Here is a 57,671-nt window from a genome sequence, read left to right on the forward strand (position 1 = left end):
ATTTCTTTTGCTATTTACATGCGGCTTTAAATGAACCACACTGAATAAAATTACAATAAGTGCGCACCATGTTAGAAACCATTTCTTTTTCTCAACGCCAACGACTGGCGTATATCGATTTCTGCCTTTTGTTTAAAGGGGCTATTCATCGCCAAGACTTAATAAATCGCTTTGAAGTGGGGCTATCGGCCGGCTCTCGTGACTTTACGCTCTACAAAGAACTAGCGCCCGATAACTTAATCTACGATCCAAGAGAAAAGCGTTACTTTCAAACAGAAAACTTTCTTCCAGTTTTCGAGCACGATGCCAAACGTACCTTGGTAAAGCTTGCCAACGACATATCAGACGGGTTTGATGCCATTGGCGATTTGCACTTTCCGGTAGAAAGTGCGTCTTCGCTGAACGTACCTGATATTTTTGTGGTAGCGAAAGTAGTACAAGCCATAGTTAACAAAAAAGCGATGAGCGTTATTTACACATCGTTATCTAGCGGCAGTGGCGCACGTGAACTTGTGCCCCATAGTATTGTTGATAATGGTCAGCGATGGCATGTTCGCGCATTTGACAGAAAGTCGCAGAGCTTTCGAGACTTTGTATTAACCCGCATTAGCAAGGTAACGGTTAAAGCAGAGCCTGAAGTGCATGAGTGCATTGAGCAGGATGAAGAGTGGGGAAGGTTGATCCCTCTTGAGATTGTGCCTCACCCTAAAAACATTAAATTTCCTACTGCCATTGAGCTTGATTATGCGATGGAAGAAGGCGTACTCACCTTAGAAGTACGCGCCGCTATGGCGGGCTATTTACTGAGGCGCTGGAATGTAGACTGTACCAAGCATGCAAGTTTGCGTTCAGGTGAATATCAACTTTGGCTTAAAAACCGCCAAAGCCTTGCTGATACGGATAATCTTGCTATTGCGCCAGGGTATACTGCAGAACAAGCTGCCTATACGGCATAGCAGGCCTCGGGGTATGAGTAACGACTATCTGTGCACTCCATGCCTCTTAGCTTGCTAGGTGTTTTCTAATACAAGATAAAAGGGTGTCTTTGTCTATTGGCTTCGCCATAAAGTCAGTCATTCCCGCGGCCAAACACTCTTCTTTATCTTCTGCAAACGCATTGGCCGTAAGGGCCACTATTGGCGTTGTAATATCCAAAGCGTTCCGCAAAATAGAAGACGCTTCGATGCCGCCCATTATGGGCATATTACAATCCATTAAAATGAGATCGAAATTATGGCGTTTAACCACGTCAATGGCATCTTTACCATTTTTGACGTGCAGAAACTTATAGCCTTCAGACTGCATGATCGTTTTAACGATTTCAGCGTTAATTTCGTTATCTTCGGCAAGTAAGATACGTTTCTTTTTGTTAGCCGCTGCGGTATCGGTAGTTACTTGGGGCGTTGTATCAACAAGCTTATTTAGGTCGTGCTCTAGCTCTCTACGATTAATCGGTTTCACGTGAGTTCGCCAAATTAGCCCGATTATTTCATCGTCGCTTTCCTCTTCTAATCTTTCGAGCTCCGCAGATATTAAAATAACCTTCGGAAATGGTTTGGGGTTCAATGTCTTTAATTGTCTGAGTAAATCAATACCGCTCATTTCCGGCATGGATAAATCCAAAATGATAACGTCAAAACTTAACGGAGTGTCTGACAGGAACGCTTTTGCACTACCGTAGCTTTGAGAGCTGATAGACATTGCATTGACCACGTGCTCAAAATATTCGCGACTGGTCTGCAAATCATCTACAACAGCGCAGCGCACGGAAGAACCTGGCTGTACGGTTATCTCAGGCAGGTGGCACTCTTTTGCGGCCATTGTAAAACTAAACGTGCTGCCTTGACCGACAAATGAGGTGACAGTGATATCGCCATTCATTAATTGAGCAAGTTGTTTTGCGATGCTTAAACCGAGCCCGGTACCGCCAAAGTCTCGGGTTGTCGTTTTGTCTGCTTGTTCAAATTTTCTAAAAATATTGTCTAGTTTCGATGACGCTATACCTATACCCGTATCGATGACATCAAAGGACAAGAAGTTGCCGTTTGGATGTTTGGTATATCGCACTTTAAGCGTTACCGAACCACGTTCGGTAAACTTAATAGCGTTGTTCAATAAGTTATGTAAGATTTGCGAAATCCGCGTTATATCACCTTCCACGACATGTGGTAAATCTGGGTCTTTCAAATAGATAAATTCAAGACCTTTTCGTTGACAGTACACGCGTTGTAGTGACACCACGTCATCGAGTATCTGCAACAAGTCTACTGGTGCTTGCTCTATTTTTATTTTGCCCGCTTCAATTTTAGATACATCTAATATGTCGTTGATCAGTACCAGCAGTTGGCGCCCCGCTGTTTTGGCTTTTTTTAGATAGATACTACTTTTTTCAGGGTTATCAATGGCTAGCTCTATCATGCCGAACAGCCCATTCATCGGGGTACGAAGTTCGTGGCTCATGCTAGAAAGAAACTCAGATTTTGCTTTACTTGCTTTTCGTGCTTTTTCAGCCGTTTCTTCTGCTTCTGCCTTCAAACGTGTAAGTTTCGAAAATGCCTGTTTTACGGTTTGTTCCATGGGGGAAAAGATAAAAACTGCTTCTATGCAAAGCAGTGCTAGCGTGGCTAACCATAAGTAAAACTCTATGGATAAGACCGTATCTACTTGGTTCGACGCATCTTGCTCGAAAAGCGTTACCACGTAATCGAGTTGCTTCAATAATTCGGTGAGTGCCTGAATATCTAACGGCGCAATGGTTTGACAATTGGTGGCTGTTAAAGCGCGCTCGACATTTTTGATGTACTGGTTAACGTTTCTATCTAATTTTTCCTCGACGAAATACACATTGAAAATAGGAAGGGGAAGGTTGTTTTTCGAGACTAGCTGCTGGTGGTTTGCTTTAAATTGTGCCAGTGCTTGTTCTAGATACTCCCGCTCCGGGCCACTGCTACACGTTTTGCCGGTAGATAGCATTAGCGCTATACGCTGAGAAAGCATACACTGTTGACCCGCAACATTAATAGTCTCAGCATCTTGTTTTTGCTCACTAATTAAGTCGTGCATCACTATAAATGAAAGCGTGACAAGTGTAGCTATAAGCACGAGGGCAGCGATGTAACGGACACGTATAGACATAAAAGTAAGTTTGGCGCAGTGATAACTAAAAGATAATAGATACCAAGTAGTTACGCAATGTAACTACTAAACTAAATAAAAGGTTCCCCTTTTAACTCCAATATCGTGGGTAGCAATAAAAAATTCACAAACTGACCGAATGGTTCAGCTTTATTGAATGTCTATTCAATAACCTCAGTAACCTCGCTGGCTGCAAAGGCATTTTTCTTCACGTTTTTCTATTTTTCTATCGGGTTGTCAACAAATCGTCATTTTCGTGTCAAGACTATGTCACTGAAGTGTCACAAATGTCATCCACACTTTTGGCCGCTAAGACCGTTTACAGAGGTAAGTCTTCTGCTTTCCTCCACTCAAAATAGAAAACAAATATAAGCAAGGAACCATAATGAAAAGCGAAACTCTTCGTGGGATTAAGTATTCAGCGATTGCATTAGCGGTAACAGTAGGTATATCAGCCTGTTCACTAGAAGGTGATGACGGTGAAGACGGCGCACAAGGCGCTCAAGGCCCAGCAGGTGAGCAAGGCCCAGTAGGCGAACAAGGCCCTGTGGGCGAACAAGGCCCAGAAGGCGATACTGCGGGAACGCTTACCCGTATTGCTACGGTGCCCCTTGGCGCAGAAGTAACGGGTATTTTTCTTACTGACGAAGGCGATTTGTTTTTTAACGTACAGCACCCGTCGGGCACGAATGCGGCAACAACAAGTGTAAACGAAATGCCAATCAACACGGGTACGGTAGGAGTGTTAGCAGGCGCAAATTTCAACAATTTACCCGTTACTTTACCCAACTCTCCAGTACCTAGCTCTGACGAAGAAAAAGAGTTGGTGGTTTCTGCCATTGGTCAATACCAGGTACTCGGCCAAACCGGCGACACTTTTGGTACAGATCTACCTGAAGGCCTTGGCCACATCTACACCCTTGATGGCGAAGAGTTAGTGCTTGAAAACGATATGCCAGACTTCAATGGCTTCATTTCAACAGCAGAAGGTGAGGGTTACCTTTTTTCTAACTGGGAAGAGCTTCCCGGTGGTATGAGCCGCATGAAGGTAGAAAAAGATGAATTTGGCATGTGGGAAGTTACAGAAGCTATGATGCTAGACTTTTCGCCAGTATGGGGCACTGCGGCAAACTGCTTTGGTTCTATGTCGCCTTGGGGCACGCCACTTACCTCGGAGGAGTGGGTCGTTAACTCTTCTGTAGATTCAACCACATCACCTAGCTGGAACAACCCTGAAGCGGTATCAACTGACGCTCGCTTAGGTCGTATGTGGCAGATGACCGCGCCTGATGCGCCAAACCCATACAACTACGGTTATATCGCAGAGGTGACCGATCCGCTTGCCGACGAGCCAGTAATTGTTAAGCATTTTGCCATGGGTCGCTACGAGCATGAAAACTCAACGGTGATGCCCGATGGAAAAACGGTTTATCTTTCACAAGATGATACCGGCGGCGTGCTGTTCAAATTTGTAGCAGACACAGCAGAAGACTTATCAGCTGGTACGCTTTACGGCGCCAAACTTACCCAAGATGCGGGTCAAAACGACCCAGCGACAACGGGCTTCGCTGTTGAGTGGGTTGAATTGGCAAGTGGCGATAATATGACAATTCGCGCGTGGATTGACGAATACAACGGTATTGGAACGGACGACTACGTGGACGGCCAAAGCTCGTATATCACCATGGCTGACGTTCAAGCATGGGCAGACGGCGATGCGACTTACCCCACAGTAGAAGAAGGTGGTTCTAGCGTAACTGCGGGAGAGCCAATGGATAACCGCGTAGCTTTCCTTGAAAGCCGTGCAGCAGCGCGACTTAAAGGAGCAACGGCAGAGTGGAGAAAACTAGAAGGTATCTCTATTAACCAGAAGCGCGCAAAAGAAGCGGTTGAAGGTGTTGATACCATTGAAGGTGAAGTCGTGGAAAATGCTTACCTATATATCGGTATTGCAGATATCGACAACACGATGGTTGACGGTGAAGGCGACATGCAGCTATCTGCCCGGGTAAAAGACTGCGGTGGTGTATACCGCGCTAAGCTTGAAGCAGGCTATAACATTACGCGTATTGAGCCTGTGGTAATGGGTGGTACGTACCGCTCAAGCCTAACTGGTGCAGAGCGTTGTGACGTTGAGCAGCTTTCTCAACCAGATAACGTTGTAGTCATGAACGACGGCCGTATTCTTATCGGTGAAGACGGTTTCCAAGAAAACAACACGCTGTGGATGTATGAACCAGCAGATAAGTAAGTTTTCTTTTTAATTTAAAATACGCCGGGTGTTTACGCGCCCGGCTTTTTTCCGTTGTGACGATTATGAAAATACTAAAAATAATTCCAGGTGCAGGCATTCTGCTTTCACTACTTATCAGTGCAGGATGCACTGAAAACACAAGTGCTGATTTAAGCAATCAATCAAATACCGGAGTAAGCGCAAGTACTTACTCTGCCAATGGAGACGGGCCTTCATCGGCTCAAACAGATGCCGATAGCACACATTCCTACCCATACCGAGAAGGGGACGATATTCCCGCTCTTGCGTATATTGAGCATAATGAAGTGTATAACCATGAATCGGTGATCCCTCCCCAGTGCTATACCAAAACAGAAGGCGTAAATAACCCTTGTTACGCATGTCACCAAAGTTACGATTCGATAGAGAAGCGCCCTAATCAAATGGGTGATGGTACGCTACAGGGTAATTATGAATTTTCCGATGTGGGGTTAACGAATAGCTGGAAGAACCTGTTTATTGACCGTACGTCGCTTATAGCGGGTATTGACGACGCAACGATCAAAAAATATGTAAAAGAAGATAATTATACGGCGTCGTTAGAAAAAGATGTCATGCCTGATTATATGCGCATTGAAAACCTCAGTTCTGCTGACAACGCGTTTGATAAAGACGGCTTCGCGAAAGATGGAAGCGGGTGGGTGTCTTACAATTACAAGCCTTTTCCAAGTACGTTTTGGCCGACTAATGGTTCGACAGGCGACGCCATGATCAGGCTTCCTGATGACTTTCAAACGCTAAATGGGGAGTACAACAAGGCTATCTATACATTGAACCTAAGCTTGATTGAAATGGCGCTTAAAGAGCTTGATACATTAACTGTAGCGCCGGTCAATGAATTAGTACTGAACATTGACGTAAACCAAGACGGTAAGCTCACAAAATCAGTGACTAAAATTGCCCGTTCCTCTCATTATGTTGGCGATGCAAGAGCAGTTCCGCTCGCCCATATGCTTTACCCTGAAGGCACAGAATTCTTACATACCGTGCGCTATATCGGTGTCGATGAAGATGGCACTATATACAATGCACCGCGTATGAAAGAAGTACGCTACATGAAAAAGCACATGTTTAGAAGCCGTGAGAGCCTCGCTTCTGCCTATTATGCTGAGGCAAAAGATAAGCACTTTGAGAAGCTGCCTCAAACCCGTTATTTAGGTGAAAAAGGTATTGATAATGGCTTTGGCTGGACCATCAATGGTTTCATCGAAAACGAACAGGGCGAGCTTCGGGCCCAACACGACCAAGAACTCGCGTTTTGTAATGGCTGTCACAAGACCGTGGGCTCTACCTTCGACCAAACTTTCTCCTTTGCTCGAAAAGTACCAGGCCAAGCAGGGTGGGGTTACATTAACCTTAAAGAAATTGAAGACGTGCCGAATATCAATGAAGAAAAAGGTGAGTTCTTGACGTATATGGAGCGGGTCGGTGGTGGTGATGAATTCCGTCAAAACGGGGAGATGCTTGCTAAATGGTTTGATGAAAAAGGCATGGTGAAAGTCGAAGAAGTACAGCGTGCCAAATCAGTGTACGACATCATTACGCCTTCACCAGAGCGCGCTTATGCGCTTAATAAAGCCTATTTAACTATCGTGAAAGAGCAAAGCTATTTGTTTGGTCGTGACGCAACGCTCACTGAAGCGACGAATGTACTCAGCACGATAGATGCAGAGCAGCCCCCGCTTAAGCCTGAACACCGTTTTAAGTGGGATATGCGCCTTAACTGGCAAGCTGAAGCGCCTAGCGCTATCGCAGAAACGCGATAGCGCTTAAAGTTCAGTCTAAAAATGAGCGTTTGCTCGTGAACTAAAGTGTGTTCGCGGGCAAAATTTCAAATTGGATAGGCTTATACCTGAAGTTGTTCGATTCACCGGCTGAGCATGCGGTAAGACCTACAATCATATCCATTTTCGCTTCAAATACGGTATAGTCGCCAGCTTTACTTTTCGGTGGTAACACGGCAATTTTCCCTGCACTGTCTACCTCTACATTCATAAACGTATTGAAGGTAGTACACACATGATGTTCAGGAATATCGAACTCTGAGAACGCTGCAACGAGGTTACCGTGACAGCCTGGCACAGGTGCTTCATCTGGGTAAAAGTGTTTGAACGTGTCAACGCTGCAAGGGGTTAAAAGGAAATCGTGGTCCTCTACCGTGTCCTCTACAATTTCAAACATCACATTACTTCGATTCGAATAAAGTTTGCTGCTTTTTTTAAATTGAATACTTTCGTTGTAATCTAGGCTTCGACCCGAAGAAATAAACTCTTCTTTGTCATGCTCATTAAATGCATAAAGGTCGGCCACTTGTTCCCCTTCTGGGTCGATTACTTTCAGCAGTTCGCCTTTTTTAATCGTAAATGCTGTGCCGCTTCTTGGCTGAATTGTTTGTCTCATACTGGACCTTTTTGTCTTTATGAAGATTGATGTTTTACCTGTTTAAACGGGCATTCCCAATTTTCAGAATGTTTCTTTCCACTGTACTGGTAAACTTCTGAGCTATCGCCGTGGTTTGCTAACAACGTGTTTTTACTGCCGCAATAGGCGACGTCGCGCTTTCTAATATGATCTCTAAATGCTTCAAACTTCTGTTGTTTACGAAGCAGTTCAAACTGTTCGTGTAAATTAAACACAATAGCGGGGTTGGAAAAGCGTCGACTTTTACGCGACGCATTTGGGTGTAAGCCGATAACGAAAAAACCTTTTCCGCCTAAACTTAAACTAAATTGCGCACTGTGTGGATCGCTGGAAACTTTACTATCCCAAGACTTTAAACAGGCATCCACTTCATGCAGGCGTTGTAGTTTTTCCCAGAGCACTTTATCAAATTCGCTCTCGCTAATCGTATCAGGCTGCTCAAAGGTAACAACCAGTGAAGAGTACATATCGCACTTTAACGTAAACGTTTCTACGAATTTGTGGATGGACGCCAAAATGTCAGTTTCGTTGGAATCACAGCGAAAATCATCATACTGATTTATATGAATTTGTTGCTTAGTAAGCGCGCTTTTAGCCCCTACGCAGGGAAACTCATCGTCCCCCACGAAGGAGAGAAAACGGGCTTCTAAGTCCGGCTTTACTATAGACATTCCATATCTCCTTCCCTACGTGTTCAAGCCGTTGTGCTTAAAACCTCTTGGTTTTTAGCCGGCGAATGAAAAGAGGTGAATGCGACTGTATTAGCGTTAGAACTAGGGCTTAAAGTACCTATAGAGGGGGGGGGAGCCGCCTCGTCTTCATGTTCAGGAAGCTGAACTATCTTCACACCATTCGCTTTAAAGTCTGCGTTGATATAGCCTTCTTTTGCATAGGCATTAAGCACATTTTCGCAAGGGTAAAAGCCCCATTTCGAATAAAAACGCTGGGCGTTATGCACAAAGTCCAACAAATGATTTACCGGACATTGATAGTTAGGGCGCTGCGGCGCAAACGTGCGGGTAGGTAATTGCTCGAGTGAATATCCTAACGCTCGACAATTGGTAAAAAAGTCTTCGTCGTTTAGTCCGAAACCCGCGTAGCCTTCATCGAAGCCGTCGGTTTTCTGAAAGTCTGCCTTACGAATAAAAAACACTGTAGAACAAATACTATCGTCACTAAACTTTCCATGATGGTTTTCCTTTTCTCTCGAAGGTATTTCGTTGTTATCATCTTCCGGCAACGTTTCATCGTTACTCGCTAGATAACCAATTTGCTGTTCATTTTTTGAAATGTCTGAATAAGGCTTATTGCAGCGTTCACTGGGTAAAAAGACTACTGAAGTAAAAACTACTGAATTGTCCTTTAAAGCCAGCAAACCATCTCTAAATAATGATGGCGAAATCACGGCATCAACGTTTAGATATGCGAGGTTTGCATGTTTAGCTGCTTGCATACCTTTGTTTCGCGCTTTCGCAATAGGTAATTCGCCTTGCGTTGTAAACTTGTGCACGATGTCGAATTTATCGCTTTTAATCAGCGAAAGGTCTGACGGTGGGGCCATCCAAACGAGTACAAGCTCGTCAGGCGTCGGAGAGCACTGCTCCAGTTGCGAAATTAAATTGCAAAGCTTCTCGGTTCTGCTTTTAACAATAGTTACTGCACTTACTGGCGAACGCATACTCAACCTCCTTTGATAGCCCTGCGAATGCTTATTAGCTTCAACGGTGCACCTTGCACGTTATACTTTCGTAGTAAGCAAGGTGCGTTCCCAATATTTAAGTTACTGAAAATTCTAATTTATTTGTATTTTTTGTGGCAATTTCGCTATTGGTTACTCGCGCAAGCGAGCAATAGGTGCAAAGAAGGAGAAAAATTTACAAAGCAAACGCAATAGCTTTGCCCCAGCCTCGTATTTTGCTATGCTTTGATAGTAGGTTTAAGCATTACAATTCAACAATTTAAATGTCCCTACATGTATCATTAAACACGTTGTTTATCGAAAAACTTGGGGTTCTTTTCTAAGAGTTGTTCGGTCTGAGTGTAGGTAAATCTTCAGCCTTACTTGTAACGTATTAATTTAGGTATTTCTTTTTCTGTGGTGGACAAAGGCTGTGGAATCACAATCGTCTGTAATTATAAGGCAGTACGACAAGCAATCGCTTAAAGTCGTGGATGTCATATCGGGTATTTCTCCTAATGCAATGCGTCGCGTGTTTGGTGGCTGGATATTTTTTGCCGCTGTTGTCGGCGTCATCATTAGTGTGGCGCCAGATTTAAGTACGCAATTTATCGGCCTAACGCTTTTTGTGCTCGTTGCTTTCACGCTTATTATGTTCGGCCAAAGCCGGATATCAGAGGGGTGGCCAGCTATTATTTGCGATGACGACTTGATTGGCGTGGTACGCGATCCGGTTAAGCGCGAGTATATTTGTGTGAAGTCTTCGCTTGTTAAGGCGGCGAACCCAACGCTTATCAAGCCAAACAAGAAAGCAATAGAGATTGTTTTAGACACTGAGCAGCTGTCAGAGGAAGAGCAAAAGGTACTTGACCAAGCTGTTTGGCCCAGAGAAGGGAAGCTTATCGGCTTAGCGCATTTTAAAAAGCGCGAAGACGCATGCGAAAGCCTAATGTGGTGTGTAGAACACAGAGGCTCTCACTAAAAACAAACAATAGTTTGGTTCGCGCTTATAGGTTTACTGTTCAATAAACGCGAGCTCCGTGTATAAAGGGTAATGGTCAGAGCCAATGCCCTCTAATTTTTCAATATGAACGAGCGCAAAGTGCCTAGAGTGAAATACATGGTCAAGGGGCCATTTTACTAACGGGTACTTTGCGTGGAATGTATTATAAAAGCCACGCCCCTCTCTTGGGTCTAATAGCCCGCTAATTTTTTTAAATTTACGGGTGGTAGGAGACCAGGCTACGTCATTAAGGTCGCCCGCTACAATTATCGGCCCTTCTGTTTTAGCTATTTCTTCGCCCACTACCGTTAACTCAATGTCCCGCGGCTTCGCGTAAGTATTTTCTGTAGGGCTAGGCGGTTTCGGATGAAGAAAATAGAGTAACGCATCTTTACCTTTGTGCTTTATTTTCACTTTCATTGACGGTACATCATCTTCAATCAAGAAGTTCAATGCGGCCTCTTCAAAAGGGATCTTACTGTATAAGTGCATGCCATAGAGGTTTTCTAACGCACAAAATTTTCGATAAGGGTATTCCGATTCAATTTCGCTAATCCCTTTTTGCCACTTCTCGTTGGATTCTAGCGTAACCAAAAAATCAGGCTGCTTATTTCTAACATGCTCAATAAGTTTACGAAAATCATTATTGGGCATATACACGTTGCTAGACAACACGCTGAGGGTGTCTTGTGGTTTCGCGTTTTTTATTCTAGTAACTTCACGTTTGTAAAACGGCGTGTAGGGAATAATCCAGATAATTTGGTAAACAAGGCTTATTGTTAAGCCACCTACGGCTAATGCGTTAACGAAAAAAGGAATATTGGTAGAAGGCCAATTAACCACGTGGCATATAAGCAGGAAACCTATAATAACGGAAATTTGAAGACGCGGAAATTCCCACACTCTAACTAACCAGTGGGAAGAAGGAAGTAACGGGGTAAAGCTGACTATTATAAAGAGTAGCGATGCGATAATGAGCGCAATATCCATCTTTTGGGCGTCCTTGATTTAAAAATTAAGTGTCTTGCTTGTCTTTAATCTGCATCAGAGTTAACTGCAGACAATAGCGATATATTAAGAAAAGTGTTCGATACCTTAGTTAATTGAAGTATCGAAACTATGCCAGCTATCATTACGCGGATTTTGTTAAATCAGTTTAATCTTCCTAGTTGTACTTCGCTTGCTCGTTACATTATTCAAGCATTAACTCATCGATCAACTTAACTAGCTACTCAACTACCTACTCAACTACCTATTTAACAATCAGACCACCTTTGATAACCGCAAAATCATAAAGTAAAAAATTCTCGACCTAAGGCAAAGTTTGCAATCAGTGGGGTAGAGTATCCAGGCGAATGATCAATAAAAAGCAATTATTTCAATATGTTACTTTGTTGGCAAGGTTCTGGCATTGCTAAGTTCGAGTTTCGACAAAGGAGAAATGTTATGAAACGTTCAATACTTTCGATGATTGTTGCCACATCTTTAACTACTGCTGCATATGCAGGTGATATGGACACAGATAATAAATGGGAAAAAGGTGCCAAAGACGCATGGATAGACGGTAAAGCCGAGGCGACGCTGTTATTTAACGGCAACCTTGACTCTTTTGACATTAATACAGACGTTAAAAACGGTAACGTCGTTTTAACCGGTAAGGTTGAAAACTCTGTCGATAAAAAGCTGGCAGAAGAGCTAGTAGCAAATATCGACGGCGTAACTTCTGTAGACAATAAGCTTACCGTTGTTGCTGATAACGATATGCATTCTGACATGTCAGATGACATGGAAGAAGGCGTAGAGGAAGGTACGAGTGAATTGACAGATGCAAAAATTGCAACAGTTATAAAAACTCGTCTATTAATGGACACCGACATTTCGGGCTTCGACATCGATGTTGATGTGGAAAACGGCATTGTGAAGCTAACCGGTGAAGTTGATTCCGACGCTGAGCGTGACCTAGCAGTGGAAATTGCTAAAAACGCGTCAGATGTTAAAGACGTTGAAAGTGACCTACGTGTTGTTACTGAAACTGCAATGAATTAAGGGTTTCTTTATTCGACTTAATGGAAAAAGGGGCGCTCGCCCCTTTTTTCTTGCCAGACGTAAGTAAGGTAGAATGGTTAGCACACCGACTGATCTGCTTTAATCAAACAGGACACTTTAATAATGGAATATAATCCAATTATTGAGGTGTTAAATGACAAAACGAACAAACAGAAGTTACACGGCTGAATTTAAACAAGAAGCTGTCAAATTGGTAACCGAGCAAGGCTACAGCGTACCAAAAGCAGCAGCGTCTTTAGGTATCACAGATAAGTTACTTTATCACTGGAAAGCTAAATTCGAGGCTGAGCAATCTGGAGCCAGTTTAAATGCGGATGAACGAGCAGAGCTGCTAAAACTACGTAAGGAAAATAAAGAGCTAAGGATGGAAAAAGAGATTTTAAAAAAGGCCAGCGCCCTCCTGCTAAAGGAAACCAAGTAACGTTTAAAACGATTAAGCAGTTATCTTCGGCATTTCCCGTAGTTAAGCTCTGTAAAGTGATGAAAGTAAGCCGTAGTGCTTATTACGCTTGGCTCAAACGGCCAGTCAAAATCATCACAGCAGAGCAACTGAACTTATATCGAATGGCAAAGCACTTCTTCGAGAAAAGCAGAAATAGCTTAGGTTATCGGGAGCTTAGAAAGAAGTTACGCAGAGAGGGCTTTAACGTCAGTGATTATGGCGTTCAGAAGTTAATGGCAACACTTGGCTTAGTTGTGACTCAACGAGTGGCATACAAGGTGACAACCAAACGCAAACACAGTGATGCTGTTGCTGATAACCTGTTGAACCAGAACTTTAACCCTGTTGCACCAAATCAGGTCTGGGCTGGTGATGTGACTTACTTAAGAACAGGTGAAGGCTGGATGTACTTAGCCATTGTTATGGACTTATATTCACGCCGCATCGTTGGTTGGCATATCGACAAACGAATGACGACTGACTTAGTAAGCAAAGCTATGATGAAGGCTTATAACTTGCGCCAACCGCCTAAAGGCTTAGTGTTTCACTCGGATAGAGGCTCACAATACACCAGTAAGCATTATCGTAAATTGCTAGCCAATTTCGGTATAAGAGCGAGCATGGGTGATGTTGGTGCTTGTTGGGATAATGCGGTAGTTGAAAGGTTCTTCGGCAGCTTAAAACATGATTGGCTATTGAAAATACCACAACCAACTCGTGAACATATGAGAAATGATGTAACTGCGTATATGCGCTATTACAACTTAGAGCGACTTCATACCGCTAATGGTGATCTGTCGCCAATAGAATATGAGCAAAGTTCCTTAAGAAAAGTGTCCTGATTTAGTTGCGCAGAACACGTTTGGTGCTACATTTAATGTGTACAATGACGGCTCATACCCAATGCTTAGTATTGGCTATAGATATTAGCTATTACATTAACCCAACCTTCTTTAAGCTAGAGCTCCTTTTCTTCACTTCTTCAACATAAAGCCAATTACATTTAGAAATTGGCTCAACCTATTGTTATTACAGCAGTTCTATTAAAATTGCGTGTTGGCCTATATAAATATCAAATTTAGTCACTATTTAGTTACTTGATAAATGTAATTTTTATTATACTTTTAAATTAGTTAAACGCATTTTGATGATAATTATTTAAAGGTTCTATCATTGTTTTATTCGTGTATCATTATGATAGAAAAATGATAATAATAAAATTAGTGAGTTAATACTTTCTATGACAACATCAACTAATAATGAACCTAAAACTATATTCAGTTGGGCGAGTGCCATTGCGTTAGCATTAGAGTCTGAAGGGATAGACAGCCAAGCTTTGTTTAAAAAAGCTGGCGTTGATTTAGTTACGTCATCAGAGCCAAGTTACCGTATTGAAACCGTTAAAATTACGGAAATTTTTAGGCTGGCAGTAGAAGCAACGGGCATAACAGGTTTTGGGTTGTTAGCTGGTAAAAACTTTCATCCTGGCAGCTTTCACGCGTTTGGTTATTCGTTATATGCGAGTAACAATTTAAATGACTTTTGCCAACGCATAGTACGCTATTTCCGCTTACTTAGTGATAACGGCATTCATACGTTAACTGAAACAAAAGATGATTATGTGTTGGATATTGAAATTATCAATACAGTAACTTGTGATGAAACTATTGAAGGCTGGTTAATGGCTATTGTTCAAATGTGTCGACATATTTTCCGCCCTAACTTTAACCCTTTAAAAGTTCAACTCGTAAGGGAAAAACCAGAAATTGGGGCAGAGTTATTTGAGCAGTCATTTAAATGCCCTGTTGAGTTTTCTTCCAAATTAAACGCGATACATTTTGCTAAAGAAGATATGTTTGTTCAACTGCCTGCAGCAAGTTCTGAATTGGCGCGAGTGAACGATGAAATTGTTATTCAGCATTTAGCACGTTTAGATCGCTCTGATATTGTACGCCAAGTTGAAACTAAAATTATTGAGCTATTGCCTACTGGGGAATGTAATAAAGAGCGTATTGCTTCATTATTAAATATGAGCCCGAGGAATATGCATGGCAAACTAGAACAACGCGATACTAGTTACCAAGAAATTTTAGACGACTTACGCTCACAATTAGCAATTCAATATATTGAGCAAGACTCAATGAGTATTAGTCAAATTACCTATCAACTAGGCTTTACTGATACTAGTAACTTTTCTCGTGCATTTCGTCGTTGGATGGGGCACTCACCAAGTGAATATCGAAAAGCTAAAGCTGAAAATTAAACAAATATAGTATGGGCTTTCGTTTGGAGCCCATACTTAAACTTCCAATTTTCTAAACTTGTTTATTTTAAAATCTCACTCTAATATATTGAATTTTAAACTGTTTATTGTTTTTCTAAATATACCTTCCTAACTATTCCCATACTTTTTTCCTAAACCCATACTTTTGGCTGGTTTTTTTTGCGTTTTTATTTTTTAGAGTAGAACCATCTCAAGACTTAGCGTGTTTATGGCTAACAAAATAAAAATTAGGAATTAGTGATGAGTGAAGCAAACTTACTTTTTGAAAACCGAGATGGTATTGCCTGGTTAACATTAAACCGCCCGAAAGGAATGAATGCAATCAATGGTGAAATCATTGAACTTTATGAAAAGTATATTCCTGAAATAGCTAATAATGATGAAATTAGAGCCGTTGTTATTACTGGCACTGGTGCTGCTTTTTGTGCAGGGGCAGACTTAAAAGAAGTATTGGCATCACAAAAGCTACCTCCTGGAGAGAAAGACTTTTTAGATCGATTATGTGAAAACGTATTTAATCCACTACGTGACTTTCCAAAGCCAGTAATTGCAGCGTTAAATGGTATTACTATGGCGGGCGGTCTAGAAACAGCTATGTGTGCAGATATAGTGGTGGCTGCTGAAAGTGCAGTCATTGGTGATGCTCACGCGAACTTTGGCGTATACCCTGGCGCTGGAGGGGCAGCCTTATTACCTCGAATTATCCCTCACAATGTAGCTAAGTATTTATTGTTTACTGGTGAAACTTTATCTGCACAAGAAATGAAAACATATGGCTTTGTTAACGTAGTTACAAATGATGATGAGCTACAAGATAAAACACAAAAACTTGCACTCAAAATTGCCTCAAAAAGCCCAATTGCACTTCGTCGTATGAAAGAAGTGGCTAATCAAGCTTTAGATAAATCGAGAGATGCAGCATTAGAGCATGAGCAAGTATTGTTAAGAAAGCATATGCGTTCATACGACTTTACCGAAGGCTTAACTGCGTTTTCTGAAAAACGTAAACCGCAATTTATCGGCAAATAGCAAGAGTTGCTTAATTAAGCTAATAATAGGAACCAAGAACATGAGTAATATTTATATCGCAGGTGTTGGCATGACTAAGTTTGGTCGACACATCGAACGTACATTAGAAAGTTTGACTGGCGAAGCAATTGAAAAAGCACTTGCTGATGCTGGTTGTGATAAAGACGAAATTGGAACGGCATTTTTCACTGGCTGTACTCAAGGCCATTTACATGGTCAGGGTATGGTACCCGGACAAGTTTACTTAAGTAAAAATGGTATTGAAGGTATCCCTATCTTTAATGTTGAGAATGCTTGTGCTTCAGGTAGTTCAGGTTTTTATCTAGCCAACCAAATGCTTAAATCAGGTGCATGTGATATTGCACTAGTTGTTGGCGCAGAGAAGATGAATGTAGCCGACAAAGCTAAGATGTTCTCTGTATTTGATGGTGCATGGGATGTGAGCAATCCAGAGCAAAACCTTAAAACTTTATTAAAGCCTGCTGAAGGTTTTGAAGTGCCACCAGGTACAACCTCAGAGCGCCCTTATAGTGTGTTTATGGATGTATATGCAGCTTTTTGTCGTAACCATATGAAAACATTTGGTACAACTCAAAGACAAATAGCGGCAGTGAGCGCTAAGAACCACCAGCACTCAGTTCATAATGAATTGTCGCAATTTAGAGACCCTTATACGATTGATGAAGTAATGGCAGCTCCACCAATTACTTACCCTTTAACTTTACCTATGTGTGCACCTATTTCAGACGGTGCGGCAGCGGTTGTGGTTTGTAATGAAGAAGGGCTGAAAAAATTAAATGCCGAAAAGCGCGCTGTTCGAGTACTTGCTGCTGTTATTCGCAGCGCTACTAGCCGACCAGCTGATCAGTGGGATCAGCACTGTGAGCATTTAGCGGCAAAAGAAGCCTATGAAATAGCGGGTGTTGGTCCACAAGATATGGACGTGGCTGAAGTTCATGATGCAACAGCAATGGGTGAAATTTTACATGCTGAAAACCTTGGTTTAGTTGGTTTTGGTGAAGCTGGACCAGCTGCAGAAAATGGTGACTTTACAATTGGAGGCCGCATTCCAATTAACCCATCAGGTGGCTTAGAGTCTAAAGGTCATCCGCTAGGTGCGACAGGGCTTGGTCAAATTCATGAGCTTGTTGTTCAACTTCGTGGTGAAGCCGGTGCTCGTCAGGTTGTTGGTGCTAAACATGCGGTACATGAAAACAGCGGTGGGTTAGTAGGTATTGAAGAAGGCGCTGTGTCAATTAACATTTTAGCAAAAGCTTAATTTTATTAAGTGGCTAGTATCGACCTTGTAAAAGATTAATGTAATGAGGAATAAATAATGAACTTCCAAATGACTGAAGAACAAGAAATGGCCGTTGAGTCGGTTCGTAAATTCGTACAAAACGAGATTGAACCAGAAATTAGAGCTCACGGTGAAAGCCACTTTAGCAAAGAACAATTGGTAAAGTGGAGCAGTAAATTATCTGAATTTGGCTATATCAGTGCTCCACACCCAGAAGAAAGTGGTGGCTATGGAATGGACTGGAAAACGCATCTTTTAATTTGGGAAGAAGTTGCGGTAGGTTCATTAGATCTCGCGCTTACTGGGTTAATTAACGTAGCAGGTATTGATTTGTTAATTAATAATGCTCCTCAACATATCATTGATGAGTATGTACCAGGTTTAATTTCGGGTGAGAAGTTTATTTCTATTGGTATTTCTGAACCAGATGTGGGTTCAGATGTAGCTGCTGTTAAAACTCGTGCGGTAAAAGATGGCGATGAGTGGGTTATTAATGGCGAAAAAACTTGGATTTCAAATGGCGAACATATGGATATATTCGTTTGTACCTGTAAAACAGGCGAAGGTGAATTAACGCATATTGCTATTCCTGCCGACACACCAGGTTTAGAAGTTAAGGGAATTGAAAAAATGGCGTTAAACAGCCAGTCAACTTCTCAAATTTTCCTTGCTGATGTTCGTGTGCCTGTAGCGAATACGGTTGGCAAAGAAGGTGATGGATTAAAAAATACATTGGTAACGTTTGAACGTGCTCGTTGTCATATGGCGGCTTGGGGTTATTCAATTGCTCGTCGTGCGCTGGAAGAATCTGTTAAATATAGTCAAGAGCGTACACAGCATGGCAAACAGATTGCGGGTCACCAGCTAATTGCACTTAAAATTGCTAAAATGGCAACTGAAATTGATGCGGCTCGACTATTAACTTTACGTGCTGCTGACATGATTGATAATGGTATTCGTTGTGACAAAGAGTGCTCAATGGCGAAATGGTACGGTACTGAAATAGCGGTTACTGCTTGTCGTGATGCTGTGCAAATACACGGTGGTAATGGTGTTACTAAAGAATTTATTGTTGAACGTTTAGCTCGTGAAGCGATTGTTGGACCAATTCCTGATGGGACTACAGAAATTCAGCAGTTGTTAATTGCTCGCTTGTTAACAGGTATTCAAGCATTTAAATAATTCTATCGTTGGTTACTGCAAGTTAACCAGCATGTGTATAAAAATTTGAGAGAAAGTTCATGAATTTGCAAGATAAAGTTGTTGTTATAACAGGTGGCGCTTCTGGCTTAGGTAAAGCGACAGCAGAATATTTAGTAGCAGAAAAGGGCGCTAAAGTTGCCTTGTTTGACCTAAATGAAGACGCAGGCAATGCGACCGTGGCTGAGCTTGGGGAAGATAAGGCTATCTTTTGCCAAACTGATGTAACAAGTGAAGAAAGTATAGATGCTGCGATTGCTGCTGTAATGGATAAGTTCGGTGCAATTCACGGTGACGTTAATGCGGCTGGTATTCCACTACCGTGTAAAATTTTAGATAAAGAAGGTATTGCTTCAAGCCTAAAAAAATACGCTACGGTAATTAACGTTAATTTATGTGGTGTATTTAATGTGATGGCTAAATGTGCTGAACAAATGGCAAAGAATGAGCCAGACGAAAAAGGTGAACGAGGAGTGATTATAAACATTTCATCGGGGGCAGCTTTTGAAGGGCAAATTGGTCAAAGTGCATATTCAGGTTCAAAAGCCGGAGTTAATGGTATGAATATTCCAGCTGCACGAGAATTAGCCCGTTACGGTATTCGTGTAAATTCAATTGCACCAGGTTTATTTGGTACGCCTATGGTTAAGTCGCTAGGTGAAAAAGTGGTTAATTCACTTGTAGAAATGTGTGAAGCGCCTAAACGTATGGGTGAAATGGAAGAGTTTGCACATACTTGTTCTTTCTTATTTGAAAATGGCTATATGAATGGTCGTATTGTCCGATTAGATGGCGCTACAGTGATGCAAGCTAAGTAAGTTCTTAATAAGTTATTAAAGCACCTTTAAGGTGCTTTTATACCAATTGCATTAAATATTTAGTCAGTTCAGAGCTGTGTCAGGGGAGTTAGAACAAAGCAAATTGATGCAGGTGTAGCATTCTCCACTAAAGCAATTTGTAAAGTTATTACTCTCCTGACAAGCTCCCGAAGGGCGAGTTTAAAAGGCTTATATGCTTGCGTTATTGATTTTGATAAGGGAATAACCATTACCTGCAACCAATGCCTTGCCTCTAAGCCTTTTAACTCTCGCTGAATGATCAAATATTTAATTTAATTGGTATTATAACGTGGAGAAAATGAAATGGGACCACTAAACGGTATAAAAGTTGTTGAGTTGGCTGGCTTAGGGCCATGTCCGGCAGCTGGTATGATACTAGCTGACTTTGGGGCTGAGGTTATTTTAATTGAACGTAAAACGGCTAACCCTAACGCTGGTATTGATTTAGATAGCAATAAAGATGCTTCATTTTTTAAGCGTGGTAAAAAGTCGATTGCACTAGACTTAAAAAATCCTGATGATGTTGAAACAGTATTGAAGCTTGTTGAGCAATCAGACGTGTTAATTGAAGGGTTTCGCCCAGGCATTACTGAAAAGTTGGGGCTTGGACCGGAGGTTTGTCATCAGCGCAACCCAAAACTCGTATATGGTCGTATGACTGGTTGGGGGCAAACAGGACCTTTAGCAAAAAATGCTGGCCATGACATCAACTATGTATCAATTACTGGAGCCTTGCATTATGGCGGTTTACCTGACGATGCACCATATCCAACACCAACCTTAGTGGGCGATATTGGTGGTGGCACCTTACCATTGGTCATTGGTATAACTTCAGCGCTTTTATATGCACAAAACACTGGCCAAGGGCAGGTGATTGATGCAGCTATTTGTGACGGCACCATTTATAGCATGGGGTTGTTAACCAGTATTAGGGCGCAGGGGTTGCTACGTGAAGAAAAAGGGCAAGACTTTTTCGGCGCAGGATCTCATTGGTGCAATACTTATCAATGTGCTGACGGGAAATATGTTTCAGTTCAAGCGTTAGAGCCTAATTTTTATAAAGAATTAGTTACATTGTGTGGCTTTGCTGATGATGATGACTTTGCTCAGCAGAACAATAAAAAGTTGTGGCCTCAAGCAAGAGCAAAAATGGCGGCATTTTTTGCAAGTAAAACTCAAGCACAATGCAACGATATTTTAGAAGGAACTGATGCTTGTTATGCACCTGTTTTATCTATTCCAGAAGCAGCTGAGCATGAGCATATTAAGGCGCGTGGCTGTTATACAGGTGAAGGTCAATATTTACAGCCAACACCTGCGCCTAAGTTTAGTGTTAGCCAGCCTTGTATTGGTGAAATTCCTAACGTTGGGCAACATACAGCAGAAATTTTAAATTCGCTGAACAAGTAAATACGAATACTTAACCTCGCACTGGTAAGTGCATTTCTCCTCTGTAGGCTAATTGACTTGGAATGTCCTCGCTTTTAGCCTCTTTTTATTCCTTTTAAAATTCTACATCTTCTTGTATTTGTTCTTTTGTATTAAAAGATGCCTACTTTAGAGTAAATACTTAACTCTGAGCTATCCCCACGAATAGTAAAATAAAGTCAAAGAGTTAGGGAACATTCATGGCATTTGGTGATCAGATCTTTCGCCAAAAAAAACCAACACAGAAAACACCATGAATGCACGCTCTATATTGAACAATCTTGTCTCTTTTGTCAGCCATAAAATGCATAAAACCCGCAAACAGGCCGTTGTCGCCTGTGTGCGAAGCTTGATTGAGAGCGGTTCGGCCACTGTGACCAGTATGGGGCGCGGTATCCGTTCCAATGCCTATGAGAAACACCGTATTAAGCGGGCTGACCGGCTGTTATCTAATGGTCACCTCCAGCGTGAAGTACCGTTTATCTATGCAATGATTTGCCGGTTATTTTGTACCTGTAAACATCCTGTCATTGCCGTTGACTGGTCAGATTTGGATAAGTGCAAAAAGCACTTTTTACTTCGCGCCGCAATTGTCGTTAAAGGGCGGCCTATTACCCTTTATCAGGAAGTGCATGATAGAAAAGCCAGTGCAAAAGCGACTACACATAGAGACTTTTTAGAGATATTGCACACGCTCTTACCGGATACCTGCCAGCCCATTATTGTCACTGATGCGGGCTACAAATCGCCGTGGTTTCGTGAAGTGCAGGCATTGAGATGGCATATTGTCGGACGTGTGCGAAAGCCACATTTATATTCGCTGGATGGCGGTAATGAATGGCAATCTATCGCTGAGCTTTATCTAAAGGCTACAACACGGCCCAAGCGATTTGATAACGCGCTTATCGTCAAGTCACGACCTTTTGCCTGTACCTTGGTGTTGGTTAAAGAGAAAGCGAAAGGTCGACGAGCGTTTAATGCCAATGGCTCGCGCCAACGGGATACCAATTCATTGAAATATGCTGATGGCGCAAGAGATCCGTGGCTACTGGCGACGTCATTGCCCTACCATCGTCACTTATCTAAACAAGTCATCGATATTTATCGCCAGCGCATGCAAATAGAAGAAGGCTTTCGGGATATGAAAAGCACGCGCTTTGGTCTGGGGTATGAAAATAATCGCAGCACAACCAAGACACGCATTACTGTTCTGGTCTTGCTTACCACACTGGCTTCGTTAGTGGCTGTACTGTTGGGCATGCTATTAGTTGTCAGTAACAAGCATCGACGCTTTCAGGCAAATACCGAAACAAAATCCGTACTATCCTTTCACTTTCTTGGCTTGAGAGCTTTTAACACCTCAATGCGATTTACCCTGCATCAGTGGAAAAAGACGATCCGCTGGCTTGATGAACTCACCGCTGAAGCTTGCATGAGCAAGATTACATGCTAAATTCGTGGGGATCCCTCAGTACTTAACTGCATGTTTGCCAATTTTGACCTGATAATTGAGCTCAAAGACAGTTTACTTATAGTCATGAAATTAGAACATTATAATTATTAAGAGAGTTAGAGATGAAAGTTAATTTTAGCAGCCAATTCCAAAGTATTGTTGATAAATGGGGAGACTTGGAAGCAATAGTTAACGTAGAACGTGACCGCCGTTTTACTTATCGAGAATTTCATTTAGTAACTAATAAAATAGTGAACATGCTTTCGACGACGTTTGGCATGGAAAGAAATGATCGCTTTGTTAATATTTTAGATAACGACAACATGGCGTTATTTCATTTCCCTACTATTTTTAAATCACATTTTACTGGGGCTTTTACTAACTCACGCGATGCTATTGCTGAGCATGAATGGCAAATAGAATATTCTAAACCTAAAGTTGTATTTATAGAGAATATGCACTTAGCAACGCACTTAGAAATGCTAATTGGGCATGGCATTAAAGTGGTTTGTATGGATCCAATTCCTTCTGAGTTTGAAGGTAATGACAACCTGTTTTATTTATGGGATCTGTTAGCGCAGGTATCTGATGAAAATCCAAATATGGAGATTGATGATAGAGAGCATCAATCTATCATTCGTTTTACAGGTGGTACGACAGGTAAAGGTAAGCCAGCGGTGTATTGTGCTGATAATTGGCTAGGTTTACGCGATACTTTGTATGCGTTAGATGAAGCTTGCTTTGATACCAATACTAGAATGCAACATATTGCGCCAATTAGTCATGGTAGTGGTATGTTCTTAGTGCCTACATTCTTTAGTGGTGGTTGTAACATTACTTTAAATGAACCTGATTTGGTGAAATATTGTCAAACCATTGAGACAGAAAAATCAACTCACGCTTTTCTTGTACCAACTATACTTTATCGTATGCTTGAGATCCCAGAAGTGCAAGATGTTGACTTTTCAACCATGCAAAATATGTATTATGGCGCTGCGCCGATGAGCCCTGCAAAACTAAAACTGTTACAGAAAAAATTCGGTAATATTTTTATTCAGGCTTATGGCTCAACTGAGCATTTTGCTATCGCGCTTTCATTAAGTAAATCTGATCATTTATGTGAAAATGGTGACGATAAGCACTTGTCTTCAGCAGGTCGTGTAACTGCTGGTGTTGAAGTTGAAATTATGGACGATGATGGCGAGCCCGTAAAAAGAGGAGAAATAGGTGAGGTTTGGCTACGCTCTCGTGGTGTTTGTTTAGGCTACTTAGACAACCCTGAAAAAACAGCAGAAGAGTTTTATGACGGCTATTGGAAATCAGGTGATATGGGCTATAAAGATGAAAATGGCTATATTTACTTAGTAGATCGTAAAAAAGATATGATCATTTCTGGTGGCTTCAATATTTATGCCACTGAAGTTGAAGCGGCAATTAATGCTCATAACGCAATTTTTATGTCAGCAGTTGTTGGCATTCCTCATGAAGAATGGGGTGAGGCTGTTCATGCCGAGGTTATGCTAAGAGAAGGTGAACAGGTGTCAGAGCAAGAGCTAATTGCTTTTGTTAAAGAGTCATTAGGTAGTTATAAGTCACCAAAATCAATAGTAATTGTTGACCAATTACCACTTACTGTCGTTGGTAAGGTGTTAAGGAAAGATGTACGTAAAAAGTATTGGGAAAACTCAGACAGAGCCGTTGGCTAAGGTTTAGGGGAGAGATATTATGTCAGCCCAAGAGCAAGTGGTAGTTGAAGATCAAGCTTGTGAATTTGCATTGCAGCTGAAAAAACAGCAGCAAGCTTATTTAGCAAATCCTATGCCTTCAGCAGATGAGCGTATTGCACGATTAAAGCGTTTAAGGAAGTCTTTATTAGCCCACCAAGATGAGTTGATTGAGTCACTAAATAAAGACTTTGGTCGCCGAAGCCCTGAAGAAACTTTGTTGTTAGATGTTTTACCTAACATTAATAACATTGATTACTGCGTTAAGCGCCTTAAAAAGTGGATGAAAACTGAAACTCGCCATACGGACTTATTAGTGCGACCTGCAAAGGTTGAATTAATGTATCAACCAGTTGGTGTAGTTGGCATTATTGGTGCGTGGAATGGCCCTATAATTGTTACTTTTGGTCCCTTGGTTACCGCGCTTGCTGCCGGCAACTCTGCCATGATAAAAATGTCTGAGTTCAACCCTGAAACTAACAAAGTCGCTAAGAAAATTATTGCCGAAGCGTTTGATGATTCACTAGTGTCAATTTTTGATGGAGAAGCAGAGGCATCTGCTCGCTTTTCTGCATTACCGTTTAACCATTTAATGTTTACTGGCTCAACAGCAGTAGGTCGCCATGTTATGCGCGCAGCTTCTGCAAACTTAGTACCGGTAACTTTAGAGTTAGGTGGTAAGTGTCCAGTGATTGTTTGTCCAGATATGGACATTGACGATGCTGTAAGTCGATTTATCTATGGTAAATGTGCTAATTCAGGTCAAATTTGTTTATCACCAGATTATATATTATGTCCTGAAGGTAAAGAGCAAGCTGTAGTAGATGCATACTGTAAGCGTTTCAAAGAGATGTTTCCTGCGTTTAGCTCTACAACAGATCATTCAAGTGTTCACTCTGAACGTCATTTTCAACGTTTACAAGAAATACTATCTGATGCCAAAGCCAAAGGAGCAACAGTAATATCTGCTAACGGTCAGGAACCAGATCCAAAAACTCGTATGATGCCGACGCATTTAGTGTTGAATGCTACTGAAGATATGATTGTGATGCAGGAAGAAATTTTTGGTCCAATTTTACCAATTAAAGGCTATAAATCAGTAGAAGAAGCTGTTAGTTATATTAATCAAGGTGGTCGTCCGCTTGGTCTTTATATCATGAGCTTTGATAAAACTACACAAGACTACATTTTAAATCATACACATTCGGGTGGTGTGAGTATTAATGAAGTTGTCTCACATGCACTTTGTGACGATGTACCTTTTGGCGGTGTTGGTGATTCTGGTATTGGTCACTATCACGGTCATGAAGGTTTTAAAGCGATGAGCAAGGCGAAAACAGTGCTGAAACGTGGCAAATTTTATCCTGGAAAATTCACTGCGCCGCCGTACGATAAAGGCTTTTTGCGTCCTATTTTAAAATGGTTACTTCGTCAGTAAATCATCAACACTATTACAACAGGAATTAAAGATGTTTGATTATATTGTTATTGGTGGCGGTTCAGCTGGGGGCGTGTTAGCACATCGCTTATCAACCGATCCGAACAATAAAGTATGTTTGTTAGAAGCTGGTGGTGCTGGTAACAATAAGTTGGTTTCAACGCCAGCTGCTTTTGCTGCACTTATTCAAGACTTTAAAATAAATACCATCAACTGGCGTTATAATACATTGGCGGATAAGTCGATGAATAATCGCACACAATACCAACCACGCGGCAAAATGCTAGGTGGCTCTAGTGGTATTAACGGCATGGTGTACATTCGTGGTTGTAAGGAAGATTACGATCATTGGGAAAGCCTGGGCAACAAAGGCTGGGCTTATGATGATGTACTACCTTACTTTAAAAAAGCAGAAAACAATGAACGTGGTGAAAATAAGTACCACGGTGTTGGTGGTCCGCTAGAAGTTAGTAATGGTGATGAAAGTTTTGATGTTTATAATGGCTTTATAAAGTCAGGCCTTGAAAAAGGCTATAAAATGAATGAAGACTTTAATGGCGATTATCAAGAAGGTATTGGCTATTATCAATTTACGGTGAAAGATGGCAAACGCGCTGGCGTTAAAGCTTGTTATATAGATCCTGCAATGGAGCGCAGTAACTTAACCGTTGAAACAGGTGCTCAGGTTCAACGTATATTATTTGAAGGCAAACGAGCGGTCGGTGTTGAATATATGCAAGACGGTAAATTGGTTACCGTAAAAGCTGCAAAAGAAGTATTAGTTTGTGGCGGTACTTTTAATTCTCCGCAAATGTTGATGCTATCAGGCATAGGTCCTAAAGCAGAACTGGAAGAAAAAGGCATCGAAGTTATTCATGACTTACCAGGTGTTGGCAAAAATTTACATGATCATCCTGACGTTATTTTAGTGGTGAAAAGTAAGAAGAAGTCAGGTATAGCACTTAATCTCGTGGGAACAATTAAATCAACCATCGCGCTGTTTAAATATGCGTTAGCAGGTAAAGGGTGGTTAGCTAGTCCACCAACTGCGGCAGGTGGCTTTATTAAAACTTCACCAGAAAAAGAACGTCCAGATGCGCAATTACACGTTGTGCCGTTAGCTTACCGTGATCATTGTCGTGATTATAAAATCATGACCAAATGGGGGTATAGTGTAATTATTAATATATCAAATCCTAAAAGTCGTGGCGAGTTAACATTAAAAGACAGTAACCCGATGACTCCTCCTAACATTAAGTTAAATTTGTTATCACATCCTGATGATATGAAAGACTTAAGAGAAGGGGTGAAGCGTTTGCTTGATATACTTAATAGTGACGGCTTTAACGAGCATCGTGATTGTTTATTAAAGCCTGATGTACCGCTCAATACAGATCAAGAAATTGAAGAATACCTAAGAAGAGAAGCTTCTCACGCCTATCACCCTGTTGGCTCATGCAAAATGGGTAATGATGATATGGCTGTTGTTGATGAGCGATTACGTGTACACGGTTTAGAAGGTATTCGTGTTGTTGATGCGTCTGTTATGCCGACGGTAACCTCAGGTAATACCAACGCACCTACTATTATGATCGGTGAAAAAGCAGCAGATATGATTTTAGAAGATAACGCTTAAAACCGTGAGTTTGCTTGAACCAGCTGATTGAGAAAGCCCTATAGTTACTTTAATGAGCTATAGGGCTTTTATATTGAGTTCGTTTTAATGTCTTCGTCTTCTTGAGTTAAGAAAGATCATTAATAAAATCATCTATTGCTAATAGTACTTGTTTCGTGTGGGTCTTATGGGGCATATGACCACAGCTTTGAATAATATTCAGTTGAGCTTGACCTGTGGATTGTTCAACTATATAGCTTGGAAAAGCGACAGAGCCATATTCATCTTTTTCACCATGTAATGCTAGTACTGGACAAGTAATTTTGCTTGCTACTGTTAGTTGCCAAGTGCGAAACTCAGGGTTTAGCCAAACTTCTGTCCATGCATCTATTACCCATCGCGTTTTATCACCATGCCACTTAACTAGTTTCTCGAAATGCTGAGGTTGTTGAAAGACAGATTTTGCCTGCTCAATACCGCTAATTGTAAGATCTTCAACAAATGCTTGTGCGGCAATGGTTATAATTGATAAACATTCCTTATCTTGTGCGGCAATGTTAATAGCCATTGCACCACCAACACTATGACCAAGTACTAAATATTCTGTTAAACCTAATTTAGCCTTGATTTGAGGAAAGTAAACTAAGCCTTCTTCTTCTATAAAGTTAAGAGATGGTAATTGCTCTCTAGCGTCTGAACTCCCAAAACCAAGTCTGTCGTAGGCAATAACCTGTCTAGATAATTTAGTTGCTAGTTGAAGAGGGAAGTCTTTCCATTGATTTACTGAACCAAGTGAATCGTGTAATAGCACAATAGGCGCTTTATTTTCTATAGATTCTGGTGTCCATATTTTTACGAAAACTTTGCCGCTATTTAAATCGATGTATTGCGTTGTTATGTTCATGATCTTTATTACTTCAGTAGATAGATCAACCCTTAGGGTTAATGTTTGGTGTTTTAGGTTTTGTTATTACTTTACTATTTTTATTTAACGCCTTGAGATAGCTTTTTGAGAGCCGATCAGTTTGTTTATCTGAAGATACTGGCGAAAAAACGCTTTCAAATAATGAACTAGTTGCCGAATTTTCTTCTCTGCTGAGTTCCTTAGTTAATAGATTTATGTTGTTAGACTTAGTAACAGTGTCTAAGTAAATATAAGCCCATTTTATAAAGCTTTTGTGGTCATTGCTTTTTATCGCTTGTTTTAGCTGAGCTTTGATCTTTTTTGTTCGGTGTTTATCTTGATTTGAATTATTAGTTCTTTTTCTAATAAAAACTAAATAACCAATAAGTAAGCATAGAGCACATAATAGGTAAAAAAATATGGTTAGGTTTTTAGTTATATACAACTGAAACTGTTGCCCAACAGTAAGTGAGCCGATGGCTATTGGTTGTGAATCAAGTTGTGCATGTTTAAGGGTTTGAGCGTTATTGTCCCACCAAGCAAGTTTGATTTTTGGAATAACCACTTTTCCTTGCTGCTCAACGATATAAGTGAACTTTTGAATGCGCGTTGCAAGCTTGTTGCCTCGGTTGTTGTTGTCGATAAGCTCTGGTGTCGATAAGTAATGAGGTAAACCATGAATGGTATTGTGGTTTATTTCAGGTAGCATCATGGCAAGTAAGCCGTCTGCTTCAATGGTGATAGTGCGAGTGACAGCATCACCAGGCAATAACTGTGTTAAATCTTTATCCCAAGCTTGTTTAATAGCCAAGTGATTAGCTGCCCACCATTGGCTGTTTTCATCAAGACTATTTTGCAATTGCTTTGGTACTAAGGCGCTGAAGACTATAGGGTTAGTTAGTATGATTCCTTCAATATCACCTTGACCAATAACATGAATTTTCATGCTAACTTCAAATTCAGGAACCATATAGTTAGTTGCTTGTTGCGGAAATATCGAAAACTCTTTTTCATGCACCGTCCACCGTTTACCATTGAGGTGTTCGCTACTATTTAGGCCAAAATTACTGCGCTGGATAACAATGGCGTTATCAATTTCTGGCAAAGTGAATGTTACCGACCCTTTAAACCAAGTGGATGTTGCAATTCGCAGTTTTATCGTTACTTCTTGACCAACTATCACAGGTCTATCGTTTACAACTTCAATAGATACTTGTAGCTCATTTTGTCTGATTAAATCGTCAATAGTTGTTGCTGCATGTGCTAATGAATAAGGTAGCAGTAGCAAAAAAAGAGCAAGTAATTTAGCTTTACTCATTGCTACTCCCTAATAGTTTTTGCTTATTCACTTGTATTTGCAGTTTGTTTGCTAAAAATTTACTCGGATTTTTTTGTAGATTTTCCATCCACATTTTGGCAAGTTGCTCATTCTTTAGTATTTGTTCTGCACTGTATTGCTGAACTTCTTGCTTACGTTGATTCGTTTTTATTTGTTTACCTTTTGCCTGTTTAAATTGATCACTTGTTTCATCATCTGAACGTTCATTTTGCTCTTGTTTTTGATGTTCAGATAACGACTCTCGAGCTTTAATTATTTTTTGCACAGCCGCTAAGTTTTCAATGATTGCTTGGTTATTAGGGAAAACGGCAAGTAACGATTGATAAATAGACTCAGCAGCATAGTATTTTTCTGCATGAGCGTAGGCGTTTGCTAAACGTAATTTGGCATCATTGCTATCTATTCTTGAAAAGTATTCTATTGCGAGGTCAAAGTCTTCGTTTAGGTAATAAGAGGTGGCCTTCCACATCGTATTTTCGAATCGCTCAGCAGCGGTTTTATAATCTTTCAAATAAAAATATAGTTGTCCTTGTTGGTTAGGAGTTAACCAAAAATTAGCAAAGCTGTTTTCAGCAGCTTGGCCTTGAGTACTTGGTAGTGATAAGCAAAGTACAACAATAAAACTTGACCAGCGAATCGTCCAGCCTCGTCTAAACCACAGTAAATAAAGTAACATTGCGGGAAAAACAAGCCAATAACCGCTATCAACCCAAGGGATATGTTTGTCATTTATTGGGTTATAAAAGCTTTTGATTCTACTGACTAGTTGGTGAATGTCTTGTTTATTAATTGTTGCCGACAGATAAAAACCGTCTATTTCATCTGAAATGCGACTAAGCTTTTGATTGTTTAATGAAGGAAGCGTTAAACCTTTTGCGCTAAGCTCTTCATTCGTAGAGCCGATGCCGTAAATTAACATTTGATAGCGGTGTTGTTCAGAAAAGCGTGTTAATGCCTGTTGGCTTTGTTCGGTGATGTCATCGGTTATAAGTAAAACGGTAACGGGTGTATCGTCGCTGATGGTTGCTTGTTTTATTAAAGTTAACGCATTAGCTACAGACTTTCCTTGCTGAGGCATTATTTTGGTTGTAACAGCTGACAAGTAGTTTCTTAATATATTGTGATCGTTTGTTAACGGTAATATTGAGTGAGCACTGCCTGAATAGACAATTAAGCTGGTATAACCTTCAGGGCGTTCAGCGAGAAGATCTGATACTTTTTGTTTAGCTCGCTCAAGTCTAGAAGGCTGAATGTCAACACTATTCATGGAGTTACTGGTATCAAGCAATATGAATAGAGCAGAGCTGTCTTGTAGAAAAGGAGAAGGCTGGCGTTGCCAACTTGGGCCCATTAAAATCACGGTAATTAGCAGCATTACAACCCATGCAACAATTGAGGGAGATATTTTTCTGATACTTCCAGCTTCTGCTGTTAGTTCTTGATAAATGTGCTGAGCAAAAACCTTTTTAGCTTGCTGGTCTTCATTTTTCTTCGAGTTTTTGTTCGATAACAATAACCAGAGTATCGGGATCAACAATGCCCACCATGGCCTTAAAAAGTGAAAGTTTTGTAGTAGTTGCGAGTAAGCCAGGTCACTGATCATAGGGCACCTTAACTTTTATTCTTGAACGTATATACACTACCATACATAAATTCATAATAACTAAGGTAATCAAAGGGATATGATGCATACTTTGTTTAGGGCGAAATGATATAGAGTCATATGTTTGCGGTTCAAGTTGGGCAATATTTAGGTAAGCTTGACTAAGTTGGCTGGTGTCCATCGCATGATAAAAATTTCCACCAGTTAGCTCAGCGATGCGCTTTAAGGTTTTACTATCGAGTTTTCGCTCGCCAATCGTTGCTGGGTCGCCAAGCGCAATTGTATATATTTTAACGCCGTAGCTAGCAGCTATTTTTGCAGCGTCTATTGGTGGTACTTTGCTGCCTGCATCATTACCATCGGTCAGTAAAATAAGTACTCGGTTTTTTGTTTCACTTTCTTCAAAGTGCTTAATTGCAATACCTATGGCGTCACCAATTACCGTACTTTGGCCCGCCATTGCAATTTCAGTTTCATTGAGTAAAGTTAACCAAGTTGCATGGTCTTCACTAAAAGGCATTTGAAGGTAGGCTGCAGAGCCAAATACAATTAAACCTAAACGATCGTTTTTACGCTCCATAGCAAGAGATTTTAGCACTGACTTAACCATGGTTAGTCGGTCAACTGTATTATCACTTGCCACTTTAAAGTCAGTTGTTGCCATTGACCCTGAAGCATCAACAGCAACCATTAGATCTCTTGCTGATTTTGTTTGTACTATTGGATCTTGCAACCATTGAGGTTTTGCAGCAGCTAATACAAAAAGCAACCAAGAAATGATCAAAACAGACTTTTGTAACCGGCTTGGCTGTTGTGTTTTTGCCCCTAGCTTGGCTTTATCACCTGATATTTCGATGAGCTTATTGAAAAATGGTACTTTAACCATTTGATTTTGTTGTAGGTATTCTGGAAGAAAGCGTAGCAACAGAGGTAACGGTAGAAGAAGAAATAGCCAAGGGAATACAAATTCAAGCATTAGGTTACTTGCTCTTAACTAAGTTTAATAAGCTAAAAGGTTTTATGACGGGATTCACTCCTTCGTAAGGATGCTGCTGGATCCAAAGTTTGGTTTGTTCTATTAATGAGTGCCACTGTTTCTCTGTGCACGCTTCTTTTGGTACTTGGTATAGGTTATCACCTAATAGTTGGTGGGCATTACTATCAAATACTTGTTTTTTATTATGAGTATTTAAAAAATTAAACCAATCTTTTCCTGTTTGTCGCGCAATAATTTCACGAGGGAAAATATAAAGAGCAGTTCCTTTTATTAGCTCTGCTAGTTGATATAGTCGCGCTTGTTCGGTTAACGAAGAGTTTGCTAGTTCAGCTAAAGCCAATAGTGCACTTTTTCGATAGTGGTTATTAATTTGATAAATTAATTTTTGAATAATAAAGATTATTAACCAAGTAATAAATATTATTGCAAGGTAGCTCCACCCTGGGGCAAAAGGTAAAATTGGTAAGGTTTCTGGCATTGGAGCCTCATTAAAGTTGGTCAATGCTAAATTGCCAAAACTTTGATTGATTGTTGATGAGGCATCTAACATTAAGCTGCCCCTAGGTGTTTACGAACTTGTCCAGCAACGTTAAATTCTGTTGAAAAAGACAATAATGGAATATTGTGTTTAGCAAACGTTGTTTGCATGTTAGACAACTTCTGTTCGGTATAGTGATTAAACTTTTCTGTTAGACCTTTTTTATTAGCTGACAGTTGTAATTGGTATTCGCCATCTCCTAACACTAGGTTTTCTAGCGGGCGAATATCATGCTCTAGTTGGTCATAAACGTAACAGGCGATAATGTCGTTGTGCTGAGTTAGTTTTGCAAGGCTCGGTATTATTGATGCCTGCGGGTCAATAAAATCTGAAATAACTATTAGCAAGTAATCGTGAGTAATAAACTTTTCAGCTTTTTTGAGTAAGCCAGCCATTGAAATGGGCTTGTTGGTTTGGGCACTGTTACTGTTTATTATTTGATTAAACTTAACTATTAATGCTAAATACTGTTGAAACTTTGTATGACTTCTAGTTGGTTCACATTCAATGTAACGTTGATCTGACAATATAATAAAGCCAACACGATCACCTTCATCTAATGCCTTCCATGCAATTAACGCACTAAGTTCAGCTGCTAAAACTGACTTCATTTTCCATTGGCTGCCAAAGTGCATATTTGAACGTTGATCGACAATGATCATGACAGGTCGGTCTTTTTCTTCACAATAAAGGCGCACATAGGGCTTGCCCATACGATTAGTGACACGCCAGTCAACATTTCTTATATCGTCTCCTGGGCGATAATCTCTTAACTCGGAGAAGTCCAAACCTCTTCCCCTAATGGTAGAGCGTTTACGACCCATTAATTTACTTTTTAATGGTTGATTAGATAAAAAGCTAAAGCCATGAGCGTCGTGTTTTAAACGCATAAGTTGTTTTAGCGTTATTTGTATGCGTTCATCAATTGCTTTAACTGTTTTCATTGGCTTGGTTTATACGACAGCGACTTGCTTAATTATTTCGTTAATAACATCGTCAGAAGTTATTCCGTCAGCTTGCGCTTCATAACTTAGGTTTATTCGATGTCTGAGGACGTCACAAACTACTTGTCTAACATCATCGGGATCTACATAGTCTTTTTCATTTAAGAATGCTTGTGCTCGTGAACACCTGTCTAAAATGATACTAGCGCGAGGACTAGCGCCAACTGCTATCCAGTTTTTTAAATTGCTATTTGGGTAGCGTTCTGGTTTACGAGTCGCCATCACTATTGCGACAATGTACTTTTCTACCGCTTCACTCATGTGTATGTTTAATACTTGTTGACGAGCATCAAAAACAACACTTTGTTGTATTTTGATAGGCGCTTGTTGTTTGTTACCTTCTTCTGAGCGCACTAAACGAATTATTGATAATTCTTGTTCATCATCAGGGTAGTCGATTTGAATTTTTAGCGCGAAACGATCGATTTGTGCTTCAGGAAGAGGGTAGGTACCTTCTTGCTCTATTGGATTCTGTGTGGCCAATACCATAAATAGATCAGGTAATTGATAGCTTTTCCCCATCACAGTAACTTGTCTTTCTTCCATTGCTTCAAGCAATGCCGCTTGTACTTTTGCAGGAGCTCTATTGATTTCGTCGGCTAGAACTAATTGATTGAATATAGGCCCTTCTTTAAAGGAGAGATCAGTTTTACCATCGATATCTTGGAACATTTCTGTGCCTGTAACGTCTGATGGTAACAAGTCGGGCGTAAATTGAATACGCCCCAACTTAGCTTCAAGCACTTTAGCCAAGGTGCGAATAGAGCGGGTTTTAGCGGTACCAGGTAATCCTTCAAGCAGTACGTTGCCGTTGGTCAGCAATGCAATTATTAAGGCATTAACGAGCTTTTCTTGCCCTAAAATTGACTGGTTTACTTCTGACTGAAGCGCTTTAATTTGAGCTAATATGTTTTCGGCCATATTTATTCTTTATTGGTAATGGTGTTATTAGTTTATTTGTAATGCCAAAAGTGTGTATAAATACATGGTTTTTAATGAATTACATAACTAAGCTTTTATTTTAGTGTAGAACGAAAAAGCAAGAGCTGTATTAACTCTTGCTTTTTTTTTTGTGATTTTTATTTATATGTCACGTTTTCCCAAATTTTCATTTTTTCAACAACCGTTGAAAAGGTAAAGTCGGCTGGTGCTTGTGATGGCGGGAATTCTTTAAATGTTTGTAAGAATTTTATTACTTCTGTTGCCGCAGGAGCAACAGTAAATAAGTGATCTACCGACCATCTATCATAGCCTCCCGCATTTATTGGTGCTTCTTCATATGGATCTTGGCGTAAATTTAAAATTAAAGGTAGACGGCGTGCCACTAAAGGACAAGCCCATACTTCCCAACCCTTACATTTTTGCTCTAAGAATAATAATTTCCAGTCGCCCATTCTAATTGCAGCAACTTTGCCGCCATCGGTTGCATAAATAAAGTTTTTACGAGGCCAGTTTGTATTATCGTCAGCAGTAGTATTTTTACCTTCAATTAGTTGTGGCAATATGTTGTAACCGTCTAAATGAATTTTATATTGACGACCGTTAAATATTGCCCCTTTCTTTAACTGTTCTTTAATATTTGTATTACCTACCGCAGCCATAACCGTTGGTAACCAGTCATTATGAGCGGTTAGTTCGTTAACTATCTGACCTGATTTTATTTTATTTGGCCAACGAACCATGGCAGGTGCTCTAAAGCCACCTTCCCAAGTGGTATTTTTTTCGCCACGGAAGCGCACTGTGCCCCCATCAGGCCAAGAAAACTTTTCTGCGCCATTATCCGTTGTGTAAATAACGATTGTATTGCCACTGATGCCTAGCTCATCGAGCTTATCGAGTAATTGTCCTACGTGACGATCATGCTCTACCAAGCCGTCGCCATATAGGCCGCCACGTTTAGAGATACCTTTAACATCATCTTTTAAATGTGTCCAAATATGCATTCGAGTTGCATTAAACCATGCAAAAAATGGCTTTTTAGCTTTGTGCGCTTTTTCCATAAACTTTATGGTGGCTGCTAAAAACTCTTCGTCGGCTGTTTCCATACGCTTTTTGGTTAATGGACCTGAGTCTTCAATACGTCCATCAGCAAATGAATGAATAACGCCGCGAGGGCTAAAACGCTTCTTCATTTCCGCAGTCATGAATCGGTTATAGTCTTCATGTTCAGGCTCTTCTTCGGCATTTAAGTGATACAGGTTGCCATAAAATTCGTCAAAACCATGGTTTGTAGGTAAATGACTGTCTTGATCGCCAAAATGATTTTTACCAAACTGGGCGGTCATGTAACCTAGAGGCTTTAATAAACCTGCTAATGTAACATCATCTTCACGAGCGCCTTCTTTAGCACCAGGTAAGCCAACTTTGGTTAAGCCTGTACGCATTGGATGTTGGCCATGAATAAATGCAGAGCGACCAGCAGTACAAGAGTTTTCTGCGTAGTAATCAGTAAATATTGCGCCTTCTTTAGCAATACGGTCAATATTTGGTGTCCAGTGACCTGCTTGTCCCATGGTATAGGCGCTTAAGTTATCCATGCCTATATCATCTCCCCATATCGCTAATACATTAGGGCGTGAAGGATCTTCTGTTGCATGTACAGGAGTCGTTAAACAGAGTAACAAAGCACTGCTAGCAAGTATTTTTAATGATGTAATAATTTTCAAAATAATTGTCCGTTAATAGAGCAAAAGTTTATTCAATAGTTTGAATATGCTTGTTTTTATGAATTTTATTTAAACTACATTTATAATATTTCTATCAAGCTAAAAAGCGTATTAATAGCCGATTAAAACTATCCTAGTTTTTAGCTATAGATGTTTTGATTAGGGCATGCTGGTCTTAACAAGCAAAAAAATGGTCTGTGCGGGCTATATCTAGTAAACATAAAATACTCGTTAGAAAATTACTTTATACTATGTTTCTGTTCATTAAAAAAAGAACTACAATGTATAATAATATCAATAATGTAGGGCTAGCATATGCGTATTACTTTGACGCATCTACATTACTAATTATGAATAATAGGGCGCTTTGTGCAAATTTCTGCAGCTAAATTTACTCCTAAAGTAATTACCAAACATTTAATAGAGCAGACAGAATTAGTTCAGCATTTAACTGCAAAACCGTTACGTAATGTAGCGATAGTGCAAGGGCTTGCTGGTTATGGTAAAACAACCTTACTTTTACAATACCTTGCTTGGTTACAAGCAAAAAAAGCCCGCACAATTTGGATTAATTTAGAAAAAGCTGACAATGATATATCACGTTTATTGCAAGTGGTTAGTGAAGCTAGTAATGCATCAGTATCGGGCTCGAGTAAAGTAGCTACAAAAGAAAACCCACATAATACTGACGACTTAAATGTATTGTTGTCGGCTATTGCTGATAATGAACAGCCTTTTTATCTTTTTCTTGATAATTTTGACGTAATAACAGAACCGTCAACGTTAAGTATTTTAAGTGACGCCCTTAATCATTTAAAAAGTCATCAGCAAATTATTATTGCTTCTCGCACTGCGCCAAAGCTTGCTTTGTCAAAATTGAAAATAGCAGATAACTTAATAGAGGTTTCAACATCGGAGCTAAAATTTAGCTTTGAGCAAACTAAAGTATATTTTTCTCGTTTTGGTGATATTCAACTAAATGAAGAACAAATATGCAAATTATATGAATTAACCGATGGCTGGCCTGCAGCATTAAAGCTGTCTACTTTTTTGATCAAACAACCAGAGCAACTTAGTCAACTGACGGTAGACGGAAAAGTTACCAGTGAGCTGTTTGATGATTATTTAATTGAAAACATTTTTAACCACAAATCTGCTGAACAACAAGAGTTTTTAGTAAAGACATCAATTCTGTCAGAGTTTAATTTGCCACTTTGCCAGCATTTATTAGCTGACACTTTTTCCGCTGGAAGAGCAGCGACAATGCTAAATGAAGATCTTGAAGAGTCGATATTGATTGAGTCAACCAATCAACAACAACCTTGGTTAAGTTATCACCAATTGTTTGCAAGCTTTTTAATTAAACTATTAAAACGAGATTATGCAGAACAGGTAGAGCCATTGCACGTTAAAGCGGCAAAGTGGTTTAAAGAAAATAACAGGCCAAGATTAGCAATAGAGCATGCTATAGCTGGTAATGCCAATGAACTTGCCGCTCAAATGATGGATGACTTTGCTCTACCTATGTTAAGAAAAGCGCAGTTTAATACATTAGCTGATTGGACAAATAGCATTTCTTCTGAGTTATTAAATCAACATATTAATTTGTATTTAGCAAAAACATGGGCTGATTTATTTTATAAACGCACATTATTGGTTGAGAAGGATATTTCTCAAATTAGTGAGTGGCAAAAGGCTAATAAGTTAACTAAAGAGCAGCAGCGTATTTTTACGTCTTTAAAAATATCGTTTAGCATAATGTCTGACAATAATGATGAGACGCTAAACGTAGTACAAGCATTGTTGGCTGATAATCAACCTAGTAACCATTCATTGGTTAGAATTGGTTTTTATAATATTCAAGCGTACATCCATTTAAGCCAAGCAAAATTTGAAGATGCAAGAATTGATGGTATGAATGCGTTGGCGTTAACGCAATTTATGGGTAAAAACAAATCATCAGATAATGTTTTTTTTACCGTAACTTATGCTCATGCCGTTCAAGCTTTTGCTCTATTATTGCAAGGAAAACTTAAAAGAGCACTCGCAGTAGCTGAGCAAGGGCTTAGAGATTTTTATCAGCAAGACTTTATTGAGTCAGCAAATGCTTATGGCGTACTTCCAGCGTATACAAGTTTACTATATGAAACGAATAAGTTAGATGACTGCGAAACTATTCTTACAAGAAACCTCTCGTTAATTAGGCAGTTTGCGTTACCAGAATGGTTAGCAGTAAGTTATTTATGCTTGGCGCGAATTCATTTGGCAAAAAATAATACTAATGATGCTATTAAAGTAATTGAGACACTTGAACAGATAGGTTATTCCGATCATTTACCTCGACTTTCGGCTATTGCGCGGTGGGAGCTGGTGAGGATCCACCTTAATAATGGTGAGGTCATATTAGCAAACGACATTGCTGAACGTATTAGTAGCGAAAATTTAGTGGTTAAAAAAGCGCAGTGCTCAATCGCTGCAGACAATGAGGCTGATACTATTACCAGCATTCGACTTTTGTTAGCAAACCAGCAATACAAGAAAGCGTTAAAGCAAATAGCTGATGCAATCGAGCAGTCGCAACCTAATCGCCATTATCGCATATTAAAATTAGAAGTTTTAAAAGTAGTTGCGTTAAAGCAGAGCAATGAACATAGACAAGCATTAAGGCTGCTAACTAAATTAGTAGCTCAAGGCCAAAATGAAGGGTTTGTTCGGACGTTTGTTGATGAAGGCGAAGTGATTAGCGAGCTATTAAAAGAGTTATACCAAACCTTAGATGACTATAACTCTAAACTAGCACTTTATATAGCATCTTTATTAGCCGCTTTTGGTATTGAAGCTAACGCGGCGCAATACGAAGAAGTAAATAATAGGCTAATTGAACCACTTACCAAGCGAGAAGAAGAGTTATTGCACCTCATTAATAAAGGCCATACTAATAGCAAAATTAGTGCGTTACTAAGCTTGTCAGAAAGTACAGTTAAGTGGCATTTAAGCAATTTATTTTCAAAATTAGGGGTTAAAAGAAGAAATCAAGCTACCTCAAAAGCACGAGAACTTGGTTTATTATAAATTTATTTTTGCTTAATTTGACGTCTTTTTACCTACTTGATAAAGCATTGAACGATTCTAAAGAAACTTATCAAAGCCCCAAATGTATAACGGTCTAGCTTGAATGTCGTTTTGGATATGAGCCTACAAAACTTAGTTACTTTTCTATCAAATTTTAAAACGTTAGCTATATTTAAGACAATTAAATAGCAGAATATGACCTGAATTTCGCATAAAGGACTCTACTGTTGATAAAAGATAACAATAAATTTAAGTGAAATTAACAATCGGGGAAAGTTATGAGAACCAACAATGTTTTTGTAAAAAGTCGCTTAGCGGCGGCTATCGGGGTTTCATTCTTATTTTCAGGCAGCTTGTACGCAGAAGAAGCTGCTGGTGAGCAGGCTGAAAAAGCCAAAGAGAAATCTGGCTTAGAAGTCATCCAAGTAACAGCTCGTAAAAGAGTAGAGTCAGTTCAAACAGTACCTTCAAGTGTTAACGCGGTAACAGGCGAACATATGGAAGGCATGGGCGTACACAGTGTTAACGACCTTACTAAGTTTGTTCCAGGTCTTGAACAGCCACAACTAGCTAACCATTCACGTTTATCACTTCGTGGTGTTTCATCAGGTGATAACCAGTCATTTGAACAGTCTGTAGGAACATATGTAGACGGTGTATACCGTGGTCGTATGAATCAACTGCGTTCAGGTTTCTTCGATATGGAGCGTGTGGAGGTATTAAAGGGCCCACAAGTGTCACTTTACGGTAACAGCTCAGTTGGTGGTGCGTTAAGCATGGCTACTAAGCGTCCTGAAGTTGGTGATGAACTAAATGGTAACTTTACCGTTAAATATGAAACAGAATATGAAGAGTCACAAATTTTAGGCGGTGTAAATATACCAGTAACAGACGAATTTGCTGTTCGCGTTGCGGGTAAATGGCGTGACCAAAGTGGTGGCGCTGCATATAACCGTTATACAGGTGAAGTAGAAAATTCTTATGAAGACTCTGCATTTCGTGTCAGTGCGGTATGGGAGCCGAGTGATGAATGGAGTATTTACCTTCGTCATGAACAAGCAGATTTTGAAAAACATGGTGAATCGTTAGCTATTTATGCGCATGTAAACCCTGATTTTACACCAAACCCTAATTCGCCATTAGCTCCGTTTGGTATTGGCACAGGTGATTTAAATACGGGTAATGACGATAGTATTTTTAACAATGGCCCGTCAGGTAACTATAACGACAGTGATGAAACCATGTTGGAAGTTGTGTGGAGTATCAATGATGATATGACACTAACGTCAATTACTGCTGACAGTAATTATGATTATTATCATACGCTTGATGTTGATATGACACCGGCAAACTTTATGTCATCAAATACACCTGAAGATTACAGTCAGTTTTCTCAAGAATTGCGTTTAGATACTGAAATAAACGACCAATTAAACATTATGGCAGGCCTTTATTATCAAGATGCAGATTTTAATACAGGTTTTGATGTTGACTTTTATATGCCTTATGTAAGCACATTAATTGGTAGCCCATTAGAGTTTGGTTCATTTTCTCGTTCAAACTATTTAAGGCAGAATACTGAACAGCAAGCGATATTTACGCAATTTGACTACAATCCAACAGATAAATTGAGTTTAACGCTTGGTGTTCGTTATACCGATATTACTAAAACTGCAACACAAGGTTTAAGATTACTTGATATTGATGGTTCTACGTACGATGAAGCGCCATACCCTGAAGGTCACCCATTTGCTGGTTTAACGCCTGCATTGTTTAGTTATTGGGGGGTTTTAAAGTCTGTGGGTGCTCCGCATGAATTTCAAGATATGGTACGCGAAGAAGATCACTTAATGTTACAAGCAAGTGCTAGTTATCATTTCTCTGATGACTTTATGGGTTATGTAAATTACGCCGATGGTGCTAAAGCGGGTGGTTTTGATACGCTTTATGAAGGCCCAGTTACAGCGAGCCCTCTTGGCACATCACCTGGACCTTCAGCGGGTACGCCAGAAGATACTGAATTTGAAGATGAAAGTGTATCAGCGTGGGAAGTAGGCTTTAAGTCAGACTGGGAAACAGTTCGCTTGAATGTTGCAGCCTTTTATGGTGTTTACGACAACCTACAAACGTCGATTTTCAATGGTTCTATTGGATTTAACGTAGGTAATGCAGGTAAATCAATTCAAAAAGGTGTTGATGTAGAGTTTATCTGGCAAGCAACAGATGATCTAAAAATTACTGCAAATGCGGAATACTTAGATTTTTACTACGATGAATTCCAAGGTGCAGCGTGTAGCTTAACTGAAGTTTATAGAGGTGAGCAGGGCGCAGATGGCAAGTGTGACTGGTCTGGTGATAGCCTTGCTTGGGTGCCTGAGTTTACTGCGGTTGTAGCTGTGGAGCATATTGCAGAAGTGTTTGGTGATTATGAATTAGTTAATATGTTAAGTGTTAGCTATAAGTCTAAACATACGGTCGATTCAGATAATGAAGTAAACCTTACTCAGGATGGCTACGCTTTAGTTGACTATCGCGTCACACTAACACCAGCAGACAGCAATTGGCATGCTGCATTTACTGTAAACAACTTGTTAGATGAAGACTATGAAGTTTACCTAACTAAGATCCCATTAATTGCAGGTGCATATGCTAATGGTGTTCATCAAAGTAAACGTCGTATTAACTTCGAAGTAGGTTTTAACTTCTAAATTAAACTCGAATAATTGCTCGCAAGTTAAGGCGAAAGTAAGGTGACATTGTTACCTTACTATCGCCTTTTTTTCGCTCGTCTATTTTTGGAAAGTATAAAATGTTAAAGAATTTCAAAGAAAAAGCCCCCGAACCTCAACACCTGTTGCATGTAGGTAATAACTTATATTGGCTGCGCATTAGTATGCCATTTGCACTTGATCATATAAATATTTGGCTAATAGAAGAAGCTGATGGTTGGGTGGTAATTGATACTGGCCCGAATACATCAAAAGCCAAAGAGCAGTGGCTTGCGGTAATAAATAACCAGTTAAAAGGTAAACCAATCACTCGCATTATTTGTACTCATGGTCACCCTGATCATATTGGCTTAGTGGGTTGGCTACTTGAAGAGCTAGAGCACAAGCCTAGTTTTAGTATTTCAATGCCTGATTACAAATATTATCAAATGTTATTTTCTTGTGAGCCAAGTGTACCAAGAGATCAGCTCAATGAGTTTTATACTGGATACGGTGAAGGACAAAAACAAGTAAAGGCTTATTTTAGGAATATTGATACCTTTCGCAGTATTATTTACCCTGTAGACTCACCTTGTCAGGTATTACAAGATGAGCAAATAGTTACTTTAGGTAATCATCAATGGCGAATAGTGATGGGCTATGGCCATGCGTCGGAGCATGCATGTTTTTATTGTCAGGAATTAGATATTCTTATTGCTGGTGATCAAATATTACCGAGTATCACGCCAAATATCAGTATTTGGCCTGATGCGCCTGATGCTAACCCTATGCAATTATATTTTGATTCAGCACAGCACATATCAACAGTGATTACAGATGAAACCTTGATTTTGCCGGCACATGGTTTAGCTTTTTATGGTGGTGTTAGCCGATTAAATAAAATAGTTTATGGGCATAAAGAAAAGCTTGAACAGCTTTATCTGCATTGTAAAGAACCCAAACAAGTTAATGAAACTTATCAAGTGTTATTTAACTGTGAAGTTGACTCAGGTAATGACTTATTTGCATTTGGTGAAGCATTAGCTAGTTTGCAAATATTGGTTAAAGCGGGTCGCTTAAAAGTGACTCTTAATGAGCAAGGTGTAAAGTTATTCCAACAAGCTTAGGCTAAGTTGTGTAGAATTAATAATTTATAGATTGATAAGCTTTGCTTTGTATATGGTTAGCATTACAACCATGTAGTTAATCACATTATTTGTGTATCGGGTGTTTAAGAGCACTGGGCAATAAATTTATTTTATCTTGCGTAATAGCTAAAAAGCTTCTTTAAGTTTTGTTTTAATTTATTAATTTTAAGGGATAACTTTGCTAATTCGGTTTAAAACATCAATGGTTTTAATTTGGTGTTTCTTTGTCTTTTCATTATTTGTTAGTTTTAAAAGTGAAGCTAACAAAGACTTAAGCTGTGCTTCTTGTCATCAAACTCAAACACTAGCTTGGAAAAGCTCACACCATTTTCACTCTATGGCTGAAGTATCATCGGACTCTAATTTGGGAGATTTTACTTTAGGCAAGGTTAAGCTAAACGATGAAGAAATAAAGCTACTGATTCAAGACGACAAGTATTTAATAACTATGCCTGGAGTAGATGGAAGCCCAGTAACTAAAGAGTTACTTTATACTTTTGGTTATTACCCGCTACAACAATATATGTTTAGTGATGGAGCAGGAAAGTATCAATTTATTCCTTACGCTTGGGACAGTCGCTCAAAAGCTGAAGGTGGACAAAGGTGGTTTAACCTTTATCCTGAACTTAATGCTGAAGATGAATTTCATTGGACGCAAATGGGGCAAAACTGGAATCAAAACTGCGCCGATTGCCACAGTACAAACTTTAAGAAAGGCTTTGATTTAGAAACACTTTCATATCAGTCGAGTTATGACATCATTAATGTTAGTTGTTCCGCTTGTCATCAGGGAAGTGAGCAACATTTAACGTGGGTAAAAAATCCTGATAGTAAAATAAAAAATCCTGACAGTAATAAAAATAAATTTGGCTTTAGCCAAGATATTTCAACAAAAGTACCCGCATTTGCTACTAATGACTTAGGTAAGCTATTTCCAACAACGCGAGTGAAAAAAACACAGCAAGTGGAAGTATGTGCTCAGTGTCATAGCCGAAGATCACAACTGTCAGATCACACTGAATCAGTGCCATATCATCAGCAATATCAATCGTCATTAGTAAATACGCCTTTATATTACCCTGACGGGCAAATTTTTGATGAAGTATATGTATATGGTTCGTTCAAGCAAAGTAAAATGTATCAAAATGGTGTTACTTGTACTAATTGCCATGATCCGCATACTTTAAAGCTTAAACATGAAGGTAACGCCACCTGTACCCAATGTCATAGTGCAGAGCAGTACGATATTAGATCACATCACCAACACCTTGCTAATTCAGCTGGTTCACAATGTGTTAATTGCCATATGCCTGAAACCACTTATATGGAAGTTGATGATCGTCGTGACCATTCGTTTAAAGTTCCGCGTCCTGATTTAAGTGTCACGCTTGGTGTGCCAAATGCTTGCCAGTCTTGTCATAGTGATATAGCCAATGACCAACATGCCAAACAGTTAACAAAGTGGTTTCCTAATTCAACATATCAGAAAGAAAAAGGCTACGCTCATGCCTTTGCTTTAGCTGATAGCGGCGACTTTACCGCTATACCTGCATTAATGGCTATTGCCAATGTCCCGACAAACCCTGAACTTATTAGGGCTTCGGCTGTTTCACGTATATTTGGTGCTAGAAATAATAGAGAACTTATTGGCTTTATTAGTAAGCAGCTTAATAGTAGCGATATTATGTTGGTACTCGCTGCGATTAGAGCATCAGGGCAATTAAGTTTAATCAATCGCTCACTAAAGCTTATCCCTTTACTTACACATCAAGAAAAGCCTGTCAGAATGGCGGCAGGGCGCCAGTTGGTGGAAAACCTGGCTGATCCGACATTTGTTGGAGAAAAACGGCAACAGTTAGAAAAAGCGGTTGCAGAATACATTGAAGGACAATTGTATCAAGCTGATAGAGCGACCGCCCACGTAAATATTGGACAAGTGTATGCTTTGAAAAGAGACTTTAAACAAGCTGAAGAAGCTTTATTAACTGCGATAAAAGTAGAAGATATTTTTATGCCTGCTTATGTTTATTTAGCTGAAGTTTATCGACAACAAGGCGATGAATTCAAAGTAGAAAAAATACTAAAACAAGGGCTAGAAGTTAATAATAAAGCCGCAGATTTATATTTTCAGTTAGCGCTTTCTAAAGTGCGCCAAAAGAATAAACAAGCAGCTTTACCATTGTTTGATAAAGCGGTAGCTAATGAGGCTAGAAATCCTAGATATTTATATACTAGGGCCGTTTTATTACAAGAAAACCAGCAACTTCAAGCAGCTAAAGCTGATTATGGTTTAGCACATCAAATAGTGCCTAACAATCCAGATTATCTTTACGGGTTAGTGAGTGTTTTAATTTCGCTTAAATCGTTTGATGAAGCGTTACATTACGCTTATCAGCTTAATCAATTAGTACCTAATAATCAGCAAGTACAGCAGTTGATTCAGTTTATTAGGTATTCAAATCGCTAAAGGTATAAATAGTTTTTAATTAGTACATAAGAATAAGCTATAACTTTCGAGCAATAGCTTTTTACCTTCTAATAAGAGTTTACTCTAGTTCAGCTTGTCGTATTCAAGAAAATATAGGTATTGTCATACCGCACTGAGGTGGTTTAATTGAGTTGACCAGTCCAGTTAAGGATATAATTGAACTTTAGCTGGAGAAAGTAAATGGCCGGAAGAAAACGGTATACGAAAGAATTTAAACTGGATGCAGTGAGCCTGGTGCTAGATCAAGGTCACACGCGCTCTGAAGTCGCCAGAATGTTGGATGTGAGTCAGCAAATTATTGGTCGCTGGGTCAAAGAGTTTCAACAAGATGATGACGGCCATGCGTTCAGAGGGAACGGCAAACTGACGCCAGAGCAGGCAGAAATCAGAAAGCTTAAAGCTCAGGTAAAACAGCTTGAAATGGATAAACGCATCCTAAAGGAAGCATCGGTATTCTTCGCCAAAGAAATGAAGTGAAATACGCGTTTATCGCCGAGCGAAAGAATACCTATCCTGTTGACCGGTTGTGCCGGTTATTAGGCGTTAAGCGCAATGGGTTTTATCGATATATGAATACCCAGCATCAACCTACAACGGATGATGATAAACGAAAAGAAATAGTGGAATGGATGCGCAAGATTGCCAAAGCCAGTGAGCATAGCTATGGCAGTCGACGAATGCAAAAAGCACTGAATTGTTTGGGCTACCCTATCGGTAGACGTCTTACACGCCGACTGATGAAAGAAGCAGGTGTGCAGGTCCGTTACAAGAAGAAATACAAGGTCACCACAAACAGTAATCACACATTGCCTGTATTTGAAAATGTGCTGGACAGACAGTTTGATGTTGATTCACCCAATCTAGCTTATGTGCAGGATATTACCTATATCTGGACACAAGAAGGCTGGTTATATTTGGCCGTTGTTATTGACCTGTACTCGAGAAAAGTCGTTGGCTGGAGCATGGGGTCAAGAATGAAAACCAAATTGGTGTGTGACGCGTTAACGATGGCGATATGGCAGCGTAATCCAAAAGCGGGATTGGTTGCCCATTCAGATCGCGGTAGCCAATACGCTAGTGCAGACTATCGACGCTTGCTTAAAGGACACCAATTTGTTGGCAGTATGAGTCGTAAAGGTGATTGTTGGGATAATAGTGTGGTTGAGAGCTTCTTCGGTAGCTTGAAGCAAGAGCTAGTACACTGGAAACAATACCAAACTCGTTATGAAGCACAGCAAGATATACTGCGTTACATCACGACATTTTATAATCCTGAGCGGTTGCATTCGTATCTGGATTACAGGAGTCCAAATCAATATGAGGCGGACATGAAGAAATTGAAAAAAGTAGCTTAACTGGGTTGGTCAATTTTGGTTGACCACGTCACACTTGTTGCCGTATCTCCTGAACGTAATGATGCTTTTAACGTACTTTTCGGGAGATTCCCGATAAAAACATTCGGGAATGACAGTTAGCTGAATTGAACAGTTTGTCTTTAGTTTTTATTAAATATTACGCGAAAACAATAAAGTGGTGGACGATACTGAGCTTGAACAAGTGACTTGGTGCGGGTTGTAAAGAGTAGAAGGTGCTCGCACCGCTTTTAACTGCGTACAGCAAATAACTATGGATAAAATAGATAAAAATAAAAGTAAGTGGTGGACAATACTGGGCTTGAACCAGTGACCCCCGCCTTGTAAGGGCGGTGCTCTCCCAACTGAGCTAATCGTCCATATATATCAGATAGTGATATGAATCTAAGGGTAAATGATTGGTGGACGATACTGGGCTTGAACCAGTGACCCCCGCCTTGTAAGGGCGGTGCTCTCCCAACTGAGCTAATCGTCCAATCATTTTCAGAGACATTTTGCTAAAAGCAGAAGTGGTGGACGATACTGGGCTTTATCCAGTGACTTGGTGCGGGCTTGTAAAGAGCAGAAGGTGTTTTCCCTTATTTTCTTTAGCTACGCAAGTCTTTTGTCTACCTAACACTTAAAACAAAGTGGTGGACGATACTGGGCTTGAACCAGTGACCCCCGCCTTGTAAGGTAAGCGATCAATATAGACCGTTGTGATTCGTTTAGTGTTTGAGGCTATCTTCGTTTAAGGAGATGCGTTCTATATCTAACCGTGCTTCACAGCCGAAGATAAAGTCCCCTTGCTCTTCTCTTATCCAGTGATCTCCAACCGCGCGGATATCATCGCTAAACTTGGTCTTCTTTCTTTTTATCAATCGTTTTACTTGAAGTTGTCCTTCTTTAGGCGCTTGAGAGAGTGCATCAAGCACCATTTTTTCATTTTTGTCTGTGTTGTGCCAAGTGTCCAGTACGATGGCATTCCACACGGTTATTATCGTCAGCATAGCATCTTCCATTTCTGACTGGCTGTAATCAGCAGGGAGTGCATTTAACACTCCTTTACCGAACTCCATAATTGTGGCTGAGATTTTAGTGTTGGGAAGTGAGTATTTTGACATCGCTGACTAACCTGTTTTGATTGTATTTTTGTTTCCAGAGCCGCGGCGTGAGGTCGATTACGTCCCTGGCCGGATGTAATGCCACGCGTTGTAATACATCCACCAGATAATGGTAGGGATTGATGCCTTGCAGGCGGCAAGTCACCATCAGGCTTTGCAGTATGCCCAGCTGTTCAGCGCCAAGTTCAGACCAGCAGAACAAATAGTTTTTTCTCCCCATGGGAATAACACGCAGTGCCCGCTCAAGATGATTGGTATCCATGGGTAGAGCTGGATTGCTCAGGAACACCTTGAGTTGGCTTTCTCGTTCATGCGCATAATGGAGTGCCTTGGCGAAGGGAGACTTGGGGAGTAAATCAGTGCGCTGTCGTTGTTGATAAACCCACCGGAAGAAGTCAGTGACTAAGGGTTCGCTGTGTTGTTGCCGGTAAGCATGGATATCGGCCAGGTCTAATTGTTTATGCCTGATGTGTTTTTCATGTCGGTAGAGCGCAGCGATAATATCCAGTGCCTGCTGTGCGGCTTGCGGCTCACTGTCGAGGGCTTTTTCAAAGCCTCTGCGCATGTGTACCCAACAGGCAGCATGCACAATCTGTTGTTCGTATTGATTTAATTGTTCAACCGTTTTGGTGTAGGCGGCATAACCATCGGTGAGCAAGGTGCCGGTAAAGTCCTGTAACTGTGCTTGGGCATGCAACATACCCCGGCTGTTACTCCAGGTAAACGCCACTTCATCACTGTCACCGTACAGGGGCCAGAAGTAGGTTTGTTTCATGTGTCCGGGTTTTCGGCCAGCGCCTTTAGTGCGACCTGCTTTAATAGGCACTTCATCCATGGCCAGTATTTTACTTTGCAGAATGTGTTGCCACTGGGCTTTGGCGATGGGTCGAAGCAGCTCAATGCCTTTTTGTATCCAGTTGATTAAGGTGGCCCGGCTAAGGGTAATACCGCTATCCAGCATCCGTTGATGTTGGCGGTGAAGCGGTAAGTGATACACCGCTTTATCAACCATCAGTCCGGCGAGCAGTGAGACATCGCAGTAACAGCCTTCCAGCACATTGGTGGGGGCAGGCGTCTCCTTAATGGTTTGCGTGGTTTTATGACGCACGACCTGTCGACGGAATCTCAATACCACATAACTGCCAGGCTGTTGTGCTAAGCGACAGGTTTCTTTGGTATCCACTAATTCATACTGGTCGGCATCCGCCCCCTGTAATTCTGGCGCAGGTATATCAATAATCTGTTGCGGCACTGTCTCATCAAAACGCAGGCCTTCATCATTGACATCCGAGTCGCGACGTTGCTTTTGTGAGGAACGAGTATGTGCCTTCACCGGTTTTGTTTCTGCCGGTAAGGTGAGGGTTTCCCCCTCATCAAACAAACTGCTCTGCGCCGGATTATCCGCTAACACCTTTTCAGACTTACGCCCGAACAGCTGACGTTTAAGCCAGTCGAGTTGCTGCTTGAGTTGCGCAATTTCATCGGCTTGATGAGCAAAGGCAGCCTCAATTTCAGACGGTGAAAGGTGACTAATAGAGCGTGTTTTCATGGGCTAAATTATAACAAAATCAGTTAATTAAATCGCCTGTTTTGTTTACCTTTTTGCCAGTAAATCCCATCAATCAAACACTGTAACTGGGCACTGTTGAGTGGTGTTTTGGTGTTGCCGTCAGACACGTTAGCGAAGGTGCCTTTTTCTAACCGTTTGCTCCACAAACAATAACCGCCCTGGTAGTAATACAACACCTTCAGCTGAGTACGGCGCTTATTGATAAACACAAACCAGTCACCACAATGCGCTTGCATCCCCAACTTGCGCTGTACCAGCGCCGCCAGCCCATCAAACTGTTTGCGCATATCGACATTGCCGGTGTACAACCAAATACGCCCATTGGATAAGGGTAACATCAGGCGGCTCGGTTCATCCGCAGCACCACACCACCGGGTAATACCAGTTCAATCTCCCACGCTGAATCTATGCTTTGGTCCCCGCTCGCTGGCATATCAAAAGCAAGCCAGTTATCCTGCCGCGCAAACGGTTGACTATCATTGCTCAGTTTTTTACGCCACAGATAGAAGTTTGATACCGTTAAATCATATTGCGCACAAAATTCACTGACCGATAGTTCGCTTTCTGCTTGCTTGTCAACCAACCTTTGCCATTGCTCACGTGTACGTCTTTTTGTTGCCATCAGTAAAGTCTCCGTTAGTAAAATCTACGGAGGCTATTTTACGGAGTAGCTAAATCTGGGGAAGACGGCCTATATTGATCGCTTACCTTGTAAGGGCGGTGCTCTCCCAACTGAGCTAATCGTCCGTCTCTGTGGTGGCGTATTATAGGTGGATGATTAAAACTGTCAACAAAAACAAGTGCTTTTTTTCATGTTTTTTCAGCATATTTTAATTGATTGCTCTAATTTTCAACACCCTGTTTATTTAGTGAACTTTTTAGCGGAATCTTCAGGGGTAAATAGTGTTTTATCAAACGTTGCCTGATAGAATAGCGCCAATTTTTTATTCAACTAAAATATTAGCGAAATAAAACGCTAATTTAATAGTGTACGGTGATTACTTTATGAGTCTAACAACGCGATTTGCGCCAAGCCCAACAGGGTATCTACATGTAGGCGGTGCTCGTACAGCGCTTTATAGCTGGTTATATGCAAAGAAAAATAATGGTGAATTTATTCTACGAATAGAAGACACAGATTTAGAGCGTTCAACGCAAGAGTCTGTTGACGCGATTATGGATGGCATGAATTGGTTAAATTTAGAGTGGACACAAGGGCCGTTTTTTCAAACTAAACGTTTTGATCGCTATAAAGAAGTTATTGCTCAGTTAATAGAATCGGGTAATGCTTACCGTTGTTATTGTACGCCTGAAGAAGTGGAAGCGATGCGTGAAGAAGCGCGCGCAAAAGGGGTATCGCTAATCGTTTTCCTGAGTTTATAAAAAATAGTGACTTCAGAGCCCGTTTCGAAGCTAAAGGCCAAATGAAGCACTACGTAAAAGACATTCCCACCTATTTGATAGCAGAACCTGACCATGGCCTTCTTGGCGCAGCTGCTTATCTAAATCAAAATACAGCGAGCTAAATTATGACAACGAAATGGAAATACTCACCAGAGGAAATTTTTGCGGCCGGTCCAGTGGTCCCAGTATTGGTGATCAATGATGTGGAAAAGGCTGTGCCTCTGGCTAAAGCGCTCATGGAAGGTGGAATTAAAGTATTAGAAGTGACTCTGCGCACCCCTGCAGCTATTGACGTTATTAAACGTATTGCTGAAGAAGTTCCCGATTCGCTTATTGGCGCAGGTACGGTAACGAACGCACAACAACTTAAGGCGGTTGTGGAAGCGGGCGCAAAATTTGCCATCAGCCCTGGTATGACCGCAGATTTGCTTAAAGCCGGTATGGACGCAGAAATTCCACTTATTCCTGGTATCTCGTCTACCTCCGACCTAATGAAAGGGAAAGATGCAGGTTACACCCATATGAAATTCTTCCCAGCGGAAGCTTCAGGTGGTGTTAAAGCAATTAAGTCAATTAGTGGCCCATTCCCTGATGTAACATTCTGCCCAACGGGTGGCATTGGCCCTAACAATTACAATGACTATCTTGCACTAAACAACGTGAAGTGTGTGGGTGGTTCTTGGTTAGCACCAGATGATGCCATTGAAGCGGGTGATTGGGCACGTATTACGCAATTGGCTAAAGAAGCCGTTGCTGGTGCAAATCAATAAGCACGCTTTAGTCATTAGCTTAAAGAGAAAAAACCTGCTTTATGCAGGTTTTTTTATGTTCATAATTAGTATGTGTTGTTTAACAAAAAAACACATACTGTGCGGCTCAAATGTACGTAAAGCGGTCGTTGAGGCATTGAGGTTCTAATGGCAGCTATGAGCGAATAGCAGACGTTAGAGGAGCCTCCGTTGTAGACTAGCTATCTGATCGTATACCGGTCGTTCAGATAACCACGAACCACTGCCAATTTCTGTCACTCTGGTCAGTTTACTTACCAGCCCAACAAGGTACACTACAGACTTTTACATTAGCAAGGATGCTGATGTTAGCTGCAGAGCAATACACCTATCAACGCCATCGTCCAGAGCAAACATTGCTCTATCAACTTGTTGAGAAACATTACCCTGCCTTCGCCGAGATGATGCAATCTCAGGGAAAGGCATTACCATACCATGTGATCAAAGAGTTTGAAGAGTTTCTTAAGTGTGGTCGACTTGAGCATGGATTTCTGCGCATAGTCTGTGATGACTGCAAACATGAGAAGCTTGTAGCTTTCAGTTGCAAGCGAAGAGGTTTCTGCCCGAGTTGCGGAGCTCGAAGGATGGCTGAGAGTGCGAAACTACTGGTTGATGATGTATTGCAGGGTTACCCTGTTAGGCAATGGGTGTTAAGCTTACCTATTCCCCTAAGGTTATTACTCGCCAGATACCCCAAAGAACTCAGCAACGTCCTGCAAATCGTTCACCGCGCAATTTCCACAGACATCATCCATCGTTCAGGCTACTTGAAGAAGCAGGCTAAGACAGGGGCAGTCACCTACATTCAGCGTTTTGGTAGTGCGCTTAACTTAAATATACATTTCCATATGCTGTTCCTTGAAGGTGTCATCACACAAGAGCATGGAAAAATGACATTTAAGCGAGTCAAAGCGCCGAGTCATTCCAATATGGAGGCGTTGGTAAACACCATCAGCCAGCGCATCGCACAATATCTCGAAAAAGCAGGGCTAATTCAACGCGACATTGACAATACCTATCTGGACTTGCCAATTAACGATGAAGACAGCTTGTTACCACTGCAAGCTGCTTCGGTCAGCTACCGGATCGCAGTTGGTGCAGATACTGGTAAAAAAGTGTTTACTTTGCAAACCATGCAAGCAAAAGATCCTGATCACTTAGGACAACTCGCAAAGATAGCTGGATTTAGCCTACATGCAGGGGTCTTCGCAGATGCAGATCAACCAGAAAAACTAGAAAGATTGTGTCGTTACATCGCAAGACCTGCAATAAGCGAAAAACGCTTAAGCCTCACAACGACAGGTAATGTCAGATACGAACTCAAGACACCCTACAGCAATGGTACGACTCACGTATTCTTCTCGCCGATTGACTTCATTAGTAAGCTAGCTGCCTTGGTACCACCGCCTAGACTGAATCTGACGCGGTTTTATGGCGTGTTTGCGCCAAATGCCAATGTACGAGCAGAAGTAACTGCTTCACAACGCGGCAAGAACAGCCCTCGTTTAGCAGAGCATCTGAAAGATTCAGATAAGCCCTACCAGGCGCGCAGCATGTCATGGGCACAGAGGTTAAAACGTGTATTCAACATTGACATTACCATTTGCGAAGCTTGCACAAAGGCGAATGTCAAAATCATCGCATGCATTACAGAGCCTGCCGTCATCCAAAAGATACTCTGGCATTTGGATAAGCAAGATTCACCAATTACCGCTAATTCTTGCAGAGCGCCGCCACTGATTGAGTCAAAACAAATAACAACTGACGATTACGTTATTCAGAGAGATTTCAACTTTGGCGCTTAAGGGCTCCACCGCCAATATAGCTTGAACACTCATGTGTTGAGGCATCATGTTGCACATATCGAGAGAATTTTTCAGTCCCAATGATCAGCCTATTTTCTTATCTTGACTACACTTACTTCGTAATTGCTTCCTGTTTTTGGACCTAAATCGCATGAAACAAGCCTTAAAGCCAGCTGTCACAGAGGATAGTAAATAGCGTTAATTTGTCTTAAACTCCGTAGCTGACCATGTATAACACCAAACCGGCTAGCACAATTAAGCCAGGTAACGTGAAAGAAAAAAAGCTGAGTGGTTCAAAACCTTGACTCTTTAAACCCGCACTTACCACTAAGTTTGGTGGAGTAGCAATTAAGGTCAACATACCACTAACCAAAGCCGCGTAGGACATGGGAAGGAGCAGTTTACTTGGGCTATTGTTGGAATATTTAGCAATGCGCAGCACAATAGGAATAAAGATAGCAACAACGGCGGTCGAACTCATTACGGCGCTAAGTATGGCGCTCGCTAACATCAGCATAATCAGCATTTTGGTCGTTGAGCTACTACTATTTTGGCTGATCCAATTACCGACAAATCTCGCTACACCGGTTCTGTCTAGCATCTCGCCAACCACGAGTAAGCCGGCAATGAGAATGACAACTGAATTGCCAAAGCCTGCCAATGCTGCGTTAACGGGCAGTATGTTGGTCAGTATTAGGGCCAAAACCACACATATTGCAATCATGTCGTAACGCACACGGTTACTCGCCATGAGTAACGCCGCGGCGGCAATCAGTGCAAACACGAAATTTGCGTGATATTGCTCAGATAACGTGAACATGATGATAGCTCCTTGCGTAAATTCGGAAGATAGAACGAAAGTGAACGTTCAAAACAACCAGATGACGATAAGAGGCTGAAAGAAAACCTTTCGTAAAATGAAAAAGCCAGTTAAAAGAGTGTTCTACAATCGTCAAACACTATTCTAGCTGGCTTTATATTACTTAGATAAATTTTTTTAGGTATTGGGGTACGTTGGACCACCACCACCCTCGGGTGGACGCCATGTAATGTTCTGTGCTGGGTCTTTTATGTCACAGGTTTTACAGTGAATGCAGTTTTGTCCATTAATTTGGAACTGCATTTCACCGTCGCTTTCCACCACCTCATAAACGCCTGCCGGGCAGTAACGTTGCGCGGGTTCATCGAAGCGAGGCAAGTTCTGCTTAATAGGGATAGACGTATCGGTTAATTTCAGATGACACGGCTGATCTTCTTCGTGGTAGGTATTTGAAATATAAACCGAAGAAAGTTTATCGAAGCTAAGTTTACCGTCTGGTTTCGGGTAGTCGATTTTAATGTGCGCACTAGCCGGTTCCATACACGCGTAGTCTTCTTTCGAATCGCGTAGTTTTAACAGTGGCTTACCACCAAAAATCTTCTGCTCCATCCAGTTGTAGCCGCCACCAACGATAGGGCCAAACTTATGCAAGGCAGGACCGAAGTTACGCGAGTTATATAACTCTTGATACGCCCAGCTCTGTTCGAATAGTTGTTGGAAATTGGTTGTACCCTTTTCTTCAGCATCGGTACCGAGCGCTTCAAGGATCGCATCAGCGGCAATCATGCCTGACTTCATCGCAGTGTGAACGCCTTTGATTTTACTAAAATTTAGTGTACCAGCGTCACAGCCAACCAACATACCACCGGGGAAACTCAGCTTGGGTAGTGCATTCAACCCACCTTTGGTAATTGCACGCGCACCATAGGTGATACGTTCGCCACCGCTGAGTGTTTCAGCAATAATCGGATGATGCTTAAGGCGTTGGAACTCATCGAACGGGCTGATATGCGGATTGGCATAATTCAAGTCAATGATTAACCCAACGAATACTTGCTGATTTTCGGCGTGATAGAGGAAGAATCCGCCACCCATGCCTTTACTTAGTGGCCAACCTGAACCATGCACAACCAACCCCGGTTTGTGTTGCGACTCAGGCACTTGCCAGATTTCTTTAAAGCCAATGCCGTAATGTTGAGGATCAGCGTCAGAATCAAGCGCGAACTTCTTGATAATGCCTTTACCAATGTGACCACGGCAGCCTTCACCAAGAATAGTGTACTTAGCAAGGATATCCATACCAGGGGTATAGCCTGGGCCTGGTTCGCCATCTGCGCCTACGCCCATGTCGCCTGTGGCTACTCCACACACTTTACCATTGTCGTCGAAAATCACATCAGCGGCAGTGAAACCAGGGAATATTTCTACCCCAAGCTCTTCTGCTTGCTCTGCGAGCCAGCGACATAAATTCGCCACACTCACAATGTAATTGTTGTCATTGTGCATTGAAGGTGGCACCGCCCAATGAGGTAACTCAGTGGCTCTAGACTCGTCGCGAAGTAAATACACTTCGTCTTTAGCTACAGGCTGACCTAGGGCAAAGCCGTCTTCTTTCCAAGTAGGGAAGAGTTCGTCCAATGCTTTGGTTTCAATGACTGCGCCAGAGAAAATGTGAGCACCTACTTCAGCGCCCTTCTCAAGCACACAGACGTTGACTTCTTTGCCTTGTTCAGCAGCTTGCTTCTTAATCTGACAAGCTGCCGACAGGCCAGAAGGGCCAGCGCCAACAATAACAACATCAAATTCGATGGATTCGCGTTCTGGAGTATCCATGACGTTCCTCTTTATGGCACTTAATTTAAAGTACGCTAGCTAATTTGGCTTCTAATTCCGGTACTAGGTCGTGTAAATCACCGACTAAACCGTAGTCCGCCACTTCGTAAATTGGTGCGTCTGGATCTTTGTTAATCGCTACGATAACTTTAGAGCCTTGCATACCTGCTAAATGCTGAATGGCACCAGAGATACCTACCGCTACATACAAGTCAGGTGCAACAATTTTACCGGTTTGACCAACTTGGTGGTCGTTACCAATAAAGCCTGCGTCAACTGCTGCACGCGATGCACCGAGGGCTGCATTCAAACGGTCTGCTAGTTTTTCGATAAGTGCGAAATTCTCTTCACTACCTACACCGCGGCCACCCGAAACTACAATACTTGCAGAAGCGAGTTCAGGGCGTTCACTTTGGGCAATTTCTTCGCTAACTACACGCGACAAGCCACAGTCAACAGCATTATCTACCGCAGTGATAGCGCCAGTGCCAGCTCCTGTTGGCGCAGCATCAAAAGCAGATGTACGCACAGTGATAACTTTCACAGCATCGCTAGAAGTAACGGTTGCAATGGCATTACCCGCGTAAATGGGGCGCACGAATTCAGCTTCACCATTAACACCGGTAATATCTGAAATTTGACCTACGCCGAGTAGTGCGGCTAGGCGTGGCAGTGCATCTTTCATTACACTCGTCGCCGGTGCAACAATGTGGCTGTAGCCTTCTGCATTAGCTTGTAATGTTGCTGCTAGGTTTTCTGCACCTTGATACGCTAGTGCATCGTGGTCAGCAACCAGTACTGCGCTAACGCCATCGACTTTTGCCGCTTCTTCGGCAACGGCTGCACACCCTTTACCGGCCACAAAAATATCAAAAGAGGCACCAATTTTAAGTGCTGCCGACACGGCTGCTAAGGTAACAGGGCTGAGTGTGGCGTTATTGTGTGATGCAATTACTAAGGTTTTCATTAAATCACCTTCGCTTCATTTTTCAGTTTATCGACTAGCTCGTCTACCGACGCAACTTTGATACCTGCCTGACGTGTAGCAGGAGCAGCAACAGAAAGTTGTTGTTGCGTTGACGTAACTTCAACACCTAAATCTGCGGCAGTTGTCTCTGCGATAGGTTTGCGTTTCGCTTTCATGATATCAGGTAGTTTG

At 41.1% G+C, this 57,671-nt stretch carries 44 protein-coding genes, 2 tRNA genes and 2 pseudogenes (1 of these 48 running past the window's edge); 25 read left to right on the forward strand and 23 right to left on the reverse strand.

The window, feature by feature from the left end; genetic code table 11:
- The first annotated feature begins 68 nt into the window (after positions 1-68).
- A complete protein-coding gene (locus ACTRWF_RS14450; protein ID WP_012518812.1) occupies positions 69-956 on the forward strand; it encodes a WYL domain-containing protein in 888 nt (295 codons plus the stop codon).
- A 46-nt stretch (positions 957-1,002) separates the two neighbouring features.
- Here the strand turns inward: ACTRWF_RS14450 and ACTRWF_RS14455 are convergent, their stop codons facing one another.
- Positions 1,003-3,135 (reverse strand): response regulator, encoded by a 2,133-nt coding sequence (locus tag ACTRWF_RS14455; RefSeq protein WP_462835758.1) that lies wholly within the window; start codon positions 3,133-3,135, stop codon positions 1,003-1,005.
- Between the two features lie 385 nt (positions 3,136-3,520).
- Here ACTRWF_RS14455 and ACTRWF_RS14460 point away from each other — a divergent pair, with 385 nt between their 5' ends.
- Both ACTRWF_RS14460 and ACTRWF_RS14465 read left to right on the forward strand, forming a co-directional pair.
- Positions 3,521-5,386 (forward strand): alkaline phosphatase PhoX, encoded by a 1,866-nt coding sequence (locus ACTRWF_RS14460; RefSeq protein ID WP_015067474.1) that lies wholly within the window; start codon positions 3,521-3,523, stop codon positions 5,384-5,386.
- Between the two features lie 65 nt (positions 5,387-5,451).
- Positions 5,452-7,194: a hypothetical protein gene (locus ACTRWF_RS14465; protein ID WP_462835759.1), complete on the forward strand. Its 1,743-nt coding sequence runs from the start codon at positions 5,452-5,454 to the stop codon at positions 7,192-7,194.
- Between the two features lie 40 nt (positions 7,195-7,234).
- Here the strand turns inward: ACTRWF_RS14465 and ACTRWF_RS14470 are convergent, their stop codons facing one another.
- Genes ACTRWF_RS14470 through ACTRWF_RS14480 form a run of 3 tightly spaced genes read right to left on the reverse strand, consistent with a single transcriptional unit; the run spans position 7,235 to position 9,527 of the window.
- Positions 7,235-7,828 (reverse strand): DUF1989 domain-containing protein, encoded by a 594-nt coding sequence (locus ACTRWF_RS14470; protein WP_012518808.1) that lies wholly within the window; start codon positions 7,826-7,828, stop codon positions 7,235-7,237.
- 17 nt (positions 7,829-7,845) lie between these two features.
- The gene (gntA, locus tag ACTRWF_RS14475; RefSeq protein ID WP_462835760.1) at positions 7,846-8,520 is read right to left on the reverse strand and encodes a guanitoxin biosynthesis heme-dependent pre-guanitoxin N-hydroxylase GntA; all 675 of its coding nucleotides are present in this window, start codon (positions 8,518-8,520) and stop codon (positions 7,846-7,848) included.
- A 23-nt stretch (positions 8,521-8,543) separates the two neighbouring features.
- Positions 8,544-9,527: a galactosyltransferase-related protein gene (locus ACTRWF_RS14480; RefSeq protein WP_462835761.1), complete on the reverse strand. Its 984-nt coding sequence runs from the start codon at positions 9,525-9,527 to the stop codon at positions 8,544-8,546.
- Positions 9,528-9,960: 433 nt separating this feature from the next.
- Between ACTRWF_RS14480 and ACTRWF_RS14485 the strand changes: the two genes are divergently transcribed.
- Positions 9,961-10,509, forward strand: a complete 549-nt coding sequence (locus ACTRWF_RS14485) for a hypothetical protein (RefSeq protein WP_141154136.1) — start codon at positions 9,961-9,963, stop codon at positions 10,507-10,509.
- 33 nt (positions 10,510-10,542) lie between these two features.
- Here ACTRWF_RS14485 and ACTRWF_RS14490 read toward each other — a convergent pair whose 3' ends face one another.
- Positions 10,543-11,520: an endonuclease/exonuclease/phosphatase family protein gene (locus ACTRWF_RS14490; protein WP_462835762.1), complete on the reverse strand. Its 978-nt coding sequence runs from the start codon at positions 11,518-11,520 to the stop codon at positions 10,543-10,545.
- A 456-nt stretch (positions 11,521-11,976) separates the two neighbouring features.
- Here ACTRWF_RS14490 and ACTRWF_RS14495 point away from each other — a divergent pair, with 456 nt between their 5' ends.
- The 12 genes from ACTRWF_RS14495 (at position 11,977) to ACTRWF_RS14550 (ending at position 27,370) form a co-directional block, all read left to right on the forward strand.
- Positions 11,977-12,576 (forward strand): BON domain-containing protein, encoded by a 600-nt coding sequence (locus ACTRWF_RS14495; RefSeq protein ID WP_023559745.1) that lies wholly within the window; start codon positions 11,977-11,979, stop codon positions 12,574-12,576.
- A gap of 154 nt (positions 12,577-12,730) precedes the next feature.
- Positions 12,731-13,881, forward strand: a protein-coding gene (locus ACTRWF_RS14500; RefSeq protein ID WP_085929704.1) for an IS3 family transposase whose coding sequence is annotated in 2 segments (ribosomal slippage) — positions 12,731-13,007 and positions 13,007-13,881 — 1,152 coding nt in all. Because the reading frame shifts where the segments join, the coding sequence is not laid out codon by codon here.
- A 398-nt stretch (positions 13,882-14,279) separates the two neighbouring features.
- On the forward strand, positions 14,280-15,302 hold the full coding sequence (locus ACTRWF_RS14505; RefSeq protein WP_462835763.1) for an AraC family transcriptional regulator ligand-binding domain-containing protein: 1,023 nt from the start codon (positions 14,280-14,282) through the stop codon (positions 15,300-15,302).
- A gap of 261 nt (positions 15,303-15,563) precedes the next feature.
- A complete protein-coding gene (locus ACTRWF_RS14510) occupies positions 15,564-16,352 on the forward strand; it encodes an enoyl-CoA hydratase/isomerase family protein (protein WP_008305457.1) in 789 nt (262 codons plus the stop codon).
- Between the two features lie 40 nt (positions 16,353-16,392).
- Complete coding sequence (locus tag ACTRWF_RS14515; protein ID WP_008305456.1) at positions 16,393-17,631, forward strand: thiolase family protein; 1,239 nt, start codon at positions 16,393-16,395, stop codon at positions 17,629-17,631.
- Between the two features lie 57 nt (positions 17,632-17,688).
- Positions 17,689-18,834 carry an acyl-CoA dehydrogenase family protein gene (locus ACTRWF_RS14520; RefSeq protein ID WP_008305455.1) on the forward strand — a complete coding sequence of 382 codons (1,146 nt, stop codon included), beginning with the start codon at positions 17,689-17,691 and terminating at the stop codon, positions 18,832-18,834.
- Between the two features lie 59 nt (positions 18,835-18,893).
- Positions 18,894-19,670 carry an SDR family NAD(P)-dependent oxidoreductase gene (locus tag ACTRWF_RS14525; protein ID WP_008305454.1) on the forward strand — a complete coding sequence of 259 codons (777 nt, stop codon included), beginning with the start codon at positions 18,894-18,896 and terminating at the stop codon, positions 19,668-19,670.
- A gap of 324 nt (positions 19,671-19,994) precedes the next feature.
- Positions 19,995-21,101 (forward strand): CaiB/BaiF CoA transferase family protein, encoded by a 1,107-nt coding sequence (locus ACTRWF_RS14530; RefSeq protein WP_008305453.1) that lies wholly within the window; start codon positions 19,995-19,997, stop codon positions 21,099-21,101.
- A 271-nt stretch (positions 21,102-21,372) separates the two neighbouring features.
- Positions 21,373-22,572 (forward strand): IS4 family transposase, encoded by a 1,200-nt coding sequence (locus ACTRWF_RS14535; RefSeq protein ID WP_100970741.1) that lies wholly within the window; start codon positions 21,373-21,375, stop codon positions 22,570-22,572.
- 122 nt (positions 22,573-22,694) lie between these two features.
- Positions 22,695-24,278, forward strand: coding sequence for an AMP-binding protein (locus tag ACTRWF_RS14540; RefSeq protein ID WP_462835764.1), 1,584 nt, complete (start codon positions 22,695-22,697; stop codon positions 24,276-24,278).
- Positions 24,279-24,297: 19 nt separating this feature from the next.
- Positions 24,298-25,734, forward strand: a complete 1,437-nt coding sequence (locus ACTRWF_RS14545) for a coniferyl aldehyde dehydrogenase (RefSeq protein ID WP_008305450.1) — start codon at positions 24,298-24,300, stop codon at positions 25,732-25,734.
- Positions 25,735-25,765: 31 nt separating this feature from the next.
- A complete protein-coding gene (locus tag ACTRWF_RS14550; protein WP_187447620.1) occupies positions 25,766-27,370 on the forward strand; it encodes a GMC family oxidoreductase in 1,605 nt (534 codons plus the stop codon).
- A gap of 106 nt (positions 27,371-27,476) precedes the next feature.
- Here the strand turns inward: ACTRWF_RS14550 and ACTRWF_RS14555 are convergent, their stop codons facing one another.
- From ACTRWF_RS14555 to ACTRWF_RS14590, 8 genes are all read right to left on the reverse strand, one after another.
- Positions 27,477-28,253 carry an alpha/beta fold hydrolase gene (locus ACTRWF_RS14555; RefSeq protein ID WP_008305447.1) on the reverse strand — a complete coding sequence of 259 codons (777 nt, stop codon included), beginning with the start codon at positions 28,251-28,253 and terminating at the stop codon, positions 27,477-27,479.
- A gap of 25 nt (positions 28,254-28,278) precedes the next feature.
- Complete coding sequence (locus ACTRWF_RS14560; protein ID WP_015068507.1) at positions 28,279-29,571, reverse strand: BatD family protein; 1,293 nt, start codon at positions 29,569-29,571, stop codon at positions 28,279-28,281.
- Positions 29,564-31,129, reverse strand: coding sequence for a VWA domain-containing protein (locus tag ACTRWF_RS14565; protein ID WP_232362887.1), 1,566 nt, complete (start codon positions 31,127-31,129; stop codon positions 29,564-29,566). Before ACTRWF_RS14565 ends, ACTRWF_RS14560 begins: the two co-directional genes overlap by 8 nt.
- Before the next feature lie 55 nt (positions 31,130-31,184).
- The gene (locus tag ACTRWF_RS14570; RefSeq protein WP_008305441.1) at positions 31,185-32,171 is read right to left on the reverse strand and encodes a vWA domain-containing protein; all 987 of its coding nucleotides are present in this window, start codon (positions 32,169-32,171) and stop codon (positions 31,185-31,187) included.
- A gap of 4 nt (positions 32,172-32,175) precedes the next feature.
- Entirely contained in the window at positions 32,176-32,742 is a 567-nt protein-coding gene (locus ACTRWF_RS14575; RefSeq protein ID WP_008305440.1) for a DUF4381 domain-containing protein, read from the reverse strand.
- Complete coding sequence (locus ACTRWF_RS14580) at positions 32,742-33,674, reverse strand: DUF58 domain-containing protein (protein ID WP_008305438.1); 933 nt, start codon at positions 33,672-33,674, stop codon at positions 32,742-32,744. The genes ACTRWF_RS14575 and ACTRWF_RS14580 overlap by 1 nt, the downstream gene beginning before the upstream one ends.
- A 9-nt stretch (positions 33,675-33,683) precedes the next feature.
- On the reverse strand, positions 33,684-34,655 hold the full coding sequence (locus ACTRWF_RS14585) for an AAA family ATPase (protein WP_008305436.1): 972 nt from the start codon (positions 34,653-34,655) through the stop codon (positions 33,684-33,686).
- 158 nt (positions 34,656-34,813) lie between these two features.
- The gene (locus ACTRWF_RS14590; protein WP_370316836.1) at positions 34,814-36,406 is read right to left on the reverse strand and encodes an arylsulfatase; all 1,593 of its coding nucleotides are present in this window, start codon (positions 36,404-36,406) and stop codon (positions 34,814-34,816) included.
- Positions 36,407-36,769: 363 nt separating this feature from the next.
- Between ACTRWF_RS14590 and ACTRWF_RS14595 the strand changes: the two genes are divergently transcribed.
- The 5 genes from ACTRWF_RS14595 (at position 36,770) to ACTRWF_RS14615 (ending at position 47,171) form a co-directional block, all read left to right on the forward strand.
- Complete coding sequence (locus ACTRWF_RS14595; RefSeq protein WP_462835765.1) at positions 36,770-39,472, forward strand: winged helix-turn-helix domain-containing protein; 2,703 nt, start codon at positions 36,770-36,772, stop codon at positions 39,470-39,472.
- A 278-nt stretch (positions 39,473-39,750) separates the two neighbouring features.
- Positions 39,751-42,180 carry a TonB-dependent receptor gene (locus ACTRWF_RS14600; protein ID WP_295505408.1) on the forward strand — a complete coding sequence of 810 codons (2,430 nt, stop codon included), beginning with the start codon at positions 39,751-39,753 and terminating at the stop codon, positions 42,178-42,180.
- Between the two features lie 101 nt (positions 42,181-42,281).
- On the forward strand, positions 42,282-43,307 hold the full coding sequence (locus ACTRWF_RS14605; RefSeq protein ID WP_024017274.1) for an MBL fold metallo-hydrolase: 1,026 nt from the start codon (positions 42,282-42,284) through the stop codon (positions 43,305-43,307).
- A gap of 199 nt (positions 43,308-43,506) precedes the next feature.
- On the forward strand, positions 43,507-45,795 hold the full coding sequence (locus tag ACTRWF_RS14610; RefSeq protein WP_148289003.1) for a multiheme c-type cytochrome: 2,289 nt from the start codon (positions 43,507-43,509) through the stop codon (positions 45,793-45,795).
- Between the two features lie 201 nt (positions 45,796-45,996).
- Positions 45,997-47,171 (forward strand): IS3 family transposase gene (locus ACTRWF_RS14615; protein ID WP_240491637.1). Its coding sequence is split into 2 segments (ribosomal slippage): positions 45,997-46,264 and positions 46,264-47,171, totalling 1,176 coding nucleotides; the frame shifts between segments, so codons are not numbered across the junction.
- Positions 47,172-47,472: 301 nt separating this feature from the next.
- Here ACTRWF_RS14615 and ACTRWF_RS14620 read toward each other — a convergent pair.
- The 6 genes from ACTRWF_RS14620 to tnpA form a co-directional block, all read right to left on the reverse strand.
- Positions 47,473-47,548 (reverse strand) — tRNA-Val (locus tag ACTRWF_RS14620).
- A 40-nt stretch (positions 47,549-47,588) separates the two neighbouring features.
- Positions 47,589-47,664, reverse strand: a tRNA-Val gene (locus ACTRWF_RS14625).
- Positions 47,665-47,896: 232 nt separating this feature from the next.
- On the reverse strand, positions 47,897-48,292 hold the full coding sequence (locus tag ACTRWF_RS14630; protein WP_015066045.1) for a hypothetical protein: 396 nt from the start codon (positions 48,290-48,292) through the stop codon (positions 47,897-47,899).
- Entirely contained in the window at positions 48,264-49,841 is a 1,578-nt protein-coding gene (gene tnpC, locus ACTRWF_RS14635) for an IS66 family transposase (protein ID WP_462835766.1), read from the reverse strand. The genes ACTRWF_RS14630 and tnpC overlap by 29 nt, the downstream gene beginning before the upstream one ends.
- A 23-nt stretch (positions 49,842-49,864) precedes the next feature.
- Positions 49,865-50,200, reverse strand: coding sequence for an IS66 family insertion sequence element accessory protein TnpB (gene tnpB / locus ACTRWF_RS14640; protein ID WP_462835767.1), 336 nt, complete (start codon positions 50,198-50,200; stop codon positions 49,865-49,867).
- The gene (tnpA, locus tag ACTRWF_RS14645; RefSeq protein ID WP_462835768.1) at positions 50,200-50,484 is read right to left on the reverse strand and encodes an IS66 family insertion sequence element accessory protein TnpA; all 285 of its coding nucleotides are present in this window, start codon (positions 50,482-50,484) and stop codon (positions 50,200-50,202) included. Before tnpA ends, tnpB begins: the two co-directional genes overlap by 1 nt.
- 383 nt (positions 50,485-50,867) lie before the next feature.
- On the opposite strand from tnpA, the pseudogene ACTRWF_RS14650 reads away from it, so the two are divergent.
- From ACTRWF_RS14650 to ACTRWF_RS14665, 4 genes and pseudogenes are all read left to right on the forward strand, one after another.
- A pseudogene (locus ACTRWF_RS14650) lies at positions 50,868-51,215 on the forward strand (glutamate--tRNA ligase); the annotation flags it as partial.
- Positions 51,215-51,388, forward strand: a pseudogene (locus tag ACTRWF_RS14655) (glucokinase); the annotation flags it as partial. The pseudogenes ACTRWF_RS14650 and ACTRWF_RS14655, both read left to right, overlap by 1 nt.
- A 3-nt stretch (positions 51,389-51,391) precedes the next feature.
- Entirely contained in the window at positions 51,392-52,036 is a 645-nt protein-coding gene (locus ACTRWF_RS14660; protein WP_015067462.1) for a bifunctional 4-hydroxy-2-oxoglutarate aldolase/2-dehydro-3-deoxy-phosphogluconate aldolase, read from the forward strand.
- Positions 52,037-52,359: 323 nt separating this feature from the next.
- Entirely contained in the window at positions 52,360-53,859 is a 1,500-nt protein-coding gene (locus tag ACTRWF_RS14665) for a transposase (RefSeq protein WP_015067461.1), read from the forward strand.
- A gap of 208 nt (positions 53,860-54,067) precedes the next feature.
- Here the strand turns inward: ACTRWF_RS14665 and ACTRWF_RS14670 are convergent, their stop codons facing one another.
- From ACTRWF_RS14670 to ACTRWF_RS14685, 4 genes are all read right to left on the reverse strand, one after another.
- The gene (locus ACTRWF_RS14670) at positions 54,068-54,679 is read right to left on the reverse strand and encodes an SLC13 family permease (RefSeq protein ID WP_008305473.1); all 612 of its coding nucleotides are present in this window, start codon (positions 54,677-54,679) and stop codon (positions 54,068-54,070) included.
- Positions 54,680-54,856: 177 nt separating this feature from the next.
- On the reverse strand, positions 54,857-56,512 hold the full coding sequence (locus ACTRWF_RS14675; RefSeq protein ID WP_008305471.1) for an electron transfer flavoprotein-ubiquinone oxidoreductase: 1,656 nt from the start codon (positions 56,510-56,512) through the stop codon (positions 54,857-54,859).
- Between the two features lie 25 nt (positions 56,513-56,537).
- Positions 56,538-57,479 carry an electron transfer flavoprotein subunit alpha/FixB family protein gene (locus ACTRWF_RS14680; RefSeq protein WP_008305470.1) on the reverse strand — a complete coding sequence of 314 codons (942 nt, stop codon included), beginning with the start codon at positions 57,477-57,479 and terminating at the stop codon, positions 56,538-56,540.
- A protein-coding gene (locus ACTRWF_RS14685; protein ID WP_008305469.1) for an electron transfer flavoprotein subunit beta/FixA family protein crosses the window boundary here: on the reverse strand, positions 57,479-57,671 show its final stretch. It continues 557 nt past the right edge of the window; 193 of the gene's 750 nt are visible here — the last part of the coding sequence; the start codon falls outside the window, past its right edge — the gene reads right to left on this strand; its stop codon occupies positions 57,479-57,481. The genes ACTRWF_RS14680 and ACTRWF_RS14685 overlap by 1 nt, the downstream gene beginning before the upstream one ends.

It is taken from the genome of Alteromonas sp. G5_S2_22_S1, assembly GCF_054968525.1.

What these genes read in the sequence shown, in the direction of transcription:
- ACTRWF_RS14540 (WP_462835764.1), top strand. Translation starts at nt 22,695, where the DNA reads ATGAAAGTTAATTTTAGCAGCCAATTCCAAAGTATTGTTGATAAATGG.
- ACTRWF_RS14520 (WP_008305455.1), top strand. Translation starts at nt 17,689, where the DNA reads ATGAACTTCCAAATGACTGAAGAACAAGAAATGGCCGTTGAGTCGGTT.
- ACTRWF_RS14660 (WP_015067462.1), top strand. Translation starts at nt 51,392, where the DNA reads ATGACAACGAAATGGAAATACTCACCAGAGGAAATTTTTGCGGCCGGT.
- gntA (WP_462835760.1), bottom strand. Translation starts at nt 8,520, where the DNA reads ATGTCTATAGTAAAGCCGGACTTAGAAGCCCGTTTTCTCTCCTTCGTG.
- ACTRWF_RS14515 (WP_008305456.1), top strand. Translation starts at nt 16,393, where the DNA reads ATGAGTAATATTTATATCGCAGGTGTTGGCATGACTAAGTTTGGTCGA.
- tnpC (WP_462835766.1), bottom strand. Translation starts at nt 49,841, where the DNA reads ATGAAAACACGCTCTATTAGTCACCTTTCACCGTCTGAAATTGAGGCT.
- ACTRWF_RS14460 (WP_015067474.1), top strand. Translation starts at nt 3,521, where the DNA reads ATGAAAAGCGAAACTCTTCGTGGGATTAAGTATTCAGCGATTGCATTA.
- ACTRWF_RS14525 (WP_008305454.1), top strand. Translation starts at nt 18,894, where the DNA reads ATGAATTTGCAAGATAAAGTTGTTGTTATAACAGGTGGCGCTTCTGGC.
- ACTRWF_RS14465 (WP_462835759.1), top strand. Translation starts at nt 5,452, where the DNA reads ATGAAAATACTAAAAATAATTCCAGGTGCAGGCATTCTGCTTTCACTA.
- ACTRWF_RS14575 (WP_008305440.1), bottom strand. Translation starts at nt 32,742, where the DNA reads ATGTTAGATGCCTCATCAACAATCAATCAAAGTTTTGGCAATTTAGCA.
- ACTRWF_RS14585 (WP_008305436.1), bottom strand. Translation starts at nt 34,655, where the DNA reads ATGGCCGAAAACATATTAGCTCAAATTAAAGCGCTTCAGTCAGAAGTA.
- ACTRWF_RS14605 (WP_024017274.1), top strand. Translation starts at nt 42,282, where the DNA reads ATGTTAAAGAATTTCAAAGAAAAAGCCCCCGAACCTCAACACCTGTTG.
- ACTRWF_RS14570 (WP_008305441.1), bottom strand. Translation starts at nt 32,171, where the DNA reads ATGCTTGAATTTGTATTCCCTTGGCTATTTCTTCTTCTACCGTTACCT.
- ACTRWF_RS14670 (WP_008305473.1), bottom strand. Translation starts at nt 54,679, where the DNA reads ATGTTCACGTTATCTGAGCAATATCACGCAAATTTCGTGTTTGCACTG.
- tnpA (WP_462835768.1), bottom strand. Translation starts at nt 50,484, where the DNA reads ATGGCAACAAAAAGACGTACACGTGAGCAATGGCAAAGGTTGGTTGAC.
- ACTRWF_RS14560 (WP_015068507.1), bottom strand. Translation starts at nt 29,571, where the DNA reads ATGAGTAAAGCTAAATTACTTGCTCTTTTTTTGCTACTGCTACCTTAT.
- ACTRWF_RS14470 (WP_012518808.1), bottom strand. Translation starts at nt 7,828, where the DNA reads ATGAGACAAACAATTCAGCCAAGAAGCGGCACAGCATTTACGATTAAA.
- ACTRWF_RS14545 (WP_008305450.1), top strand. Translation starts at nt 24,298, where the DNA reads ATGTCAGCCCAAGAGCAAGTGGTAGTTGAAGATCAAGCTTGTGAATTT.
- ACTRWF_RS14535 (WP_100970741.1), top strand. Translation starts at nt 21,373, where the DNA reads ATGAATGCACGCTCTATATTGAACAATCTTGTCTCTTTTGTCAGCCAT.
- ACTRWF_RS14600 (WP_295505408.1), top strand. Translation starts at nt 39,751, where the DNA reads ATGAGAACCAACAATGTTTTTGTAAAAAGTCGCTTAGCGGCGGCTATC.
- ACTRWF_RS14455 (WP_462835758.1), bottom strand. Translation starts at nt 3,135, where the DNA reads ATGTCTATACGTGTCCGTTACATCGCTGCCCTCGTGCTTATAGCTACA.
- ACTRWF_RS14550 (WP_187447620.1), top strand. Translation starts at nt 25,766, where the DNA reads ATGTTTGATTATATTGTTATTGGTGGCGGTTCAGCTGGGGGCGTGTTA.
- ACTRWF_RS14510 (WP_008305457.1), top strand. Translation starts at nt 15,564, where the DNA reads ATGAGTGAAGCAAACTTACTTTTTGAAAACCGAGATGGTATTGCCTGG.
- ACTRWF_RS14450 (WP_012518812.1), top strand. Translation starts at nt 69, where the DNA reads ATGTTAGAAACCATTTCTTTTTCTCAACGCCAACGACTGGCGTATATC.
- ACTRWF_RS14555 (WP_008305447.1), bottom strand. Translation starts at nt 28,253, where the DNA reads ATGAACATAACAACGCAATACATCGATTTAAATAGCGGCAAAGTTTTC.
- ACTRWF_RS14495 (WP_023559745.1), top strand. Translation starts at nt 11,977, where the DNA reads ATGAAACGTTCAATACTTTCGATGATTGTTGCCACATCTTTAACTACT.
- ACTRWF_RS14480 (WP_462835761.1), bottom strand. Translation starts at nt 9,527, where the DNA reads ATGCGTTCGCCAGTAAGTGCAGTAACTATTGTTAAAAGCAGAACCGAG.
- tnpB (WP_462835767.1), bottom strand. Translation starts at nt 50,200, where the DNA reads ATGTTACCCTTATCCAATGGGCGTATTTGGTTGTACACCGGCAATGTC.
- ACTRWF_RS14505 (WP_462835763.1), top strand. Translation starts at nt 14,280, where the DNA reads ATGACAACATCAACTAATAATGAACCTAAAACTATATTCAGTTGGGCG.
- ACTRWF_RS14675 (WP_008305471.1), bottom strand. Translation starts at nt 56,512, where the DNA reads ATGGATACTCCAGAACGCGAATCCATCGAATTTGATGTTGTTATTGTT.
- ACTRWF_RS14680 (WP_008305470.1), bottom strand. Translation starts at nt 57,479, where the DNA reads ATGAAAACCTTAGTAATTGCATCACACAATAACGCCACACTCAGCCCT.
- ACTRWF_RS14665 (WP_015067461.1), top strand. Translation starts at nt 52,360, where the DNA reads ATGTTAGCTGCAGAGCAATACACCTATCAACGCCATCGTCCAGAGCAA.
- ACTRWF_RS14530 (WP_008305453.1), top strand. Translation starts at nt 19,995, where the DNA reads ATGGGACCACTAAACGGTATAAAAGTTGTTGAGTTGGCTGGCTTAGGG.
- ACTRWF_RS14580 (WP_008305438.1), bottom strand. Translation starts at nt 33,674, where the DNA reads ATGAAAACAGTTAAAGCAATTGATGAACGCATACAAATAACGCTAAAA.
- ACTRWF_RS14490 (WP_462835762.1), bottom strand. Translation starts at nt 11,520, where the DNA reads ATGGATATTGCGCTCATTATCGCATCGCTACTCTTTATAATAGTCAGC.
- ACTRWF_RS14630 (WP_015066045.1), bottom strand. Translation starts at nt 48,292, where the DNA reads ATGTCAAAATACTCACTTCCCAACACTAAAATCTCAGCCACAATTATG.